General features: G+C 72.9%; 56 protein-coding genes (2 of these 56 running past the window's edge). 32 read left to right on the top strand and 24 right to left on the bottom strand.

Going from position 1 to position 55,660, the window contains the following annotated elements:
- The 10 genes from ACPPVO_RS48680 to ACPPVO_RS48635 all read left to right on the top strand — a co-directional run.
- Positions 1-2,243, top strand: partial view of an AAA family ATPase gene (locus tag ACPPVO_RS48680; RefSeq protein WP_426505854.1) — the 3' portion only. 475 nt of this gene lie to the left of the window's left edge; the window shows 2,243 of its 2,718 coding nt (coding positions 476-2,718); the start codon falls outside the window, past its left edge; its stop codon occupies positions 2,241-2,243.
- A gap of 86 nt (positions 2,244-2,329) precedes the next feature.
- On the top strand, positions 2,330-3,718 hold the full coding sequence (locus tag ACPPVO_RS48675; RefSeq protein WP_426505852.1) for a hydrolase: 1,389 nt from the start codon (positions 2,330-2,332) through the stop codon (positions 3,716-3,718).
- Between the two features lie 46 nt (positions 3,719-3,764).
- On the top strand, positions 3,765-4,769 hold the full coding sequence (gene argC / locus ACPPVO_RS48670; protein WP_426505850.1) for an N-acetyl-gamma-glutamyl-phosphate reductase: 1,005 nt from the start codon (positions 3,765-3,767) through the stop codon (positions 4,767-4,769).
- 79 nt (positions 4,770-4,848) lie between these two features.
- Positions 4,849-6,021, top strand: a complete 1,173-nt coding sequence (argJ, locus tag ACPPVO_RS48665; protein WP_426505848.1) for a bifunctional glutamate N-acetyltransferase/amino-acid acetyltransferase ArgJ — start codon at positions 4,849-4,851, stop codon at positions 6,019-6,021.
- Between the two features lie 248 nt (positions 6,022-6,269).
- A complete protein-coding gene (gene argB / locus ACPPVO_RS48660) occupies positions 6,270-7,154 on the top strand; it encodes an acetylglutamate kinase (RefSeq protein WP_426505846.1) in 885 nt (294 codons plus the stop codon).
- Positions 7,151-8,326 carry an acetylornithine transaminase gene (locus tag ACPPVO_RS48655; RefSeq protein ID WP_426505844.1) on the top strand — a complete coding sequence of 392 codons (1,176 nt, stop codon included), beginning with the start codon at positions 7,151-7,153 and terminating at the stop codon, positions 8,324-8,326. The genes argB and ACPPVO_RS48655 overlap by 4 nt, the downstream gene beginning before the upstream one ends.
- Entirely contained in the window at positions 8,323-9,231 is a 909-nt protein-coding gene (gene argF, locus ACPPVO_RS48650; RefSeq protein WP_426505843.1) for an ornithine carbamoyltransferase, read from the top strand. The genes ACPPVO_RS48655 and argF overlap by 4 nt, the downstream gene beginning before the upstream one ends.
- Positions 9,228-9,719 carry an arginine repressor gene (argR, locus tag ACPPVO_RS48645; protein WP_426505841.1) on the top strand — a complete coding sequence of 164 codons (492 nt, stop codon included), beginning with the start codon at positions 9,228-9,230 and terminating at the stop codon, positions 9,717-9,719. Before argF ends, argR begins: the two co-directional genes overlap by 4 nt.
- Positions 9,720-9,746: 27 nt before the next feature.
- Complete coding sequence (gene argH / locus ACPPVO_RS48640; RefSeq protein WP_426505840.1) at positions 9,747-11,177, top strand: argininosuccinate lyase; 1,431 nt, start codon at positions 9,747-9,749, stop codon at positions 11,175-11,177.
- A gap of 175 nt (positions 11,178-11,352) precedes the next feature.
- Positions 11,353-12,189, top strand: coding sequence for an NADP-dependent oxidoreductase (locus tag ACPPVO_RS48635; protein WP_426505839.1), 837 nt, complete (start codon positions 11,353-11,355; stop codon positions 12,187-12,189).
- A gap of 116 nt (positions 12,190-12,305) precedes the next feature.
- On the opposite strand, the gene ACPPVO_RS48630 is transcribed toward ACPPVO_RS48635, so the two are convergent.
- The 3 genes from ACPPVO_RS48630 to ACPPVO_RS48620 are packed head-to-tail and all read right to left on the bottom strand — an operon-like array spanning position 12,306 to position 14,244.
- The gene (locus ACPPVO_RS48630; RefSeq protein WP_426505837.1) at positions 12,306-13,004 is read right to left on the bottom strand and encodes a hypothetical protein; all 699 of its coding nucleotides are present in this window, start codon (positions 13,002-13,004) and stop codon (positions 12,306-12,308) included.
- Positions 13,001-13,879: an ABC transporter ATP-binding protein gene (locus tag ACPPVO_RS48625; RefSeq protein WP_426505836.1), complete on the bottom strand. Its 879-nt coding sequence runs from the start codon at positions 13,877-13,879 to the stop codon at positions 13,001-13,003. Before ACPPVO_RS48625 ends, ACPPVO_RS48630 begins: the two co-directional genes overlap by 4 nt.
- Positions 13,876-14,244, bottom strand: a complete 369-nt coding sequence (locus ACPPVO_RS48620; protein ID WP_426505834.1) for a GntR family transcriptional regulator — start codon at positions 14,242-14,244, stop codon at positions 13,876-13,878. Before ACPPVO_RS48620 ends, ACPPVO_RS48625 begins: the two co-directional genes overlap by 4 nt.
- A gap of 84 nt (positions 14,245-14,328) precedes the next feature.
- Between ACPPVO_RS48620 and ACPPVO_RS48615 the strand changes: the two genes are divergently transcribed.
- Positions 14,329-14,772, top strand: a complete 444-nt coding sequence (locus tag ACPPVO_RS48615) for a hypothetical protein (protein ID WP_426505833.1) — start codon at positions 14,329-14,331, stop codon at positions 14,770-14,772.
- A gap of 38 nt (positions 14,773-14,810) precedes the next feature.
- The gene (locus ACPPVO_RS48610; protein ID WP_426505831.1) at positions 14,811-15,200 is read left to right on the top strand and encodes a ribonuclease domain-containing protein; all 390 of its coding nucleotides are present in this window, start codon (positions 14,811-14,813) and stop codon (positions 15,198-15,200) included.
- A gap of 36 nt (positions 15,201-15,236) precedes the next feature.
- On the opposite strand, the gene ACPPVO_RS48605 is transcribed toward ACPPVO_RS48610, so the two are convergent.
- Entirely contained in the window at positions 15,237-15,416 is a 180-nt protein-coding gene (locus ACPPVO_RS48605; RefSeq protein ID WP_426505829.1) for a DUF4236 domain-containing protein, read from the bottom strand.
- 35 nt (positions 15,417-15,451) lie between these two features.
- The gene (locus ACPPVO_RS48600; protein ID WP_426505827.1) at positions 15,452-15,820 is read right to left on the bottom strand and encodes a PH domain-containing protein; all 369 of its coding nucleotides are present in this window, start codon (positions 15,818-15,820) and stop codon (positions 15,452-15,454) included.
- Positions 15,821-15,869: 49 nt separating this feature from the next.
- Between ACPPVO_RS48600 and ACPPVO_RS48595 the strand changes: the two genes are divergently transcribed.
- The 7 genes from ACPPVO_RS48595 to ACPPVO_RS48565 are packed head-to-tail and all read left to right on the top strand — an operon-like array spanning position 15,870 to position 24,595.
- Positions 15,870-18,689 (top strand): BTAD domain-containing putative transcriptional regulator, encoded by a 2,820-nt coding sequence (locus ACPPVO_RS48595; RefSeq protein ID WP_426505825.1) that lies wholly within the window; start codon positions 15,870-15,872, stop codon positions 18,687-18,689.
- Positions 18,686-19,816, top strand: coding sequence for a M20 family metallopeptidase (locus tag ACPPVO_RS48590; protein WP_426505823.1), 1,131 nt, complete (start codon positions 18,686-18,688; stop codon positions 19,814-19,816). The genes ACPPVO_RS48595 and ACPPVO_RS48590 overlap by 4 nt, the downstream gene beginning before the upstream one ends.
- Complete coding sequence (locus ACPPVO_RS48585; protein WP_426505821.1) at positions 19,813-20,637, top strand: GNAT family N-acetyltransferase; 825 nt, start codon at positions 19,813-19,815, stop codon at positions 20,635-20,637. Before ACPPVO_RS48590 ends, ACPPVO_RS48585 begins: the two co-directional genes overlap by 4 nt.
- Complete coding sequence (gene menC / locus ACPPVO_RS48580; protein ID WP_426505820.1) at positions 20,634-21,755, top strand: o-succinylbenzoate synthase; 1,122 nt, start codon at positions 20,634-20,636, stop codon at positions 21,753-21,755. The genes ACPPVO_RS48585 and menC overlap by 4 nt, the downstream gene beginning before the upstream one ends.
- Before the next feature lie 49 nt (positions 21,756-21,804).
- Complete coding sequence (locus tag ACPPVO_RS48575) at positions 21,805-23,334, top strand: MFS transporter (RefSeq protein WP_426505819.1); 1,530 nt, start codon at positions 21,805-21,807, stop codon at positions 23,332-23,334.
- Positions 23,335-23,342: 8 nt separating this feature from the next.
- Positions 23,343-24,017, top strand: a complete 675-nt coding sequence (locus ACPPVO_RS48570; RefSeq protein ID WP_426505818.1) for a TetR/AcrR family transcriptional regulator — start codon at positions 23,343-23,345, stop codon at positions 24,015-24,017.
- Positions 24,014-24,595, top strand: coding sequence for a DNA-3-methyladenine glycosylase (locus ACPPVO_RS48565; RefSeq protein ID WP_426505817.1), 582 nt, complete (start codon positions 24,014-24,016; stop codon positions 24,593-24,595). The genes ACPPVO_RS48570 and ACPPVO_RS48565 overlap by 4 nt, the downstream gene beginning before the upstream one ends.
- Before the next feature lie 16 nt (positions 24,596-24,611).
- On the opposite strand, the gene ACPPVO_RS48560 is transcribed toward ACPPVO_RS48565, so the two are convergent.
- A complete protein-coding gene (locus ACPPVO_RS48560) occupies positions 24,612-24,971 on the bottom strand; it encodes a VOC family protein (protein WP_426505816.1) in 360 nt (119 codons plus the stop codon).
- Complete coding sequence (locus ACPPVO_RS48555; protein ID WP_426505815.1) at positions 24,968-25,240, bottom strand: ArsR/SmtB family transcription factor; 273 nt, start codon at positions 25,238-25,240, stop codon at positions 24,968-24,970. The genes ACPPVO_RS48560 and ACPPVO_RS48555 overlap by 4 nt, the downstream gene beginning before the upstream one ends.
- Before the next feature lie 95 nt (positions 25,241-25,335).
- On the opposite strand from ACPPVO_RS48555, the gene ACPPVO_RS48550 reads away from it, so the two are divergent.
- On the top strand, positions 25,336-26,541 hold the full coding sequence (locus tag ACPPVO_RS48550; RefSeq protein ID WP_426505814.1) for an ROK family protein: 1,206 nt from the start codon (positions 25,336-25,338) through the stop codon (positions 26,539-26,541).
- Here ACPPVO_RS48550 and ACPPVO_RS48545 read toward each other — a convergent pair.
- The 8 genes from ACPPVO_RS48545 to ACPPVO_RS48510 all read right to left on the bottom strand — a co-directional run bounded on the left by ACPPVO_RS48545 (position 26,496) and on the right by ACPPVO_RS48510 (position 34,392).
- On the bottom strand, positions 26,496-27,845 hold the full coding sequence (locus tag ACPPVO_RS48545; protein ID WP_426505813.1) for an LLM class flavin-dependent oxidoreductase: 1,350 nt from the start codon (positions 27,843-27,845) through the stop codon (positions 26,496-26,498). The two genes, ACPPVO_RS48550 and ACPPVO_RS48545, sit on opposite strands and share 46 nt — an antisense overlap.
- 80 nt (positions 27,846-27,925) lie before the next feature.
- Positions 27,926-28,768 carry an ABC transporter permease gene (locus ACPPVO_RS48540; protein ID WP_426505811.1) on the bottom strand — a complete coding sequence of 281 codons (843 nt, stop codon included), beginning with the start codon at positions 28,766-28,768 and terminating at the stop codon, positions 27,926-27,928.
- Positions 28,761-29,567, bottom strand: a complete 807-nt coding sequence (locus tag ACPPVO_RS48535) for an ABC transporter ATP-binding protein (RefSeq protein ID WP_426505809.1) — start codon at positions 29,565-29,567, stop codon at positions 28,761-28,763. The genes ACPPVO_RS48540 and ACPPVO_RS48535 overlap by 8 nt, the downstream gene beginning before the upstream one ends.
- A 7-nt stretch (positions 29,568-29,574) precedes the next feature.
- Positions 29,575-30,624: an ABC transporter substrate-binding protein gene (locus tag ACPPVO_RS48530; RefSeq protein WP_426505807.1), complete on the bottom strand. Its 1,050-nt coding sequence runs from the start codon at positions 30,622-30,624 to the stop codon at positions 29,575-29,577.
- Positions 30,624-31,544 carry a TauD/TfdA dioxygenase family protein gene (locus ACPPVO_RS48525; RefSeq protein WP_360392278.1) on the bottom strand — a complete coding sequence of 307 codons (921 nt, stop codon included), beginning with the start codon at positions 31,542-31,544 and terminating at the stop codon, positions 30,624-30,626. Before ACPPVO_RS48525 ends, ACPPVO_RS48530 begins: the two co-directional genes overlap by 1 nt.
- A 487-nt stretch (positions 31,545-32,031) precedes the next feature.
- Entirely contained in the window at positions 32,032-32,493 is a 462-nt protein-coding gene (locus ACPPVO_RS48520) for a cupin domain-containing protein (RefSeq protein WP_360392273.1), read from the bottom strand.
- Between the two features lie 13 nt (positions 32,494-32,506).
- Entirely contained in the window at positions 32,507-33,634 is a 1,128-nt protein-coding gene (locus ACPPVO_RS48515; protein ID WP_426505805.1) for an Ig-like domain-containing protein, read from the bottom strand.
- A 59-nt stretch (positions 33,635-33,693) separates the two neighbouring features.
- Positions 33,694-34,392 (bottom strand): peptidase M23, encoded by a 699-nt coding sequence (locus ACPPVO_RS48510; RefSeq protein WP_426505803.1) that lies wholly within the window; start codon positions 34,390-34,392, stop codon positions 33,694-33,696.
- Between the two features lie 291 nt (positions 34,393-34,683).
- Here ACPPVO_RS48510 and ACPPVO_RS48505 point away from each other — a divergent pair, with 291 nt between their 5' ends.
- The gene (locus tag ACPPVO_RS48505; protein WP_426505802.1) at positions 34,684-35,484 is read left to right on the top strand and encodes a C39 family peptidase; all 801 of its coding nucleotides are present in this window, start codon (positions 34,684-34,686) and stop codon (positions 35,482-35,484) included.
- On the opposite strand, the gene ACPPVO_RS48500 is transcribed toward ACPPVO_RS48505, so the two are convergent.
- Entirely contained in the window at positions 35,485-37,551 is a 2,067-nt protein-coding gene (locus ACPPVO_RS48500; protein ID WP_426505800.1) for a transglycosylase domain-containing protein, read from the bottom strand.
- Between the two features lie 114 nt (positions 37,552-37,665).
- Here ACPPVO_RS48500 and asnB point away from each other — a divergent pair, with 114 nt between their 5' ends.
- A complete protein-coding gene (asnB, locus tag ACPPVO_RS48495; RefSeq protein ID WP_426505798.1) occupies positions 37,666-39,552 on the top strand; it encodes an asparagine synthase (glutamine-hydrolyzing) in 1,887 nt (628 codons plus the stop codon).
- Here the strand turns inward: asnB and ACPPVO_RS48490 are convergent.
- Positions 39,545-40,747: an MFS transporter gene (locus tag ACPPVO_RS48490; protein WP_426505797.1), complete on the bottom strand. Its 1,203-nt coding sequence runs from the start codon at positions 40,745-40,747 to the stop codon at positions 39,545-39,547. The two genes, asnB and ACPPVO_RS48490, sit on opposite strands and share 8 nt — an antisense overlap.
- 90 nt (positions 40,748-40,837) lie before the next feature.
- On the opposite strand from ACPPVO_RS48490, the gene ACPPVO_RS48485 reads away from it, so the two are divergent.
- The gene (locus ACPPVO_RS48485; protein ID WP_426505796.1) at positions 40,838-41,662 is read left to right on the top strand and encodes a LysR family transcriptional regulator; all 825 of its coding nucleotides are present in this window, start codon (positions 40,838-40,840) and stop codon (positions 41,660-41,662) included.
- A 184-nt stretch (positions 41,663-41,846) separates the two neighbouring features.
- Here the strand turns inward: ACPPVO_RS48485 and recQ are convergent, their stop codons facing one another.
- Positions 41,847-43,667 (bottom strand): DNA helicase RecQ, encoded by a 1,821-nt coding sequence (gene recQ, locus ACPPVO_RS48480; RefSeq protein WP_426505794.1) that lies wholly within the window; start codon positions 43,665-43,667, stop codon positions 41,847-41,849.
- A gap of 86 nt (positions 43,668-43,753) precedes the next feature.
- Positions 43,754-44,110, bottom strand: coding sequence for a YciI family protein (locus tag ACPPVO_RS48475; RefSeq protein WP_426505792.1), 357 nt, complete (start codon positions 44,108-44,110; stop codon positions 43,754-43,756).
- A gap of 82 nt (positions 44,111-44,192) precedes the next feature.
- Here ACPPVO_RS48475 and ACPPVO_RS48470 point away from each other — a divergent pair, with 82 nt between their 5' ends.
- Positions 44,193-45,110, top strand: a complete 918-nt coding sequence (locus ACPPVO_RS48470) for an RNA polymerase subunit sigma-70 (protein ID WP_426505790.1) — start codon at positions 44,193-44,195, stop codon at positions 45,108-45,110.
- Here ACPPVO_RS48470 and ACPPVO_RS48465 read toward each other — a convergent pair.
- Positions 45,096-46,079 (bottom strand): hypothetical protein, encoded by a 984-nt coding sequence (locus tag ACPPVO_RS48465; RefSeq protein WP_426505788.1) that lies wholly within the window; start codon positions 46,077-46,079, stop codon positions 45,096-45,098. The genes ACPPVO_RS48470 and ACPPVO_RS48465 overlap by 15 nt on opposite strands.
- A gap of 50 nt (positions 46,080-46,129) precedes the next feature.
- On the opposite strand from ACPPVO_RS48465, the gene ACPPVO_RS48460 reads away from it, so the two are divergent.
- From ACPPVO_RS48460 to ACPPVO_RS48440, 5 genes are all read left to right on the top strand, one after another.
- Positions 46,130-46,687, top strand: a complete 558-nt coding sequence (locus ACPPVO_RS48460) for a hypothetical protein (RefSeq protein ID WP_426505786.1) — start codon at positions 46,130-46,132, stop codon at positions 46,685-46,687.
- A gap of 86 nt (positions 46,688-46,773) precedes the next feature.
- Positions 46,774-47,382: a hypothetical protein gene (locus tag ACPPVO_RS48455; protein WP_426505785.1), complete on the top strand. Its 609-nt coding sequence runs from the start codon at positions 46,774-46,776 to the stop codon at positions 47,380-47,382.
- Between the two features lie 127 nt (positions 47,383-47,509).
- Positions 47,510-48,127 (top strand): PadR family transcriptional regulator, encoded by a 618-nt coding sequence (locus ACPPVO_RS48450; protein WP_426505783.1) that lies wholly within the window; start codon positions 47,510-47,512, stop codon positions 48,125-48,127.
- A gap of 143 nt (positions 48,128-48,270) precedes the next feature.
- Positions 48,271-49,200: an ATP-binding cassette domain-containing protein gene (locus ACPPVO_RS48445; RefSeq protein WP_426505782.1), complete on the top strand. Its 930-nt coding sequence runs from the start codon at positions 48,271-48,273 to the stop codon at positions 49,198-49,200.
- A 364-nt stretch (positions 49,201-49,564) separates the two neighbouring features.
- Positions 49,565-50,320, top strand: a complete 756-nt coding sequence (locus tag ACPPVO_RS48440) for an ABC transporter permease (protein WP_426505780.1) — start codon at positions 49,565-49,567, stop codon at positions 50,318-50,320.
- Here ACPPVO_RS48440 and ACPPVO_RS48435 read toward each other — a convergent pair.
- Positions 50,317-50,901: an NAD(P)-dependent oxidoreductase gene (locus ACPPVO_RS48435; RefSeq protein WP_426505779.1), complete on the bottom strand. Its 585-nt coding sequence runs from the start codon at positions 50,899-50,901 to the stop codon at positions 50,317-50,319. The two genes, ACPPVO_RS48440 and ACPPVO_RS48435, sit on opposite strands and share 4 nt — an antisense overlap.
- A 67-nt stretch (positions 50,902-50,968) precedes the next feature.
- Between ACPPVO_RS48435 and ACPPVO_RS48430 the strand changes: the two genes are divergently transcribed.
- Positions 50,969-51,343, top strand: coding sequence for a winged helix-turn-helix transcriptional regulator (locus ACPPVO_RS48430; RefSeq protein ID WP_426505777.1), 375 nt, complete (start codon positions 50,969-50,971; stop codon positions 51,341-51,343).
- The gene (locus tag ACPPVO_RS48425) at positions 51,340-52,125 is read left to right on the top strand and encodes an SGNH/GDSL hydrolase family protein (RefSeq protein ID WP_426505775.1); all 786 of its coding nucleotides are present in this window, start codon (positions 51,340-51,342) and stop codon (positions 52,123-52,125) included. Before ACPPVO_RS48430 ends, ACPPVO_RS48425 begins: the two co-directional genes overlap by 4 nt.
- Before the next feature lie 190 nt (positions 52,126-52,315).
- On the opposite strand, the gene ACPPVO_RS48420 is transcribed toward ACPPVO_RS48425, so the two are convergent.
- From ACPPVO_RS48420 to ACPPVO_RS48410, 3 genes are all read right to left on the bottom strand, one after another.
- The gene (locus tag ACPPVO_RS48420; RefSeq protein ID WP_426505773.1) at positions 52,316-53,236 is read right to left on the bottom strand and encodes an NADP-dependent oxidoreductase; all 921 of its coding nucleotides are present in this window, start codon (positions 53,234-53,236) and stop codon (positions 52,316-52,318) included.
- A 33-nt stretch (positions 53,237-53,269) separates the two neighbouring features.
- Complete coding sequence (locus tag ACPPVO_RS48415; RefSeq protein WP_426505772.1) at positions 53,270-55,168, bottom strand: class I SAM-dependent methyltransferase; 1,899 nt, start codon at positions 55,166-55,168, stop codon at positions 53,270-53,272.
- 74 nt (positions 55,169-55,242) lie between these two features.
- A complete protein-coding gene (locus ACPPVO_RS48410) occupies positions 55,243-55,551 on the bottom strand; it encodes an antibiotic biosynthesis monooxygenase family protein (protein WP_426505770.1) in 309 nt (102 codons plus the stop codon).
- A gap of 97 nt (positions 55,552-55,648) precedes the next feature.
- Between ACPPVO_RS48410 and tyrS the strand changes: the two genes are divergently transcribed.
- Positions 55,649-55,660, top strand: partial view of a tyrosine--tRNA ligase gene (gene tyrS / locus ACPPVO_RS48405; RefSeq protein WP_426505768.1) — the 5' end (the start) only. 1,257 nt of this gene lie beyond the right edge of the window; the window shows 12 of its 1,269 coding nt (coding positions 1-12); its start codon is at positions 55,649-55,651; the stop codon falls past the right edge of the window.

The raw sequence follows: 55,660 nt of genomic DNA, 5'->3' as shown, positions 1-55,660 counted from the left end.
TGAAGGTGCTCGCGGCCGAGCGGGTGCCCGACGGCGGCGCGCCGACCCGGCTCGACCTGTGCCCGCCGCCGAGCGTCACCCTGCCCGTCCCGCCGCTGCCCCAGAGCGACGTCGCCGATCTGCTGCGGGCCCGCTTCGGCGCCGAGGCCGGGCGCGCGCACGTCCAGCGCATCTACGAGGCCAGCGCCGGCAACCCGCTCTACGCGGTCGAGCTCGGCCGGGCCATCGGCAGCAGCTCGTTCCCGGTCACCGACCCGCTGCCGGTGCCCGACCGGCTCCGGGAGCTGCTGGCCGCCCGGCTGGCCTCGCTGCCCGCCGAGGACTGGCCCGCGCTGCTGGTCATCGCGGCCGCGGCCCGCCCGAGCCTGGCCCTGCTCGGCGCCTGCGGGCTCAGCGAGGCGCACGTCGAGGCCGGGATCGCTTCGGGTGTACTGCACGTAGAGCCCGACGGCGCCATCCGGTTCTCGCACCCGCTGCTGCGGGAGATGGTCTACGCCGACGCGACGGCCGCCGCCCGCCGGGAGACCCACGAGCGGCTCGCCGACACCGTCACGGACCCGGTCGACCGGGCCCGGCACCTGGCCGCCGCCCGCCCGGAGCCGGACGAGGGCCTGGCCGAGTGCCTGGCCGACGCCGCCTCGGCGGCCCGGCTGCGGGGCGCGCCCGCGATGGCCGCGGACCTGGCCGCCCTGGCCGCCGACCGCACGCCCCGGGACACGCCGGGCGTGGCCGCGGTGCGCCGGTTGAGCGCGGCCCAGTACGCGTACTCGGCCGGCTCGCCGGTCGACGCCCGCCGCCACGCCGCGGCCGCGCTGCGCGACGCGGCCGACCGCCGGACCCGGGTCGGGGCGCGGCTGCTGCTGGTCGAGATGTCGGGGGAGGACCACTCCAACTCCGGCCCGCTGCTCGACGCGGCGTTCGTCGAGGCGGTCGACACCCCGGACCTGCTCGCCCACGTGCGGCTGTACAAGGGGATCAAGGCCTACTGGGACGGCGACGGCGAGGCCGCGCTGGCCGAGCTCAAGCGGGCCGAGGAGGCCGCCGAGCTGTGCGGCGACATGGAGCGGCTGGTCGAGGTGCTCAGCTGGCGGGGCAACATCCTGCTCGGCACCGAGGGCGACGAGTACCTGGAGCGGGCCGGCAAGCTCGCCCGGGGCCTGTCGCTGACCCCGGCGACGGTCGCGGCCCGGCAGGTGGCCGCGATGAGCCGGCTGTTCAAGGGCGAGACGGCCGAGGCCGTGCGGCGGATCGAGGCGCTGCGGATCGCGGTGGAGCGGGCCGGCACCGTGCGTGACCTCGCGGCGGTGCTCGTGTCGGTGGCCGGCATCTACTGGCGGGCCGGCCGCTGCGCCGACGCGCTGACCGCCGGGCGGGACTGCGTGCGGCTCTACGTCGACGTCGAGGCCACGCCCGGGCCCGGGTACCTGGTCGCGGCGCTGGTGGAGTACGCGGGCGGGACCGCCACGGCGGCCGCGAGCCACGCCGAGCGGGGTCTGGCCGCGTGCCTGGCCGCCGGCGACGAGGACTGGATCAAGCTCGCGTACGCGACCGGCGGTCTCGTGCACCTGCTGCGCGGCGACCCGGTGGCCGCGGCCGAGATGATGCGCGAGGCGTACGCCCTCGACCAGCGCCTCGGCCGGCTCGACCCGGGCGTCCTGCCCTGGCACGCCGACTTCGTCGAGGCGCTCGTCGGCGCCGGGGCGCGCAACGAGGCGGCCGAGGTGCTCGCCGAGGTCGAGCAGCGCGCCCGGCACCTGGACCGCCAGGTGGTCTTCCTGGGCCTGGCCCGGGCCCGCGCCGTGCTCACCGCCGCGACGGGGGAGGCCCGCGAGGGCGCCGAGGCCCTGCACCGGGCGATCGAGGAGTGGCCCGACCACCCGTACCCGCTGGAGACGGCCCGCGCCTACTACACCCTCGGCGGGCTCGAGCGGCGCGCCCACCGCCGCGGGGCCGCCCGGGCCGCGCTGTCCGAGGCCGTCCGCCGCTACGGCGCGGCCGACGCCCACCCGTGGCGCGAGGTCGCCGCGGCCGACCTGGCCCGCCTCGACGGCGGCCGCGGCGCCGGGCTGTCCGAGACCGAGCGGCGCATCGTCGAGCTGGTCCGGGCCGGCGCCACCAACCGGGAGATCGCCCGCGCGCTCTTCCTGTCGATCAAGGCGGTCGAGGCGAACCTGACGCGGCTGTACCGCCGGCTCAACGTGCGCAACCGCTCCCAGCTGGCGCGGTTCCTCGACCCGGAGTAGCCGACCCTATCCTTACCCGCGCGTTCATCCGCGTGTGGCGATGTCATACATAGACTGCCTCCGATTCCTTCCACCGGAGGTACGCAGTGATCAAGCGGGCCCTGCTCGCCGTCGCGCTCATGACGGCGGGCGTCACCTACCTGGCCGGGGCGGCCGAATCCGAGGCCGCCGCCGTGCACCGCGTTCTGTTCGACAACACCAAGGCCGAGACCGCCGGGAATGCCGACTGGATCATCAGCACGTCCCAGCCCGACCCCCTGGGCCAGAACGCCGACCCGACGAGCGAGACGTCCTGGACGGGCGCGCTGTCGTCGTGGGGCGTGGCGCTGCAGCGCACCGGGCAGTACAGCCTCAAGACCCTGCCGGCCGGGAACACCATCACCTACGGCGGGTCGGGCGCGCTGGACCTCAAGAACTTCGACGAGTTCGTGATGCCGGAGCCCAACGCCCCGCTGAGCGCGGCCGAGAAGACCGCGATCATGCGGTTCATCCAGGCCGGCGGCGGGTTCTTCCTGATCGTCGACCACACCGCCAGCGACCGCAACAACGACGGCTGGGACTCGGTGCGCATCGGCAACGACCTGCTGACCAACAACGGCGTCGACAACACCGACCCGTTCGGCTTCAGCATCGACGTGAACAACATCGGCACCGAGAACCCGGTCGCGATCAGCAGCACCACCGACCCGGTCATCAACGGCTCGTTCGGCAAGGTGCGGGGCAGCATCATCCGCAACGGCAGCACGCAGACCCTGCACCCGGCGGACAACGCCTCGGTGAAGGGCCTGGTGTACCGCAGCGGCTTCACCCCCGGCGGCACGACCGGCGCGTTCTTCACCACGGCGACGTTCGGCTCGGGCCGGGTCGCGGTGTGGGGCGACAGCTCGCCGATCGACGACGGCACCGGACAGTCCGGCAACACGCTCTACGACGGGTGGAACGACACCGCCGGTACCAACGCCGCTCTGGCCCTCAACGCCACCGCCTGGCTGGCCGGTACTCCTTCCGGGGGTGGGACGTCCTCCTGTGCTTCCCCTGAGCTCTTCGGAAATCCCGGCCTCGAGACCGGCACGGCGACCCCGTGGACCGCGACCTCCGGTGTTGTGTCGAACGACACGTCCATGGCCGCGCACGGTGGATCATGGAAGGCGTGGCTCGACGGCTACGGCTCGGCGCACACCGACACGCTGTCCCAGACGGTGACGATCCCGTCGGGGTGCTCGCAGGCGGTGCTGACCTTCTGGCTGTGGGTCGACACCGACGAGACCGGAACCACCGCCTACGACAAGCTCACCGTGACGGCCGGCTCGACCACCCTGGCCACCTACTCCAACGTCAACGCGTCGAGCGGCTACCAGCAGAAGACGCTCACGGTGAACGCGACCGGCAGCGTGAAGATCACCTTTACCGGGGTGGAGGGCAGCAGGCTGGCCACCTCCTTCCTGCTCGACGACCTCAGCATCAAGGGCGCCTGAGTTACCTCCTTGAAACAGATGCCTGCATAGCGATACAGTCGAGCGCATGGGAATACGTGTCGCCGTTGCGGGGGCCTCGGGCTACGCCGGCGGTGAGCTGTTGCGGCTCATCGCCGGCCACCCGCACCTGGAGCTCGCCGCCGCCACCGGGTTCGCGCAGGCCGGATCGACCATCGGGAGCGTTCACCCGCACGTGCGATCCTTCCGCGACGTCGTGCTGGCCAAGACCGAGGCGGAGGTGCTCGCCGACGCCGACCTGGTCTTCCTGGCCCTGCCGCACGGCGAGTCGGCCGCCCTGGCCGCACAGCTGCCCGGGGCGGTGAAGATCGTCGACCTGGGCGCCGACTTCCGGCTCCGGGACGCCGCGGCCTGGGAGCGGTACTACCCCGGCGCGCACGCCGGCACCTGGACCTACGGCCTGCCCGAGCTGCCCGGTCAGCGGGAGCTGATCGCCGCCTCGACCCGGGTCGCCAACACCGGCTGCTACGCGGTCACCACCGTCCTCGCCCTCGCGCCGCTGATCGCCGCCGGGGTCGCCGACCCCGAGGACGTGGTCGTGGTCGCCTCCTCGGGCACCTCGGGCGCCGGGCGCGCGGCCAAGCAGCACCTGCTCGCCTCCGAGATCATGGGGTCGATGACGCCGTACAAGGTCGGCGCGCACCAGCACGTCCCCGAGATCAAGCAGGCCAGCGGCGCTCGGTCGCTGTCGCTGACCCCGGTGCTCGCGCCGATGCCGCGGGGCATCCTGGCCACGGTGACCGCCCGTTTCCGGCAGAAGGCCGACCCGCGCGGGGTGCTCGCGGCCGCCTACGAGGGCGAGCCGTTCATCCACGTGCTGCCCGAGGGGCAGTGGCCGCAGACCGGCGCGACCTTCGGCTCCAACTCCGCGCACCTGCAGGCGACCGTCGACGTGGACAGCGGCCGGATCGTCGTCGTCTCGGCCACCGACAACCTCGTCCGGGGCGCGGCCGGCCAGGCCGTGCAGAACGCGAACATCATGCTGGGCCTGCCCGAGACCGCGGGTCTCGCCGTCGACGGGATCGCACCATGAACGGTCCGGAGCGGAGCGGACGGTCCGCTCATCGGGGAAAGACCGCTGTTTCGTGCCGGAGCGAAGCGGAGGTGACGGCATGAGCGTGACCGCGCCGAAGGGGTTCCGGGCCTCCGGGGTCGCCGCCGGGATCAAGGCCGCCGGGGCGCTCGACGTGGCGCTCGTCGTCAACGACGGGCCCGACACCACCGCGGCCGCCGTGTTCACCGGCAACCGCATCAAGGCCGCCCCGGTGCTGTGGAGCCAGCAGGTGCTCAAGGCCGGCATCGTGCGGGCCGTCATCCTCAACTCCGGCGGCGCCAACGCCTGCACCGGCGCGGCCGGCTTCCAGGACACCCACGCCACCGCCGAGCACACCGCGGCCGTGCTGTCCGGGCGGGCCTCGCGCTTCCCGGTCGGCGCCGGCGACGTCGCCGTCTGCTCCACCGGCCTCATCGGCGAGCGCCTGCCGATGCCGAAGCTGATCGCCGGCGTCGACGCGGCCGCCCGCGCGCTGTCCCGCGACGGCGGCGCGGAGGCGGCCACGGCCATCATGACCACCGACACCGTGCCGAAGACGGCCGTCCAGAGGGGACAGGGCTTCACCGTCGGCGGGATGGCCAAGGGCGCCGGCATGCTCGCGCCGGGCCTGGCCACCATGCTCGTGGTGCTCACCACCGACGCCGTCGCCGACGCGACCACCCTGGACACCGCGCTGCGCCTGGCGACCGACGTCACCTTCGACCGGATCGACTCCGACGGCTGCATGTCCACCAACGACACCGTCCTGCTCATGGCCAGCGGCGCCTCCGGCATCGAGCCGACCCCGCACGAGCTGGCCGAGGCGGTCACCGCGGTCTGCGCCGACCTGGCCCGGCAGCTCATCGCCGACGCCGAGGGCGCCACCAAGGAGATCGCCATCGAGGTCACCGGGGCCGCCTCCGCCGCCGACGCGGTCGTGGTGGGCCGCTCGATCGCCCGCAACAACCTCGTGAAGACCGCGTTCTTCGGCAACGACCCGAACTGGGGCCGCATCCTCGCCGCCATCGGCACCACGGCCGCGGCCTTCGAGCCCGACGAGGTCGACGTGGCCATCAACGGGGTGTGGATCTGCAGGGGCGGCGCCGCCGGCGAGGACCGGTCCAAGGTGGACCTCGGCGCCCGCGCGGTCACCGTCACCGTGAACCTGCACGCCGGCCCCGAGGCCGCGACGATCTGGACGAACGACCTCTCCATGGGGTACGTGCACGAGAACTCGGCGTACAGCTCGTGAGCGGTCCGGAGCGCAGCGGAGGGGCCGCTCACCAGGAAGCTCAGCTCGACGTTCATGCGTCCGGAGCGCAGCGGAGGCGCGTGAGCGGTCCGGAGCGCAGCGGAGGGGCCGCTCACCAGGAAGCTCAGCTCGACGTTCATGCGTCCGGAGCGCAGCGGAGGCGCGTGAGCGGTCCGGAGCGCAGCGGAGGGGCCGCTCACCAGGAAGCTCAGCTCGACGTTCATGCGTCCGGAGCGAAGCGCAGACGCATGAACGGTCGGGACCTCGGCATCGCGCTCGGCAAGGCCAGCACGCTCATCGAGGCGCTGCCGTGGCTGGAGCGTTTCTCGGGCTCGACCGTCGTGGTCAAGTACGGCGGCAACGCCATGATCGACAACGAGCTCAAGCGCGCCTTCGCCGCCGACATGGTGTTCCTGCGCCACGTCGGCCTCAAGCCCGTCGTCGTGCACGGCGGCGGCCCGCAGATCTCGGCCATGCTCAAGCGGCTGGGCATCGCCAGCGAGTTCAAGGGCGGCCTGCGCGTCACCACCCCGGAGACCGCCGACGTGGTGCGGATGGTGCTCGTCGGCCAGGTCGGGCGCGAGCTCGTCGGGCTCATCAACGAGCACGGCCCGCACGCGGTCGGCATGTCGGGCGAGGACGCCGGGCTCTTCACCGCCGTGCGCCGCCCGGCCATCGTCGACGGCGCGCCCGTCGACATCGGCCAGGTCGGCGACGTCGAACGGGTCAACATCTCGGCCGTCGCCGACCTCATCGCGGCCGGGCGCATCCCGGTCGTGTCGACGGTCGCGCCCGACGCCGACGGAGTGCTGCACAACCTCAACGCCGACACCGCGGCCGGCGCGCTCGCCGTCGCGCTGCAGGCGCGCAAGCTCGTGGTCCTCACCGATGTCGAGGGCCTGTACGGCAACTATCCGGACCCGTCGTCGCTCATCTCGCAGCTGACCGCCGACGAGCTCACGGAGCTGCTGCCCACCCTGGAGGCCGGGATGGTGCCGAAGATGGAGGCCTGCCTGCGGGCGGTCAAGGGCGGGGTGCCGGCCGCGCACGTCGTCGACGGGCGGGTACCACACTCGCTCCTGCTGGAAGTGTTCACGTCGGAGGGTTTCGGGACGATGGTGGTGGCGCAATGACCGGGGCGTTGGTTTCGCGGTTCGAGCAGTCGGTCATGAACACGTACGGGCCGCCGCAGCTGGGTCTCGTCAGCGGGCGCGGCGCGGTCGTCGTGGACGAGGCCGGTCGGTCCTATGTGGACCTCCTCGGCGGCATCGCCGTCAACCTGCTCGGCCACGGCCACCCGGCCGTCGTCGCCGCGGTCTCCGAGCAGATCGCGACCCTCGGGCACGTGTCGAACCTGTTCGCCTCGCCGCCCGTCGTCACCCTCGCCGAGCGCCTGCTGGCCCTGGCCGGCCGCCCCGGCGCGGTGTTCTTCGGCAACTCCGGCGCCGAGGCCAACGAGGCCGCGTTCAAGCTCTCCCGGCGCACCGGGCGCACGAAGATCGTCGCGGCCGAGGCCGGCTTCCACGGCCGCACCATGGGCGCCCTGGCGCTGACCGGGCAGCCGGCCAAGCAGCAGCCGTTCCTGCCGCTGCCCGGCGATGTGGTCCACGTGCCCTACGGCGACGTCGCCGCGCTCGCCGCCGCCGTCGACGACGACACCGCGATGGTGCTGCTGGAGCCGATCCAGGGCGAGTCGGGTGTGGTGGTACCGCCGGCCGGGTATCTCACCGCCGCCCGTGAGCTCACCGCCGCCCGCGGCGCCCTGCTCGCTCTCGACGAGGTGCAGACGGGCATCGGGCGCACCGGGTACTGGTTCGCCCACCAGGCCGAGGGCGTACGCCCCGACGTCGTCACCCTCGCCAAGGGCCTCGGCGGCGGCCTGCCGCTCGGCGCGATGATCGCCTTCGACGAGGCCGCCACGCTGCTCGGCCCGGGCATGCACGCCTCCACGTTCGGCGGCAACCCGGTCTGCTGCGCCGCCGCCCTGGCCGTGCTCGACACCATCGAGTCCGAGCACCTGCTCGACGCGACCAAGCGGCTCGGCGAGCGGATCCGCCGCGACGTCGAGGCGCTCGGCCACCCGCTCGTCACCGGCGTGCGCGGCTCCGGCCTGCTGCTCGGCATCGTGCTGCGCGGCCCGGCGGCCGGCGCGCTCGCCGCCGTCCTGCGCGACGAGGGCTTCCTGGCCCAGGCCGCCCAGCCCGACGTGCTGCGCATCGCGCCGCCGCTGATCCTCACCGACGAGCAGGCCGACGCGTTCGTGGCCGCGCTCGGCCCGGCGCTGACCGCGGTGCAGCCGTCATGACCGTCCGGCACTTCCTTCGCGATGATGACCTCAGCGCGGCCGAGCAGCTGCAGGTCCTCGAGCTGGCGGCGGCGATGAAGGCCGACCGCACCGGCTTCACCCCGCTGGCCGGCAAGTCGGTCGCGGTCATCTTCGAGAAGCCGTCGCTGCGCACCCGGGTCTCGTTCGAGGTCGGCATCGCCCAGCTCGGCGGCACGCCGCTCATCATCGACGCGACCACGACGCACTTCGGGCGCGGCGAGGAGATCGGCGACGCGGCGAGGGTCCTGTCCCGCTACGTCGACGCGATCGTCATCCGCTCGAACTCCGACGCGCGGGTCGGCGAGCTCGCGGCCGGGGCCACCGTGCCGGTCGTCAACGCCCTGACCGACGGGTTCCACCCCTGCCAGCTGCTGGCCGACCTGCAGACGGTCCGCGAGCGCTTCGGGACGACCCAGGGGCGCATCCTGACGTACCTCGGGGACACCGCCAACAACATGGCGCACTCGTACGCGCTCGCCGGCACCCTCGCCGGGATGCGGGTGCGGCTCTCGGGGCCGGCCGGGTTCGAGCCCGACGCGGCCGTGCTGGCCGCCGCGCGCGCCCAGGGCGTGGTCGAGGTCGTGCCCGACGCGGTCGAGGCGGCCAAGGACGCCGACGTGGTGGTGACCGACACGTGGGTCTCCATGGGCCAGGAGGGCGACGGGCTGGACCGGCGCACGCCCTTCCGGCCGTACCAGATCAACGAGGCCCTGCTCGTCAACGCCAAGCCGGAGGCGATCGTGCTGCACTGCCTGCCGGCCCATCGGGGCGACGAGATCACCTCGGCGGTCATGGACGGGCCGCAGTCGGCGATCTGGGACGAGGCGGAGAACCGGCTGCACGCGCAGAAGGCCCTGCTGACATTCCTGAACGAGCGACGATGAGCGCTCCGACGACCAAGGCCGCTCGTCTGGATCGCATCTCGTCGCTCATCCGCGGCTCGGCCGTGCACTCCCAGACCGAGCTCGCCGAGCTGCTGGCGGGGGACGGGTTCCAGGTGACCCAGGCGACGCTGTCGCGGGACCTGGAGGAGCTGCGGGCGGTGAAGGTGCGCGGCGCGTACCTCATCCCCGAGGACGGCGAGCGCGCGCTGCGCCCGGCCGAGGAGGCGCCGACGCGGCTCATCCGGCTGCTGCGCGAGCTGCTGACCGGCGTCGACTGCTCCGGCAACCTCGTGGTGCTGCGGACCCCGCCCGGGGCGGCGCAGTTCCTGGCCAGCGCGATCGACCGCACCGGCCTGCCCGACATCGTGGGCACCATCGCGGGCGACGACACGATCCTGGTCGTCGCGCGCCAGGCGCCCGACCCCGCCCGCCCCGGCGCCGGCGACCTGCTGGCCGCGAAGCTGAGCGAATGGGCCCAGCTCGGCTGATCTTGTGTTTGTGGAAGGATCGTCTGCGTGTCTTCTGAAACTCCTACCCGCCTCTGGGGCGGGCGCTTCGCCGGTGGCCCCGCCGAGGCCCTGGCGCGCCTGTCCGTGAGCGTGCAGTTCGACTGGCGCCTCGCCCCGTACGACATCGCCGGCTCCCGCGCCCACGCCCGGGTCCTGGCCCGCGCCGGGCTGCTGGACGCCGACGAGCTCGGCCGGATGCTCGCCGCCCTCGACGACCTCGAGTCCGCCTGCGCGGCCGGCGACTTCCGCCCGACGGTCGACGACGAAGACGTGCACACCGCGCTCGAGCGGGGCCTGCTGGAGCGCCTCGGCACGCTCGGCGGGAAGCTGCGGGCCGGCCGCTCGCGCAACGACCAGGTCGCCACCGACCTGCGGCTGTACATGCGCGACCACGCCCGGGGGGTCGCCGCCCGCATCGTCGAGCTCGCCGACGCCCTCATGGAGCAGGCGGCCCGGCACATCGACACGCCCGCGCCCGGCTTCACCCACCTGCAGCCCGCCCAGCCGATCTCCTTCGGCCACCAGCTGCTCGCCCACGTCCAGGCCCTGCTGCGCGACCTCGACCGGCTGCGCGACTGGGACACCCGCACCTCGGTGAGCCCCCTGGGCGCCGGCGCGCTGGCCGGCTCGTCGCTGCCGCTCGACCCGACCCAGGTCGCCAAGGAGCTCGGCTTCGACCACGCCGCCCCGAACTCGATCGACGCCGTGGCCGACCGCGACTTCGTCGCCGAGTTCCTCTTCGTGGCCGCCCTCACAGGCGTGCACCTGTCCCGCCTCGGCGAGGAGGTGGTGCTCTGGACGACGCCGAACTTCGGCTGGGTGCAGCTCGACGACGCGTTCGCGACCGGCTCGTCGATCATGCCGCAGAAGAAGAACCCGGACATCGCCGAGCTCGCCCGCGGCAAGTCCGGCCGCCTCGTGGGCAACCTCACCGGCGTGCTGACGATGCTGAAGGGGCTGGCGCTCGCGTACGACCGGGACCTCCAGGAGGACAAGGAGCCCGTCTTCGACTCCGTCGACACGCTGGAGCTGGTCCTGCCGGCCCTGGCCGGCATGATCTCGACGATGACGGTGCGCGTGGACAACCTCGCGGCGCAGGCGCCGATCGGCTACACCCTGGCCACCGAGGTCGCCGAGTGGCTGGTCCGCCAGGACGTGTCGTTCCGCGAGGCCCACGAGATCACCGGCAAGCTGGTCGTCATCTGCGCGGCCCGGGACATCGGCCTCGACGAGGTGAGCGACGAGGACCTGGCGGCGGTGAGCCCGCACCTGACGCCGTCGGTCCGGGAGGTCTTCTCGGTGCCGGGCGCGCTGGCGGCCCGCATCACGCCGGGCTCGACCGGCCCGGGTCCGGTGTCGGACCAGCTGGCGGTGGCCGCGGACAAGCTCGACCGCTGGCGCGACTGGTCGGGTCAGCAGGTTATCCCGCGCGACTGATCTTCGCGGTCGCTTCGCCCCCTCCCACACGGCGGTCACCGTCCGGGGGCGAAGGGGCCGGGAGTGTTCGGCCAGCCTTTGTCCATTTCTTTTCGGACAATTCGGGCATGCGGAAGATCACGCAGGACGTGCTCGGCGGCCCGGACGTGCTCCGGGTCGTCGAGGCCGAAGTACGGTGCCCGGCCCGACCGAGATCCTCGTCGAGACGCGGGCGGTCGGCGTGAACCCCGCCGACTGGAAGACCCGGGCGAGCGGCGGCTGGCTCGGGGCGCCGCCGTTCACGCTCGGGTGGGAGGTTGCCGGCTTGGTCGCCGCGACCGGCCCCGGCGTCACGCGCTTCGCGGTCGGGGACGAGGTCTTCGGGATGCCGTGGTTCCCGCAGGAGGCGGCGGCCTACGCGCAGTACGTCACCGGGCCCGCCCGCCATTTCGCCAGCAAGCCGCCCGGGCTCACGTTCGAGGAGGCCGGCGGCCTGGCGCTGGCGGGCCTCACGGCCCTGCAGGCGCTGGTGGAGACCGCGGCCGTGCTGCCCGGTCAGTGCGTGCTCATCCCGGCCGCGGCCGGTGGCGTCGGGCACCTCGCCGTGCAGCTGGCCAAGCTGCGGGGGGCCTACGTGATCGGTACCGCCTCCGCCGCCAAGCACGACCTGGTCCTCTCCCTCGGCGCCGACGAGATGCTCGACCACCACACCGAGGACTACTCGGCGCTCAAGGACATCGACGTCGCCGTGGCCACGGTGCCCGGGCAGATCGCCGAGCTCGCCGCGACGCTGCGGCCCGAGGGGGTCGTGGTGGCGCTCAACAACAAGGACGCCCGGGCCGTCGTCGACGTCGAGGGCGTACTCATGCTCGTCGAGCCCGACCGGGCCGGCCTGGACGTGCTGGCCGGGCACGCGCTGGAGGGGGAGATCCGGGTGCTCGTCGACCGGGTGTTCCCGCTGGCCGAGGCGGCGGCGGCCCATGAGTCCGGCGAGTCCGGACATATCTCCGGCAAGCTGGTCCTACGCCCCTGAATACCCTGACGGGGTATAAGTCCGAAAAGTTCGATCACGAAGTGTCGGACTTTTCGTCAGAGGCGCACAGTGTCGAGGAACTCCGCGGCGCGGTGAATGCGCCGTCGCCGGTTGAGTCAGAGGGTCGCCCGGCGCAGTGAGAGCCAGGAACCCGTCGCCAGCAGGGCCACCAGGACCAGGGGCCAGACCGCCGTCAGCGACACCAGGCTCGTGTTCGTCAGCCAGTGTCCGACCGCCGGCCACTTGCCGGCCCGCCCGATCAGGGCCGTCGCGCCGCCCGCCAGCAGCAGGAGCAGCGTCGTGGCGGTCATGAGGCCGTTGGCGCGCCAGCGCAGGTACAGGGCGCCCGCCGCGATGCCGATCAGCGTCATCGCCATCAGGGGCACGGCGTAGATGGCGAACTGCACCGGCACCGAGTGGTCGTCGACGAAGCCGAGGCCGAAGAAGCGCAGGCGCAGGCCCCAGCCGTTCGTCGCGTCCTCGATGGCCTGCAGGATCACGAGCAGGGTGGAGTACACCAGGACCTGCACGAGGCCGAAGAGCGCCAGGCCCGCGGTGAACTCGCGGCGGGTCACGCCCATGCCCAGGGCGAACGGGAAGTGCTGGTTCACCGCGACGGCGCCGAAGGCCAGCGAGGTGATGTAGATGCTCGCCAGGGCGCCGCTGACGGGGTCGGAGTCGAGCGCGTCGCTGGGGATGTTGGCGAAGACGAGCAGGTTGACGGCGAAGGTGAAGCCGAGGATGGCGACCGGCCACACCAGGGCGTCGTTGCGGCCCAGGGTCAGCAGGCGCGCGATCGACAGGATGCGGTTCACGACACGGACTCCTTCTCGGCGGCGTTGGTGATGCGGACGACCAGCTGTTGCAGGGAGACCGGCTGGAGCTCGACCCCCGCCGCGCGGGCCTCGCCGGGCTCCACGCGGCCGCGCACGGTCGCGCGGGTCAGCGGGCCCAGCCGCTCGCGGTGCAGCTCGTCGGCGTTGGCGGTCAGGGCGTCGACCGCGCCGGCCGGGCCGGTCAGGGTCAGGACCTGCCCGCGCAGGGCGTCGGCGGTCTCGTCGAGCACCACCCGGCCGCGCTCGATGAGCAGTACGTGCTCGATCAGGTCGCTTACCTCGTCGATCAGGTGCGTGGACAGCACGACCGTGCGCGGGAACTCCGCGTAGTCGGCGAGCAGGCGGTCGTAGAACAGCTGCCGGGCGACGGCGTCCAGGCCGAGGTACGGCTCGTCGAAGAAGGTGAGGGGAGCGCGCGCGGCCAGGCCCAGGGTCACGCCGAGCGCGGAGAGCTGGCCGCGGGAGAGCTTCTTGACCACGCGCTTCTCCGGCAGGCCGAAGTCGTGCACGAGGGCGCGGGCGAAGGCCTCGTCCCAGTACGGGAACAGCAGCCGGGCGGCGAAGAGCGCGTCGCGGACGCGGAAGTTGTCCGGGTACCGCTGGCTCTCCTTCACGAAGGCGATCTGCCCGAGGACCCGTTCGTTCTCGAAGGGGTGGCCGCCGAACACCTCGAGGGTGCCCGACGTGGCGATCTGCTGGCCGGTGAGGACCTGCATGAGGGTGGTCTTGCCGGCGCCGTTGCGCCCGAGGAGCCCGTAGATGCCGTTGCGCTGGAGCTCGAAGCTGACCCCGTCGAGGGCCTTCACGCCGCGGAATTGCTTGGTGAGCCCGTCGGCGCGCACGATCGTGCTCATCGGTGCATCCCCTTCTCCAGGTGCCGCTCGATCATGGACGTGAGCTCCGTGCCGTCGATGCCGAGCTTCGCCGCCTCGGCGAGCAGCGGCCGCAGGTACTGCTCGGCGAACTGGTCGCGCCGGCGCTGCCGGAGCTTGGCCTGCGCGCCGGGTGAGACGAACATGCCGATGCCTCGCTTCTTGTAGAGGATTCCGTCGTCGACGAGCTGGTTGACGCCCTTGGCGGCGGTCGCGGGGTTGATCCGGTGGAAGGCGGCGAGCTCGTTGGTCGAGGGCACCTGGCTCTCCTCGGGCAGGCTGCCGTCGATGACCGAGTTCTCGATCTGCTCGGCGATCTGCAGGAAGATCGGCCGCCCGTCGTCCATCAGCGATCCAGGTTGCTTGGTTCATTACTCATGTAACTAACCATGCAACCGACGAACCCGGGTGTCAAGCGCTATGTTTCTGACATGGCGAAAGTGGGCTTCGGGCCGAAGATGGCGTGGCTGGCCGTGGCGGCCGAGGCGGAGCACGTGATGGACGCGCTGGAACTGCGCGACCTCGGGGTGGTCGAGCCGCGCACCGGGCTGGACCTGGCGCACTTCACCGACGACCGGGTGGTGGTCGTGGTCGTGGACAAGTGGTGCCTGGTGGCGGGGAAGTGGCTGTTCCGCTGGAACGGCATCGCGGCGCTGTCGATGCGGCTCGGGGCCGAGGTGCAGTACTTCTCGACCGACCGCAGCCTGGTGATGCACCGCTGGGCCCGGGCCTACGGCGCGGACGTCACGGTGTCCGACGAGGAGGCGCTCATCGACGAGAACGACGTGTTCCGCACGGCCGCGGAGTGGAGCGTGGACCCGCGCGCGCTGCCGGTCGTGTCGTTACATATCGCGGCGGTACCTGTTCATAAGTAATCTTCCGCACGTCGATATTTACATACGACGATGGCGCCATGACGAAGATGCTGAGCCGTCTCGCCGTGGCCATCGTCCTGCTGACCGGGCTGCTCGTCGCGCCGGCGACCGCCGCCGACGCGTCGGTCTACTCCTCGTGCACCATCTCCGGGTGCGCCGACGCGCGCACCGCCCGCGCCGGCTGGTCCAGCCTGGGCTTCCCGACCACGCGCACCTGGTACGCCTGGCCCTACGGCAAGTACAACTACGCCGGCGGCCAGTACTACAACCGCGAGGGCGAACTGCCCACGGGTGCGACCTACTACGAGTACGACGTGATCCCCCGCAACAAGGGCGCGGCGCGCGACGCGAAGCGCATCATCATCAACCGCAGCACCGGGGTCACCTGGTACTCCCCGAACCACTACACCGACTTCTACCGGCTGTGAAACGCGAGGGGTGGCCGGGACGCGGCCACCCCTCGGCTAAGACCGCTTGCCCTTGCTGCGCCAGGAGAACGGGCCCGGCAGGTCGTAACGGTGCGCGCGCGTGCGCGAGTTCCACGACCAGCGGCCGACCTTCAAGCCCCAGGAGGAGAAGCCCTTCGGGGTGAAGTTCAGCATCAGCGGGCCGATGCGAAACGCCTTGCGGAACAGGATCGGCAACGAATCCTCCGGGGGTCTATCGAGCTGGCCCAATATTAATGGCTGGCATAATGCAGGATCACGTTGTGTATGTGCTGGGTCTTCTCCACGCCGCGAACGTCCACTTCGTACGTGTGCGTGCCGACGTGCACGGCGATGGTACCGCTGCTGAAGAAGCTGCCCGCCCACGACTTGTTGCTCACGACGGAGACGGCGGTCACCTTGCCGTACGGGATCGACGTGATCGCCACGCGCTTACCGACGAACGAGCGGTCCTGCATGATGACCCGCTTGTCGGTGAGGCCGATGAAGCCGGTGCCGACCCCCACCGCGTCATAGACCGCGATGATGGTCTCGCCCGGCAGCAGCCCGGAGACGATCTGCTCGTACTGCTCCCGTCGGTCGTACTTCGCCTGCTGCGCCATGCCTTCAAGATAGACGCCGACCACAACGTGCCCGGTGTAGAGTTTCGGCGTGCGGGTGCGGCTGCTCGGACCGATCGACGTGCTGGTCGGCGGCGAACCCCGGCCGGTCATGGGTCTGCGCCGCAAGGCGGTGCTCGCGATCCTCGGTCTGCACGCCGGTGAGGTGGTGAGCACCGGGCGCCTGGTCGACCTGGTCTGGGACGGTGCCGCGCCCCCGAACGCCGTCAACGCGCTGCAGAGTCACCTGTCGTACCTTCGCCGCACCCTCTCGGACAAGGGGGCCGTGCGCTCCCGCCCGCCCGGGTACGTGCTCGACCTCGGTCCGGACGGCACCGACGTCGCCGTGGCCGAGCGGCTCATCGGCGCCGCCCTGCGCTCCGGCGAGGACGCCGGCCGGGTCCGGGATCTGCAGCGCGCCCTGGACCTGTGGCGCGGCCAGCCGATGGCCGACGCGACCGGCGTGACGTGGCTGGAGGAGCAGGCCGAGCGGCTGGGGCAGCTGTGGCTGCAGGGCAAGCGGGCGCTGCTGCAGGCGCGGCTCGGCCTCGGCCAGCACGCCCAGCTGCTGCCCGAGCTCGAGCAGCTGACCCGCGAGCACCCGTTCGACGAGCAGCTGCACGGGCAGCTCATGCTCGCGCTGTACCGCATGGGCCGCCAGGCCGACGCCCTGAGCGCCTTCCAGCGCCTGCGCCGCACCCTGCGCGAGGACCTCGGCATCGAGCCCGGCCCGGCCCTGCGCGAGCTGGAGTCGGCCATGCTGCGCCAGGACGAGGGGCTCGACCCGCCGCCGGCCCCGGCCCCGGCCCCGGTGACCGTCGCCGCCCCCGAGCCGATGCGGACCCGGCCGGCCCAGATCCCGCTGGCCGTGCGGACCTTCGCCGGGCGCGACGGGCAGCTGGCCCGGCTCGACGCGCTGCTGCCGGCCGAGTGGACCCCGCCCGGCAGCGCCGTGTTCGTCGCCGTTGTCTCGGGTACCGCGGGCGTCGGCAAATCCGCCCTTGCCGTGCACTGGGCGCACCGGGTCGCCGACCGTTTCCCCGACGGGCAGCTGTACGTCAACCTCCGCGGCTTCGACCCCGCCGACACCCCCATGCCGCCGGCCGTCGCCGTGCGCGGGTTCCTCGACGCCCTGGGCGTGCCGGCCGAGCGGATCCCGGCCGACCTCGCCGGGCTCTCGGCCCTGCTGCGCAGCCAGCTCGCCGGCCGGCGGGTGCTGATCGTGCTCGACAACGCGCGCGACGCCGAGCAGGTCCGGCCGCTGCTGCCGGCCGCGCCCGGCTGCCTGGTCGTGGTCACCAGCCGCGACCCGCTGACCTCGCTGGTGGCGATCGAGGGCGCCGTACCCGTGCCGGTGGACCTGCTCACCGACGGCGAGGCGCGCGACCTGCTGGTGAGCCGGCTCGGGGCGCGCCGGGTCGCGGCCGAGCCGGACGCGGTCGAGCGGATCGTGGCCCGCTGTGCCCGGCTGCCGCTCGCGCTCGCCGTCGTCGCGGGCCGGGCCGCGACCCGCCCGGAGCTGCCGCTGTCCGCGCTCGCCGACGAGCTGGGCGCGCGGCGCTCCACGCTGGACGCGATCGCCGGCGCGGACCCGGCCTCCGACGTGCGGGCGGTGCTCTCGTGGTCGTACCGCGCGCTGAGCCCCGCCGCCGCCGAGGTGCTGCGCCGCATGAGCCTGGGGCCGGGCCCGGACCTGGGCATCGACGCCGTGGCGAGCCTGGCCGGGGCCCCGCTCCCCGCCGCCCGCACCGCCCTGGCCGAGCTGGACCGGGCCGGGCTCGTGGTGGAGCAGCGGCCGGGGCGGTACACCTTCCACGATCTGTTGCGCGCGTACGCCACGGAGCTGGTCGAGACCCACGACCCGGACGAGGAGCGGGCCGCCGCCGTGCACCGCCTGCTCGAGCACTACCTCGGCACCGCCCAGGCCGCGGCGCTGCGGCTCGACCCGGCCCGGGACCCGGCGCCGCGGGCCGCCCGGCACCCGGCGATCGCGGTGCCGGCCCCGCCGCGGGAGCAGGCTCAGGCGTGGTTCGCCGACGAGCACCGGTCGGTCCTGGCCGCGGTACGCCTCGCCGACGAGCTGGGCCTCGACGAGCACACCTGGCGGCTCGCCGCGGCGATGACGACGTTCCTGGACTGGCACGGGCAGTGGCAGGAGCTGGTCGCCATCCAGGAGGCGGCGCTGCGGGCCCTGCGCCGTCTCGGCGACCGCCCGGGCCAGGGCGCGGCCTCGTGCGAGCTGGGCCAGGTGTACGCGCGGATCGGCCGCTTCGACGAGGCCCACCAGTACCTCTGGACCGCCCTGTGCCTGTACGAGCAGCTCGACGACGCGCCCGGGCTGGCCCGCGCGCACTTCCACCTGGGCTGGCTGCAGCACGCCCAGCGGCGGTACCGCGACGCGCTGAGCCACAGCGAGCAGGCCCTCGCCCTCTTCGAGCGCATCGGCGACAAGCTGTGGCGGGCCCGCGCCCTGAACGCGACCGGCTGGATCATGGGGCAGCTGGGCGAGTACGAGCGGGCCCTGCGCCGGTGCCGCGACGCGCTGGTGGAGAACCGTGAGGTCGGCGACCGCCACGGCGAGGCGGGCACCTGGGACGCGGTCGGCTACGCCCACCACCGCCTCGGCGACCCGCGCCAGGCGGTGGCCTGCTACGGCCACGCGCTGCGCGCCTACCGCGAGCTCGGCGACCGCTCGGGCCAGGCCTGCGTGCTGTCCCACCTCGGTGACGCACATCACGATCTCGGTGACAAGGCCGCGGCCGCCGAGGCCTGGCGGCACAGCCTCGACATCCTCGATGAGCTGGATCCCGCGCAGGCGGCCGCGGTGCGCGCCAAGCTTCCGGTCGGTGGGCCCGCTACCGTGAGGGGATGACGGCGCTGGACACCTTACGGGCGGAACTTTCGGCCGCCGCCCCGCGGATGCGAGACGACCTGGCCGAGCTCATCGCAGTGGAGTCCCCGTCGTCGGACCCCGACGCCCTGGCCCGCAGCGCCGACGTGGTCGCCGCGCTCGGCACCCGCCTCACCGGCGCGGCCCCGGAGCGCATCGTGGTCGCCGACCGGCCGCACCTGCGCTGGCGCTTCGGCGGCGGCCCGACCCGGGTCGTGCTCATCGGCCACCACGACACCGTGTGGCCGCGCGGCACGCTGGCCCGCTGGCCGTTCTCCGTCGACGGCGACCGGGCCACCGGCCCCGGTGTGGTCGACATGAAGGGCGGCCTGGTCGTACTTTTCCACGCCCTCGCCGCCTGCCAGGACCTCGACGGCGTGGCCGTGGTCGTCAACGCCGACGAGGAGATCGGCTCGCCGACCTCCACCGAGCTGATCCAGGACACCGCCCGCGGCGCGGCCGGCGCGCTGGTGCTGGAGGGCAGCTCCCAGGGCCGGCTCAAGGTCGCCCGCAAGGGCATCGCGCACTACACGGTGCGGATCACCGGCCGGGCCTCGCACGCCGGCAACGCCCCGCACCTCGGCGTCAACGCGGGCGTCGAGCTGGCCCACCAGGTCCTGCGCATCGTCGAGCTCAACGAGCCCGAGCGCGGCACCACGGTCACGCCGACCGACTCCGTCGCCGGCACCACGAGCAACACCGTGCCGGCCGTGGCCCGGCTCAGCGTCGACGTGCGCTCCTTCGACCCCGAGGAGATGAGCCGGGTCGACGCCGCCCTGCGCGCGCTGCAGCCGGTGCTGCCGGGCGCGCGGCTCGACATCGAGCTGGGCCCGGCCCGCCCGGCGATGCCGGAGACGGCCGCGAGCGAGCTGTTCGCGCTCGCCCAGCGGCTCACCGCCCGGCTGACCGGAAACGCGGCCGTCGGCGAGGCGGTCGGCGGCGGCTCCGACGGCAACCTCACCGCCGGCATCGGCGTGCGGACCCTCGACGGGCTCGGCGCGATCGGCGGCAACGCGCACGCGGAGGGGGAGTGGATCAAGTTGTCCAGCCTGCCGGAGCGGGCCGCGCTCGTCAGCACGCTGGCCGCGACGATCGGGCGGGCGGAGTGAGCGCCGCCGAGGCCTGGAGCGACGCGGCGGCCGCGGCCGACCGCATCGGGGTCAAGGTGGTCGAGCTGTCCGCCACGGCCGAGCTGGCGGAGTGCTCCGCGCTGCTGCAGCGGGTCTGGCGGGCCGAGCACCCGGCCGAGATCGCATCGCCGTCGATGCTGCGCACGTACGTCCACTCCGGCAACTACGTCGCGGGCGCCTACCGCGGCGCCGTCCTCGTCGGCGCGGCGGTCGGGTTCTTCGGCCGCACCGGCGACCACGTGCACCTGCACTCGCACCTGGCCGGCGTGGAGCGCGACGGGCACGGGCAGGGCGTCGGCTTCGCCCTCAAGCTGCACCAGCGCGCCTGGACGCGGGCCCGCGGGGTCGGGCAGGTGCACTGGACGTACGACCCCTTGATCCTGCGCAACGCCTACTTCAACCTGCAGAAGCTCGGCGCCGAGGCGGTCGAGTACCTGCCCGAGTTCTACGGCCCGATGACCGACGGCATCAACACCGGCGACCTGACCGACCGGCTGCTCGTCGTGTGGCGGCTGGATCGCCCGCTGGGGGCCGCGGCGGTCGCGGACGCCGAGGGCGCGGTGCCACTCGTCTCCCGCACCCCCGACGGGCGGCCGGAGGTCCACGATGCGCCGGATGCTCCGGGTGTACTTTCCGTAGCCGTCCCCGCCGACGCCGAGGGTCTGCGCGCGGCGGACCGGGAGGCGGCGCTGGCCTGGCGGGTCGCGGTGCGCGACGCGCTCATGGGCCGGCTCGCGGCCGGCTACCGCATCGCCGGCGTGGCCCGCGACGGCCGCTACCTCCTGGTGCGGGCCGCATGAAGACGAAGCTGCAGGGGATCGAGCTCCGGCGGGTGGCGATGCCGCTCGTCGCGCCGTTCCGTACCTCGTTCGGCACCGAGCACGAGCGCGACGTGCTGCTCGTGCGCGCGGTCACGGCCGAGGCCGAGGGCTGGGGCGAGTGCGTGGCGCTGTCCGGGCCGCTCTACTCGCCGGAGTACGTCGACGGCGCGCAGGCGTTCATCAAGCGGTACCTCATCCCGCTCCTGCGCCGCTTCGACGGCCACGTGTATCAGCTCGAGCCGCTGTTCGAGCCGCTCAAGGGCCACCCGATGGCCAAGGCGGCGGTGCAGACCGCCGTGCTCGACGCGCACCTGCGCGCGGCCGGCCTGCCGCTGGGCGCGTTCCTCGGCGCCGTGAAGGAGACCGTCCCGGCCGGCGTGTCCGTCGGCATCATGGACTCGATCCCGGCCCTGCTCGACGCGGTGGCGATGTACCTCGACGCCGGCTACCTGCGGATCAAGCTCAAGATCGAGCCCGGCTGGGACGTCGAGCCGGTCCGCGCCGTGCGGGAGCGCTTCGGCGACGACGTGCTGCTGCAGGTCGACGCGAACACCGCGTACACGCTGACCGACGCCGACCGGCTGGCCCGGCTCGACCCGTTCGGCCTGCTGCTCATCGAGCAGCCGCTGCCGGAGGACGACATCCGCGGGCACGCCCGGCTGGCCACGCTGATCCGCACCCCGATCTGCCTCGACGAGTCGATCGTCAGCGCCCGGGCCGCGGCCGACGCGATCGCGCTGGGCGCCTGCCGGATCGTGAACATCAAACCGGGGCGGGTCGGCGGGTACCTCGAGGCCCGCCGCGTCCACGACGTGTGCGCGGCCAACGGGGTCGCGGTGTGGGCCGGCGGGATGCTGGAGACCGGCCTCGGGCGGGCCGCGAACGTCGCGCTCGCCGCGCTGCCCGGGTTCACGCTGCCGGGGGACACCTCGGCGTCGGACCGGTACTTCGCCCAGGACATCACCGCGCCCTTCGTGCTCGAGGACGGCCACGTGGCCGTGCCGACCGGCCCCGGCATCGGCGTCGAGCCGCTGCGCGAGGTCCTCGACGCTGTGACGACCGAGACAGAGTGGATTAACTTTACAAGCGTTAGCTGACAGGTCTAACCTTACGGGCGTTAGCAAACGTCCGTAAGGAGCCTGCGCCATGTCCGAGTCCGAGTATCCGCGTCGCTGGGCCGCTCTCGCGGTGCTCAGCCTCACACTCGTCGCCGTCACCCTCGACAACTCCGTGCTCAACACCGCCCTGCCGTCGCTGGCCCACGCGCTGCGGGCCGGGACCGCCGACCTGCAGTGGATCACCGACGCGTACACCCTCGTCTTCGCCTCCGCGCTGATCCTGGCCGGCAGCCTCGGGGCCCGGCTCGGCTCCCGCAACGCTCTGCTCGGCGGCCTGGTCGTCTTCGGCGGCGGCTCGGCGGTCGCGGCCCTGTCGGACTCGCCCGGGCAGCTGATCGCCTGGCGCGCGGTGATGGGCCTCGGCGCCGCGTTCGTCATGCCGGCGACGCTGGCGATCATCACCCGGATCTTCCCGGCCCACGAGCGGCCCAAGGCCTTCGGCGCCTGGTCGGCCGCGGCCGGCATCGGCGTGCTCATCGGCCCCGTGACCGGCGGCGCCCTGCTCGAGCACTTCTCGTGGAGCAGCGCCTTCTGGATCAACGTGCCGCTCGTCGCGTTCGCGATCGGCGCCGTGTTCGCGCTCGTCCCCACGGTGCCCGTGGTGCGCGGCGGCCGCCTCGACGTGCTCGGCGCCCTGCTGTCCACCGCCGCGGTCGCGGCCGCGGTCGACGCCGTCATCCAGGCCCCCGTGCGCGGCTGGGCCGACGCCACCACGCTGGCCGAGTTCGGGGCCGCGGCCGTCCTCGTCGTCGCGTTCGTCCTGTGGCAGCGCAAGGCCAAGTCCCCGCTCGTGCGGCTCGACCTGTTCACCAACCGCACCTTCGCGATCGCCGCGCTCTCGCTCGCCGTGGTGTTCTTCGTGCTCTTCGGGACGCTGTTCGAGCTTTCGCAGTACCTCCAGCTGGTCCACGGCTACAGCCCGCTCGTGGCCGGCCTCGGGGCCATGCCGTTCGCCGTGGCGATGGCCGCGACCTCGGCCACCTCGCCGCTGATCACCCGCCGGCTCGGCACCCGCGGCACCCTGGCCCTCGGGCTGTTCCTGGCCACCGCGGGTCTGCTCGACCTGGCCACCACCGGCGTGCACACCGAGTTCTGGAAGATCGCCGTCGGTACCGCGGTCATCGGCCTCGGCATGGGCATGATGATGGCCCCGGCCAGCCTGCAGATCAGCGGCTCGGTCCCGCCCCCGTTCGCCTCGATGGCGAGCGCCCTCAACAGCGTCATCCGGGAGCTGGGCGGCGTGCTGGGCATCGCGGTCCTCGGCACCGTGGTCTCCTCCGCCTACCGTGCTTCCGTCGGCGCCGACTCCTCGGTGGGAGTGGACCTCGGACCGGCCGGCACCGACCTGCCCACCGCCCACGGCTTCGCCGCGACCCTGCCGGCCCCGGCCGCGCAGCACGTGATCGCCGTCGCGGACCAGGCCTTCACCGACGCGATGTCCCGCGGCGCGCTCATCGCCGCCGGCATCTCGCTGCTGATGGCGATCGCCGTTCTCGTGGTACGGCCCGCCCGCACCGCCCCGGCTCCCGTGCGTGAGCTCGAGCTCCAGACGGCATGATGGTTCGTATGAAGGCGGAGTCTGCTGGGTCCGACCCGAACGCGGCCAGGTCTGGCCGGACCCGCAACCGGCGTGGCGAGGGGGCCCTCCTGCGCGACGAGATCGTGGCCGCGGCCGAGCGGCTGCTGGAGCGCGAGGGCAACGAGGAGGCGCTGACCCTGCGCTCCGTGGCCCGCGAGGCCGGGATCTCGGCACCCTCCATCTACACCCACTTCGCCGACCGCGACGCGATCCTGGAGGCGGTGCTCGACATCGCCTTCGAACGCCTGCGCCTGCTGGTCCTCGACTCGGCCACCGAGGAGGTGACCGACCCGGTGCGGCGGCTGGTCGCGGGCTGCCAGGCGTACGTCCGCTTCGGCATGCAGGACCCGGCTCGGTACAAGGTGCTCTTCGGCCGCCAGCGCTCCGGCCGCCCGAGCATGGGCAGCGCCGACGACATCTCCGAGCTGCCCGAGGTGTGGCAGCGCCGCCTGGAGGCGTTCATGGTCCTGGTCGACGCCCTGCGCGAGTGCGTCGCCGCGGGCCGCTCGACGAGCGAGGACCCGTTCGCCGACGCGACGACCCTGTGGACCTCCCTGCACGGCGCGGTCGTCATGCGCCAGTTCGTGCCCGGCTTCCCGATGCCGCCCGTGGAGCGCGCGGTCGACGACCTGGTCCACCGCATCGCCCTCATCAAGTCATGAGCCTCGCGGACGCGCTGGCCGGCCCGGTCGACCAGGCCGCCCGGGCCCTGCTGGGCTGCCACCTCACCGTCGGCGCGGTCACGGTACGGGTGACCGAGGTGGAGGCGTACTCCGGCACCGGCGAGGACCCCGCCTCCCACGCCCACCGCGGCCGCACGAAGCGCAACGCGGTGATGTTCGGCCCGGCCGGCTACGCCTACGTGTACTTCACCTACGGCATGCACTACTGCATGAACGTCGTGACCGGCACCGAGGGCATCGCGTCGGCCGTCCTGCTGCGCGCGGGCGAGGTCGTGGGCGGGCTGGCGGTGGCCCGCGAGCGCCGCCCGGCCGCCCGCACCGACCTCGATCTGGCGCGGGGCCCGGCCCGGCTGTGCAGCGCTTTGGCGATCGGCCGCGAGTTCTACGGCACCTACCTGCTGGACGGCCACCTGACCGCACCGGACGGCCCGGCGGGCGAGATCACAACCGGCCCGCGCGTCGGCGTGACGGGCGCCCACGACGTGCCGTGGCGGTTCTGGATCGCGGGGGACCCGACGGTGAGCGAGTACCGCCGCCACATTCCCAAGGTGCGCTGAGCTCCCCGTCGACGAGCTAGGCGGCCGGGTCGTAGGCGTGCAGGCCGATCAGCACGCCCGCCGGGTCGGTGATGTAGCAGCCGCTGCCCACGCCCGGCAGGGTGAAGGGCTCGACCACGACCCGGCCGCCGTGCTCGCGGACCAGCGCGGTCGCGGCCTCCAGGCCGTCCACGCGGATGACCGGGACGGTGCGCGGCTGCCCGTCGCGGGACGGGAGCAGCCCGGTGTCCACGCCGGGAGCGTCGCCGTGCGGGGCGACGAGGTAGTCGGGAGCCGAGAACGGGGCCAGCTCCCAGCCGAAGACCGACGCGACGAAGCGGCGCGTCGCGTCCAGGTCCGGGCTGTTGATCTCCACGTAACTCACCGGCTGGGTCATGACGAACTCCGTGAGGTCAGGTCGGTCGCCCAGGTGGCGACCGCGGTCAGCGGGGCGGCGACGACCCGGTGCCAGCGGTGGCGGCCGCGCTGCTCGGTCTCGACCAGGCCCGCGTCCTGCAGGACCTTGAGGTGCTGGGAGACCGCCGGGCGGCTGACCGGCAGCAGCTCGGCCAGCTGGCCGGTGGTCGCCGGGCCGTAGGCGAGCCGCTGCAGCAGTGCGCGGCGGGACGGGTCGGACAGGGCGACGAAGACTTGGTCCAGGTTCATTGGTAAGGCAGAGCTTACGCGTAAGGCCGAGCTTACGCAATCCCGGTGGTCGGGATTTATCCTACTCACCCTACCGGGCAAGTAGGATATGCTCCATGTTGGCACTGTCGCGAGCCTCGTCACGACCGCAGCGGCGCCGTGCGGTGAGCGTCGGATCGCTCCTGCGCGTCGTCCTGGAGCACGGCCCGCTGCCGCGCAGCACGATGGCGCGGCTCACCGGCCTGTCGCCGGCATCGGTGACCGGGCACACCGCCGAGCTGCTCTCGCTCGGCCTGCTCACCGAGCTGCCCGAGGCCACGGCCGCGAACGGGATGGGGCGGCCGTTCCTCCCGGTCGACCTGGACACCTCGGTGGGCATCGTCGCCGGCATCCACTACGCCATCCCGCACGCCACCGTCGCGCTGCTCGACATCCGCGGGCGCGTGCTGGCCGAGCGCCGGATCCCGCACGGCGACGCCGGCGCGGACCACATCATCGAGCGCAGCGCCGACACGCTCGCGCGGCTGCTGTACGAGCACCCGTGCGGCGACCGGCTCCTGGGCATCGGGATCGCGACCGGCGGCTGGGTCGACCGCGACCACGGCACAATCGTCGAGCACCCGATGCTCGGCTGGCGCCAGGTCCCGGCCGGCGCCGTCTTCGCCCGCCGGTTCGGGGTGCCCGCGCTTGTCGACTCGCACTCGCGGGCGCTGGTGCGCGCCGAGCAGCTGTTCGGCCACCCCCGCTCGCGGGAGAGCGTCCTCGCCGTCTTCGTCGGCAACGTGGTCGACGCCGCCTTCGCGCTCGGCGGGCAGGTCCAGCACGGGCCCCGCTTCCAGGCCGGCAGCATCGCCCACCTGCCTGTCGCCGGCAGCGCCGAGCCGTGCTCGTGCGGCCGCTCCGGCTGCCTGCAGGCGACGGTGTCGGAGCGCCGCCTGGTGGAGACGGCGTACCGGGCCGGGCTGATCGCCGAGCCGTCGATCTTCGAGCTGGTCGACGTCGCGGCCGCGGGCGACCCGGACGCCCGCGAGCTCTTCCGCCGGCGGGCCGAGGTGGTCGGGCGGGCCATCGCGCCGATCGCGGACCTGCTCAACCCGGACTTGGTACTGCTGGTCGACCCCGGCCTCGCCCGGCTGCCCGACTGCCTGGCGACCCTGCGCGCGGAGCTCGCCCGGCACAGCGCGACGGTCACCGACCCCGAGCGCAGCGTGCTGATGTCGAGCTTCATGACCGCGCCGCTGGCCATGGCCGGCGGCGCGGTCATGCTCGACGCCCTCTACACCGATCCGTTCACCGTGCTGGCGTTCGCGGCAGCGTCCTGACCGGGCCGGGCCAGCCCGTAGTGCTCGCGCAGCGTCGCGCCCTCGTACTCGGTGCGGAAGAGGCCGCGCTCGCGCAGGATCGGCACGACCTGCTCTACGAAGTCCTCCAGCCCCGACGGCAGGGCCGCGCCCATGACGTTGAAGCCGTCGGCCGCGCCGTTGCCGAACCACTCCTGCAGTACGTCGGCGGTCTGTTCCGGGGTACCGATGAAGGTCCAGTGACCCCGGCCGCCGCCCAGCCGCCCGATGAGCTGGCGGACGGTCAGCCGCTCGCGCCGCGCCAGGTTCACGATCAGGCTCGACCGGCTCTGCGCGCCCTCGATCGAGGCGCTGTCCGGGATGTCGTCCGGCAGCTGCTCGTCCAGGACCAGCCGGTCGACGGGCACCTCGAGGGTCTCGGAGAGCTGCCCGAGCCCGAACTCGGGCACGATCAGGTCCTCGAGCTCCTGGGCCTTGCGCTGCGCCTCGGCCTCGGTCGAGCCGAGGATCGGCACGATGCCCGGCAGGATCTTGACCGCGGCCGGGTCGCGGCCCAGGGCGGCCGCCCGCGCCTTGAGGTCCGCGTAGAAGTGCTGGGCGTCGGCGATCGTCTGCTGCGCGGTGAAGACGGCGTCGGCGTAGCGCGCGGCGAAGTCCTTGCCGTCGTGCGAGGAGCCGGCCTGTACGAGCAGCGGGTGGCCCTGCGGCGGGCGCGGCACGTTCAGCGCGCCCGCGACGCTGTAGTACTCGCCGCGGTGGCCGACAGGGTGCACCTTGGCCGGGTCGATGTAGCGGCCGCGGGCCTTGTCGGCGAGCCGGGCGTCGTCGTCCCAGGAGTCCCACAGCTTGCGGGAGACCTCCACGAACTCGGTCGCCCGGCGGTACCGGTCGAGGTGGTCCGGCCGGTCGTCGAGGCCGAAGTTGCGCGCGGCCGCCTGCCCGGCCGTGGTGACGATGTTCCAGCCCGCCCGGCCGCCGCTGACGTGGTCGAGGGAGGCGAAGCGGCGGGCCAGGTTGTAGGGCTCGTTGTACGTCGTCGAGGCGGTCGCGATCAGCCCGATCCGGCTCGTCGCGGCCGCGAGGATCGTCAGCAGGATCGTGGGCTCGAGCTGGCCGGCCGGGCGGAACTCGATGCCCTGCCACAGCGCGGGGCCGTCGGCCAGGAACAGCGAGTCGAGCTTGCCCCGCTCGGCGATCTGGGCCAGGCGGATCCAGTGCCGCACGTCGACGTCGGCGTACGGGTCGCTCTCGGGCAGCCGCCACGCCGCCTCGTGATGGCCCGAGCTCATCAGGAACGCGTTCAGATGCAGTTGCCGCCCGGTCATGCGCCCTCCGCTTCGCTCCGGCCGCACGACCGTCGAACTGAGCCCATGATGACCGGCCCCTCCGCTTCGCTCCGGACCGGTCATGCTCGCCACCTCAGGACCTTCGACTCGATGAACAGCAGCAGGTAGTTGAATGCGACGCCGATGATCGACACGGTGAGGATGCCGGCGTACATCTCGGGGATCTGGAAGTTGAACTGCGCGGAGATGATCATGTAGCCGAGGCCGGCCTTGGCCCCCACGTACTCGGTGGTGATCAGCACGAGCATGGAGGCCGCGCCGGCGAGCCGGATGCCGGTGAAGATCGTCGGCAGCGCCGCCGGGACGATCACCTTGGCGAAGAGCTTGAGGTGCGGCAGCCCGAGCGAGCGGGCCGACTTGATCAGCAGCGGGTCGACGTCGCGGGCCCCGCTGATCGTGTTGTACAGCACCGGCCAGAAGCAGGCGTACGCGATGATCGCGATCTTCGAGGTGTCGCCGATGCCGAGGATCAGGGTGAAGACGGGCAGCAGGGCCACCGCCGCCGTGTTGAGGAAGACGGCCAGCAGCGGCGAGAGGACCCCGGCCACCGCGCGGTACCAGGCGACGAGCAGCCCCAGCGGCACCGCGACCGAGATGGCGATCGCGAAGCCGCTCAGCGAGCGGTGCAGGCTGGCCCAGATGTTGATCCACAGGTCGCCGTCGACCGCGAGCCCCCACCAGGTGTGCAGCACCTCGCTCAGCGGCGACAGGAACGCCGGGTCGACCCAACCGGCCGTCGGCGCGAGCTGCCACAGCGCGAGGAAGGCGGCGATGGCGACGACCCGCCGCACGCCGGTGCCGAGCAGGCGTGCCGCCCGCCCCGCCGTCCCCCGCCGCGGCGCCGGGAGGGCGGGCGCGGAAGCCGCGGGCTTCTCGATGACCGCGATCGTGGTCTCAGACACCGGCCCCCACCTCCTGCAGTTCGAAGGCGCGCCGCACCTCGTCGTGCAGCAGCTCCCAGATCTCGTGCCGGTAGCGGACGAACTCCGGCGCCGAACGGACGTCCCCGCCGGTCGCCCCCAGCTCGATGTCCACGACGCGCTTGATCCGGCCCGGCCGCGCGGTCATCACCGCGACCCGCTGACCCAGATACACCGCCTCTTCGATGCTGTGGGTGATGAACAGCACGGTGGTACCCGTACGCCGCCAGATCGACAGCAGGTCCTCCTGCAGCGCCTCCCGCGTCTGGGCGTCCAGCGCCGCGTAGGGCTCGTCCAGCAGCAGCACCTCGGGCTCGTAGGCCAGGCTGCGGGCGATGGCCACCCGCTGGCGCATGCCGCCGGAGAGCTCGTGCGGGTACCGGTCCGCGAAGGCCGTCAGCCCGACGAGCGCCAGCATCTCCCGGGCCCGCTCGGCCCGGCGCCGGCGCGGCGTCCCCTTGACCTCGAGGCCGAACTCGACGTTGGCCTGCGCGGTCCGCCACGGGAACAGGGCGTACTGCTGGAAGACCACGCCGCGGTCCAGGCCGGGGCCGGTGACGGTCCGCCCGCCGATGGTCAGCTCGCCGGAGGTCGGGCTGGTCAGCCCGGCGATCAGGTCCAGCAGCGTGGACTTGCCGCACCCGCTCGGGCCGACCAGCGCGAGGAACTCCCCGGCGGCGATGTCGAGGCTGATGTTGTCCAGGGCCGTCAGCGCGGCGGAGTTGCGCGCGGGGAACGTCTTGGTGATGTTCCTGATCCTGATCTCGGTGTTGCCGGCCATCGTGCGATCACCCCTTCGCCGGTAGTGCGGGCGAGGTCGCGTTCGGGTTGAACTCGTTGGTGTACAGGTCCGAGGACTTCGGGACCTGCTTCACCGACCCCGTGGTGAGCAGCCAGTCCTGCCACAGCGTGAAGTCGCCGTCGACGATGTAGCCGTGGTTGGACGGCACGCCGACGCTCTGCCAGTACTTCAGCGTCGTCGTCGTCTCGTTGGTCCGGGCCCGTCCCTCGACGATCTTCGTGAACGTGGCGATGACCTCGTCGCGCGGCGTGGTCCGCTCCCACTCGATCGCCTTGCCGACGCCGTCGACGAAGGCGCGTACCGCCGCGGGGTTCTTCTTGATGAAGTCGTTGCGGAACACGTACTGCCCGCCGTTGAACGGCCCGTAGAGGTCCACCTGGGTGAACAGCGTCCGCAGCCCGCCGGCCGCCTCCGCCCGCTGCCGGAACTGCCCGGAGAGCGCGACGGCGTCGATCTGGCCCTTGCGCAGCGCGTCCTCGGCGTTGGGCGGCGGGAGCGTCACCAGCTCGACCTTCTTGGCGTCGGCCGCCGACAGCCCGGCCTTGTGCAGCACGTTGAAGATGTCCGCCTCGTTCTGCCCGCCGAGCGTGTTCACCCCGACCTTCTTGCCGATCAGGTCCCGGGCGGTCCGGAGCGGGCTGCCGTCCAGCACGTAGTACCCGGTGAACTCCTTGTTGTCGCTGCCGTAGTAGTTGATGACCGCCTTGATCCCGGCGCCGGAGCTGACGAGCTTCTCCACGGCGCCGCCGAAGGCGCCCCCGAAGTCGGCCTCGCCGGTGGCCGCGGACTGGATGTCCTGGGGCCCGCTGATGGTGTTGCCGACCCACTTGAGCTTGACCTTGCCATCGAAGTAGCCCAGGTGCTCGGCCACCTCCGGCAGCGTGACCTGGTTGGCCCAGCCCTGGTACCGCAGGGTAGTGACGCCCGCGGCGTCGGGCGCGCTGTCACTGGCCTCGGCCGAGCCGCACGCCGACAGCGCCACCGCCGCGACGGCGAGGACCGCCAGCGCCCCGGCCCCGGATCGAACCCGGGCCATCACGCGGCGACCGCGACGGAAACGGCCGGCGTGTAGTGCGAAGCGTCGCCGGAAATGGAGTAGCTCGCCTTGCCGTCGACGCCGACCGGGATCTCCCCGGCGACCGTGACGCGGTTCAGGCGGCGCGGCCGGTCGTCGTAGTTGTCGATCGCGTAGTGCTGGGTGATGCGATTGTCGAAGATGACGAGCTCGTTCGGCGACCACCGCCACCGCAGCACGTTCTCGGGCCGGGTGACGTACGCCTGCAGCAGCCGGAGAATGTCGCGCGACTCGGTGCTGGAAAGCCCGGCGATCCGGCTCGCGAATCCACCGATGAACAGCCCCCGCTCGCCGGTGAGCGGGTGCACGCGCACGACCGGGTGCACCGTTTCGTAGCCGATGGAGGTGAACTGCGCCCGGCGCTCCTGCGCGCCCTCGTCGAGCGACTCCGGCGGTACGGCGTAGTCGTAGTCGTTGGTGTGCACCGCCCACAGCGTCTCGGCGAACGCGCGCAGCGGCGCCGGGAGGTCCCGGTAGGCCGCGGCCGCGTTGGCGATCAGCGTCTCGCCGCCGTAGGGCGGCAGCACGATGCTGCGCAGGGTGCTGACCTGCGGCGGGCTGACCACGAAGGTCACGTCGGTGTGCCAGTGGTTGGCCCGTCCCCGCTCGCTGTCGACCGGCAGCACGTTCGGCGCGCCCGGCTCGGCCGGCACCGTCGGGTGGGCGGTGGTGAGCTCGCCGAAGTAGCGCGCGAAGCGCTCCTGGCCGGCGTCGTCGAGATCGACGTCCTTGAACACGAGCGCCTTGTGCTCGTTGAGTGCGGCACGGATCGCGTCCACGGTTTCGGCGTCGAGCTCCGCGCCGATGTTCACGCCGCGGACCTCGGCCCCGATGCGGGCGGTGACCTTGCGGACGTCGAGTGCGGTGAGGCTGGTTGTCATCGCGATTTCTCCTCGCAAATGCGTTTCGGGCATGCGAACGGCATCGTTGCGACCCGGGGCCGCACGATTACGGGAATGGCGCGGTGAGACCGGAGATCACCGCGGGGAAGAGGCAGCGTCGATCAGCGACACTGCATGGACACCGACAACATGTTGTCGATGACGCGCCGCCTCGTGAAGGCGATGTGTCGGGGCGAGAAGAGTCGCCCGGGTCCGGTCATGCATCGATCGTCGCCGTCCGGCGATGGGCCTGTCAACATTCGGCGGAGCTGAATTAAGTCCATCGGCACGGTAGGAGTTCGAGTGCCCTGGTCAGGGCTTCCCGCCGCCGCTGCCACCAGCGGTCTGATCCCGATTCCGGATTCCTGGCGCCTGAACGGCCAGGGCGGAGGCGAGAATCATCGCTCCGGGCACAGGACGTAGAAAGGCCCGGATCCGCGGCGGATCCGGGCCTTTTCGGCAGTCATTCCGGTTGAAGCGGCTCAGCTCACCAGCCGGGCTCGCGCGACGCCACGCGGTCCTCGTCCGGCAGGCGGATCGCCGTGGCCTGCGGCGGGCGCGCGTACTCGCCGTCCGTCACCTGCTCGCCCCACTCGGTGCCCGGGCCGTCCGGGTCCCGTTCCTGGGTCGAGACCATCGCCACGAACGTGCTGGGCGCGGCGCCGTGCCAGTGCCACTCGCCCGCGGCCACGACGATCGTGTCGCCGGCTCGTACCTCGTGCACCGGGCCGCCGCGGCGCTGTACGCGGCCGATGCCGTGCAGCACGTGCAGGACGCGGCCGAACGGGCAGCGGTGCCACGCCGTGCGCGCGCCCGGGTTGAACTGGGCGTGGAACGTCGCCAGGCGCGACGGTTCCAGCGCGGTGACGTCACGGCCGATCCAGGCGACGCCGGAGTACCGCTGCTGCGGCGCCGGGCGGCTCGTGCTGGGGGCGCGGATGACCTCCATGATCGGGCTCCTCTCAGGCTTTGGTGTAGTCGGCCCACGACAGGTCCCAGGCGGTCCAGCCGTCGCCCGGGTCGAGCTTGACCTCGGTGCCGCGGGTGGTGACCGGGTCGCCGACGAGGACCTGCTCGTAGAGCCACCGGGCGTTGTCGGTGGACACGTTGGTGCAGCCGTGCGAGACGTTGCGCCGGCCCTGGTCGCCCACGGACCACGGGGCGGCGTGGATGTACTGGCCGCCCCAGGTGAGGCGCATCGCGTACTGGACCGTGGTGGTGTACTCCGGCGTGCGGAAGACCGCCGACGGCTCGCGGGACATGATGACCGTCGTGCCGCTCGACGTCGGCGTCGACGCCTTGCCGAGGCTCACCGGCACCGTGCGCACGACGGCGTCGTCGCGGTACACCTGCATCGTCTTGGTGCTGTTGTCGATGTCGATGGTGAGCTTGCGGCCGATCGTGACGCTCGCGGTGAAGTCCTCGTCGGCGTGCCCGTTGCCGATGGGCACCCCGTTGAGGGCCTTGCGCGCGGTGATCTTCGTGCCGGGCTGCCAGTAGTGCTCGGGCCGGAACATCACCTGCCGGCCGCCGAACCAGTGCCAGGCGCCGGGCTGCGGCGGGTCGCTCGTGACGAACAGGCGGCGCTCGACGGCCGCGCGGGACTGCTCCGGCACGTCGGTCCCGAACTCCACCACGATCGGCATGCCGACGCCGTAGGTGCCGCCGTTGGTGAGCATCAGGTCGGAGGTGACGACCGCGCCCGCCGGTTTCGCGGCGGTGTGGAAGGTCGTCTCGCGGGTGACCGCCTTGTCGCCGGCGCCGACGGCGGTCACCTTCACGGTGTAGGAGGTGTCGTACTGCAGCGCCGCCGCCGGAACCCACGACGACCCGTCGGCCCGGGCCGCCCCGGGGATCGGCCGGCCCGCGGCGTCGGCGAGCTCGACCGCGGTGATCCGGCCGTCGGTGACGCTGGTGCCGATCTCGGCACTGACGGGTACCGCCGCATCGCCCGCCGCCGGCGTGATGCTCAGGGCGGCGGGTTTCAGCGGCGGCACATACTTCGCGGCCCGCTTGGGCGGATCCCCGTGGCAGGCCGTCAGCCCGGTGGCCACGAGGACCAGGGCCGCGACGGTGGTTCGTGTGTGCATGCGGGCATACTGCGATCCGCCCGGGCGAGCCCGCCGGAAGTTCGGAGTGATTTCGGGGCTTACATCGTGGAGTCGGCGATCTGGGTGGCCAGGCCCTCCCACTTGGCGTACGCGTCCGGGAAGGCCGAGCCCTGCACCATCTGGGCCGCGACCGTCACCCGGTAGTCGCCCCAGCCCGGGATGCGGGTGAGCGCCGCGTAGAAGCGCCGCGCGGACTCGTGCGGGTCCATGAGCTGGTCGATGGCGCCCCAGTTCGGGCGCTGCTGGAAGAGCCCGACGGAGTCGTAGTCGTAGCCGACGCCCTGGTTGGGGTGGTCCAGCGACTGCGGCAGGTTGCCGTTGGCCAGGTTGCGCAGGTGGCTCTCCTGCAGCGCGGTCGCGAGCGCCACGATGGCCGCGCGCTTGGGCAGGTTCTCGCGCTTGGCCACGTCGACGATCGCGATCGCGTTGTCCATCTCGGCGCGGCTGAGCCCGCCGACCGGCTCCGCGATCGTCGGGCCGGTCTTGGCCGGGGTGGGCGCGGCCGGCGTCGCGGTCGCGGTCTCCGTCTTGGTCTCGGTGCGCTGCTTGCTGCGGGAGGCCACCCCCGGCTCGGAGCGCTCGGCGCCGGCGGCCGCCTCGACCTGGGCGGCGTTGCGGCCCGGGGTCGCGGCGGGCCGGTCGGTGGGGGCGAAGGCCAGCGCGAGCGCGAGGGCCGCGACCGCGACGAGCGCCTTCTGCGGCAGGATGTTCCGTTCCCAGAACGGCTTGAGCGTCACGGCCGACGGCTGTGGCGCTTTCGGCTTCACGGCGGGAAGACCGAACGGTGTTGCATGGCGGAAGCGTCGGCCCCGCAGATGGCGGGGACCGCTCGTGAGCTGCTGGTTTTCGTCGTCGCCGGCGAACATGCGGCGAGACTAGGACCGGGGTGAGGCGGGGGTGGTTCCGGGCATGAAAATCGGCGCCCGGGCCAGGTGCGCCGAGGCCGCCCTGACCCCGGCAACCGTCCCGGTGGCCGAATCACCCGGGGGGTGAAATGGCCGCTGAAGTGCGCGTTTAGCGTCCGGTGCGTGTCGTACCTCTACCGGCCCCGCCACAGCCGAACCGACCTCGGCCGGCCGCGGCTGCCGGTCGCGGCGGCGTCGGCGGTCCTCGCGCTCGCGGCCGGCCTCGGTGTCGTGACCGTCGCCCCGTCGGACACGATCGCGACGCCGGCGGCCGCGGCCGAGCCGTCCGCCGCCCCGCGGCAGACCGACGCGGCCGCCAGCCGCGGCAAACGCCCCGAACCCAGCCCCACCCCGAGCAGCCCCACCCCGAGCAGCCCCACCCCGAGCAGCGCGGCGCCGGCGCCTGCGGTCGTGGCCGACCTCGAGCTGCCGTACCAGTTCGCCTGGCAGGAGAACTTCTACTACTGCGGCCCCGCGGCGACCCGGATCGCGCTCACCGCGCGCAACCTGTTCCCGTCGCAGTCACAGGTCGCGCAGGCCCTGGGCACGACCGTGAACGGCACCAACTCGTCGCAGGACACGGTGCGGGCCCTGAACGCGTACACCGGCGGCGGCTTCTACTCCGCGCACTTCATCCCCGGCCAGTCGGCGTCGGCCGAGGATGTCGAGGAGCTGAAGCGGTCGGTCGTGAACGCGGTCGGCCACGGCTACGCGGTGGTCGCGAACATCGCGGGGTCCACAGTGGACGACGGCGGCCACGCCCACGCGTACCCGGGCGGGCACTACCTGACGATCGTCGGGTACCACAACGGCGGCGACACGGTGAAGATCGCCGACCCGGCGGACGCGCTGGGCGTGGGCTCCTACACGCTGAGCGTCAAGAAGATGGCGGACTGGATCGCCCTGCGCGGCTACGCGGCCTGATCACGAGCCGAGGGCCCGGGCCCGCGACGGCGCCGGGAAGGGCTGGGCCGGCTTGCCCCGCAGCACGGCCGCCATCGTCTGGGCCACGGCCTGGTTCACGGCGCTCGACACGCCCGAGCCGACGCGGTCGTTCGGGCTGTCGGCGTTGACCGCGATCCCGGCCGCCGCGACCTGCGGGGTGAAGCCCGCGAAGGTCTCCGTCGCGTTGTACTCCGAGCTGCCCGTCTTGCCGGCCACCGGGTGGCCGGCCAGCATCGAGGAGACGTTCTCCGCGGTACCGCCGTCGCACTTGCCGTAGGCCGAGCCCTTGCCCACCGGGCACCGCGCGGCGTCCGCGGCCGCCGCGGCCACGTCGGGCTCGACGACCTGGCGGCACCGGGGGGAGCCGGCGTCCAGCACCTGGCCGTCCGGGTCGGTGATGGACAGGACCGGCAGCGGCTCGCAGTACACGCCGCCCGCGGCCACCGCCGCGTACGCGTTGGCCAGGTCCAGCGGGGTCGTCAACGCCACACCCAGGGTGAACGAGCCCCACTGGTCGGCCTTGCCGGCCATCGTCTGGTCCTGCAGGCTGCGGAAGGTGATGCCGAGGCGCTGGGCCATCTCCACCACGCGGCGGGCGCCGACCTGCTGTTCGAGCCACACGAAGTACGTGTTCACCGAGCGGCCGAACGCGTTCCACATCGTGCGGTCGCCGTCCATCCACGACGGGGTGTCGTTGCCGGGGCACCAGCGGCCGCCGCAGCTGCCCGGCCCGGCGTCCGGCCAGATGCTCGCCAGGCGGCTCGGAGCCTTGAAGCGGGTGCTCAGCGGCATCCCCGCGTCCAGCGCCGCCAGCATCGTGAACATCTTGAACGTCGAGCCGGCCTGGTACCCGGACACGCCCGTGCCGCCCGCGACGAGCTGGTTGACCGTGTTCGAGCGGCCCGGCTCCAGGCTGAAGTGCCGGTTCACCGCCAGCGCCAGCACCCGGCCGGTGCCCGGGGTCACCACGGCCAGGGGGAGCGAGCGCGCGCTGCCGTACCCGTACACGCCGAGCGACTGGCCGAGCGCCGCCGCCTGCACGCCGGGATCGAGCGAGGTGACGATGTTGTACCCGCCCGTGCGCAGCCGCTCGTCGCGCTCGGTCGGCGTCGTGCCGAACTCGGGCCGGGAGTTCCACCACTGGCGGAAGTAGTCGCAGAAGAAGCCCCAGTCGTTGTGCTCCGGGGCGACCGAGGCGCAGTCGTTGGGCGGGCGCAGCTCGGTCAGGCGCAGCTCCGCCGCCGTCGCCCCGGCCGCCGCCGCGGCCGTGGTGGTGTGCATCTTCACCATCGCGTCGAGGGTGTACGCGCGCCGGTTCAGCGCCGCGGTGCGGTCGCCGCTGATCGGGTTGTCCGCGTCCGGCGACTGCAGCAGGCCGGCCAGCAGCGCGGCCTCCGGCAGGGTCAGGTCGGCCGGGGCCTTGCCGAAGTACGTCTGCGCCGCCGCCGCGATGCCGTAGGCGCCCGCGCCGAAGTACGCGATGTTGAGGTACCGCTCCAGGATCTCGTTCTTGGAGAGCTTCTTCTCCAGCCCCTGCGCGTACCGCATCTCGCGCAGCTTGCGCGTCGGCGTGTCGGACAGGGCGTCGAGGTGCTGCTGCGGGGTGAGGCCGGGGTCGTTCTTGAGCACGTTGCGCACGTACTGCATGGTCAGCGTCGACGCCCCCTGCTGTGCGCCGCCGCGGCTGTTGGACACGAACGCGCGCGCCACGCCGCGGATGTCGACGCCGTGGTGCTGGTAGAAGCGCGTGTCCTCGGCGGCGACGACCGCCTCGCGCAGCGCCGGCGCCACCTCGTCCAGCGGCACGTCGCGCCGGTTCTCGTCGTAGAACGCGGTGATGAGCGTCTTGCCGTCGCTGGCGAACACGTACGACGTCTGCGCGGGCCGGGGCATGGCCAGCTCCGTCGGCAGCGACTCCCACGTGTCGCCGCCGGCCTTGGCCGCGCCGCCGGCGGTGATCGCGAGGGGGAGGGCCGCGGCCGCGAGCACCGCGCCGCCGAGCACGCCGCACAGGAGCAGTCGCAGAACCTTGAGCAGTCGGTGCATGGCGCGCGGCTACCCGGCGCCGCGAAGGACGTACCTCACCCGTGGTAGCAAGATTCGGATGGGCGGCCAGGCATCCACCTGTCGCGGTGCCCGGGCGGTGTTCGGCTGAGTGGCATGTGCGGCTTCCTGATGTACACCGGCAACGACATCATCACCGCGGAGACCCTCGGCGCGATGGAGCGCCGGCTCGGCCTCCTCGAGCACCGGGGCCCCGACGACATGGCCCTCGCGCGGGTCGGCCCCGGCACCGCCGCCGGGTTCCGCCGGCTCGCCGTCATCGACCGGCAGGGCAGCCGGCAGCCGCTGCGCTACGCCGACCGCTGGACGCTGGTCTTCAACGGCGAGATCTACAACTTCGAGTCGCTGCGCGCGGAGCTCATCAACGAGTACGGGGCGACGTTCGCGACCGACGGCGACGCCGAGGTGGTCGCGGCCGCGTTCCACTACTGGGGCGAGGCGGCGCTGGACCGGCTGCGCGGGATGTTCGCCTTCGCGCTGTGGGACGCCGAGACGGACACGATCTACGCGGCGCGCGACCCGTTCGGGATCAAGCCGCTGTACTACCTCGTGACCCGCGACGGCGTGTGGCTGTCGAGCGAGAAGGCGCCGCTGCTGGACTGCGCGGCCGATGACCTCGATCCCACGGCGTTGTCGCTGTACCTCACGATGCAGTACGTCCCCGAGCCGTACACCCTGCACCGCGACATCGCCCGCCTCCCCCCCGGCGCCCTGCTCACCAAGGAGTTCGGCCGCGCCCCGACGGTCCGCCGCTACGCCCGCCCCGCCTTCCGCCCCGACCCGGCCGTCGAGGAGGCCGCCGTCGTCGCCGACCTGCGCGAGGCCCTGCGCGACAGCGTCAAGGCGCACATGCGCGCCGACGTCCCGGTGGGCACGTTCCTGTCCAGCGGCGTCGACTCGACCGCGATCGTCGCCCTGGCCGCCGAGCACCACCCGCACCTGCAGGCGTTCACCGCCGCGTTCGAGTCGGGCCACGACGAGCTGGAGATCGCCGAGCGCTCGGCCCAGGAGCTCGGCGTGGAGCTCATCCCGTCGGTCGTGCGCCCCGCCGACGTCATGGAGGCGCTGCCCCGCATCGTCTGGCACCTGGGCGACCCGGTCGCCGACCCGTCGATCGTGCCGCTGTACTTCCTCTGCCGCACCGCCGCCCAGCACGTCACCGTGGTCCTCTCCGGCGAGGGCGCCGACGAGCTGGCCGGCGGCTACACGATCTACCGCGAGCCGCAGTCCCTCGCGGCCGTCTCCGACCGCGGTCCGGCGATCCGCCGGGCCCTGCGCCGGGTGGCCCGGGCCATGCCCGAGGGGATGCGCGGCAAGAGCTACCTGGAGCGGGCGACAACCCCGATGCGGCAGCGGTACTTCGGCAATGCCCGCGTCCTCTCCGACGCCGAACGGTCCCGGCTCCTGCGTGGCGCCCCTGCGGTCGGCCACGCGCACGTGACCGCCCCGCTGTACGCCGAGGTGCCGGACCTGGACCCGCTGACGACCATGCAGCACATCGACCTGAACACCTGGCTGCCCGGCGACATCCTGACCAAGGCCGACCGCATGTCGATGGCGCACTCGCTGGAGCTGCGCGTCCCGTATCTGGACCGCCGCGTCTTCGAGGTCCTCTCGACGCTGCCGCCGCACCTCAAGCTGCCGCGCAAGGGCCGCACCACGAAGTACGCGCTGCGCCAGGCCGTCGACGGCATCGTCCCCTCGTTCGTGCGGGACCGCCCGAAGCTGGGGTTCCCGACGCCCGCGAAGGCCTGGCTGCGCACCGACCTGAACGAGTGGGCGCACCATGTGCTGTCCACGTCGGGCGCGAAGACCCTCCTCGACCTGGACTACGCCCACGACCTGCTGAGGGAGCACGAACGCGGGCAGGCCGACCACGCGCGCAAGCTCTGGATCGTGCTGAGCTTCTGCCTGTGGCACAGCATCTTCGTGGACGGCGTGATGCCGGCGCGCACCGCCCCGCGGACCGTGCCGTCTACCTGAGCGCGGGCCGTCTCCTTTCGCGCGGGCCGTCCACTTTCCGCGGCGCCTTGCGGCGTGACAGCAGGAAACCGGCCAGTGCGGCGGCGAGGGCGGCCAGCCCGGACGCCGCGAAGCCGGCGCCCGGCTCCGCGTGGTCGATCGCCAGCCCGGCGAGCGGGGATCCGAGCGCGAAGCCGGCGCTCAGCGCCGTCGACAGCAGGCCGGTCGCCTCGCCCCGCACGCCGACCGGGGCGAGCCGGCTCATCGCGTCGGCCATCGTGGTGAGGGTCGGCGCGGTCAGGAGCCCGGCGCCGACCGCGGCCACGCACAGCCAGCGCCAGTCGCGGGCCAGCCCGGCCGGGAGCGTCAGCAGCCCCAGCAGGCCGAGCAGCAGCCAGGTGGGCAGCGGCCGGGACCAGGCGCCGTACAGCAGCCCGCCACAGACCGAGGCCAGGCCCGACACGGCCACCACCACGGCGGCCCACGGCACCTGACCGGCCGCCCGGAGCGTGGCGACGATGGCGATGTCGACCCCGCTGAGCAGCGTCGTGGCGCCGAAGGCCATCGTGAGCACGGCGATCATGCCGGCGCCCAGCCACTGCCGGCGCGGGGGGCCGTCCGCGCCGGCCGCCGACTCGTCCGGCGTCCGCAGCGGCGGGTCGAGCCAGGCGATCCCGGCCCCGCCGGCCACGATCGCGGCGCCGACCCCCCACGCGACCGCGCCGGGCGACGTCTGCGCCGCGCACAGGACCACGACGGCCGGGCCGACCATGTACGACAGCTCGCCCTGCACGGACTCCAGCGCGAACGCGGCCCGGCGCTGCGTGACAGTCGTCATCGCGGCGATCGCCTGCCTGGTCACCGACTGCGCCGGCACCATCAGCAGGCCCGCGACGGCGGCGGCGCCCAGCAGGACCGCGTACGGCAGCACCGGCACGCTCAGCCAGAACACCACCTGCGCGACCACGGTGACCAGCAGCACGGCGCGCACGCCGCGCCGGTCGAGCAGGCGGCCGAGCAGCGGCCCGCCCAGCGCCAGCCCGGCGGTCAGCGCGGCCGCGACACCGCCCGCGGCCGCGTAGCTCAGACCCAGCCGGAGCACGACGTACAGCGTCAGCGCCATCACGACGGCCGTGATCGCGACCCGGGCGAGCAGCGAGACGGCGAGCAGGACGGCCATCCCGGGCACGGCGAGTACCTCGCGGTATCGGCTCACCGGCCCGACGCTAGATCAACCGGCCTGCCATAGGAACTGGCCAACTTCTTGGACCGGGCATAATGAATACTTATGCCCAGGGATCTCGACATGGCGCTCCTGCGGTCGTTCGTCACCGCCGTGCGCGCGGGCAGCATCAGCCGGGCCGCGACCGCGCTCGGCCACACCCAGCCCGCGCTGAGCCAGCAGCTGCGCAAGCTCGAGGGCATCGTCGGCCGCCCCCTGCTCCACCGGTCCTCCTCCGGCGTCCGGCCGACCCGGGCCGGGGAGGAGCTCCTGCCCTACGCCGAACGCATCCTGTCGCTCTCGGCCCAGGCCCTAACGGAGGCCGGCCGCGCACTGACCGGCCGCTGCGGCGTAGGGCTGCTCGAGGACCTGGCCGCGACCCAGCTCGCCCAGGCCCTGGCCGACCTGGCCGGCCTGCACCCGGGCGCGACGCTGGAGGTGCTCACCTTCACCAGCGCCGCGATGCGCCAGGCCTACGACGCGGGCCGGGTCCAGCTCGTGCTCGACGAGGTGCCGTACCTTCCCGCGCCGCCCCGCTGGACGGTCCGCCGCCCGCTCGTGTGGGCGATCGGCCCCGGGGTGGACGTGGCGGCCGACCCGTTGCCGGTGGTGCTGTTCTCCGACCCGTGCTTCTGGCGGACGGCGGTGCTGGAGACCCTCGAACGCGCCGGCCGGCGCTGGCGCGTGGCGTTCGAGAGCAACAGCCTCCTCGGCGTGCTCGCCGCGGTGCGGGCCGGTCTCGGCGTGGCGGCGCTCATGCCCGCGAACCTGGAGCCGGCCCTGGCCGGCCACGACGCGGACGCCCTGCCCACGCTGCCGGACGCCGAGCTCGGCCTCGCCCGGCACCCGCGGACGGAGGGCGACCAGCTGATCGACGCCGTGGAGACCGCCCTGCGCCGGACCATCTGAAGTTGCGGCCCCGGGTCTTCGTGGTCGGAGCGGTCCCCGGGGTGCCACGGCCCGTCGAACCGCAACCACTACTCAAGGCCGCGGCGGCTTTCAGAGACACCTTCCCCCCCGCCCGCCGGCCCGCCGGCCCCCCGGCCCCCGGCCCGCCGGCCCCCCGGCCCCCCGGCCCCCGGAAAGGTGAATCTCAGTCCAGCTCCGCGAGCGCATCCAGGATCTGCTGCCCGAACTTGGCCAGCTTGTTCTCCCCGACCCCGCTGACGCCCGACAACTCCGACAGCGTCCGCGGCCGATCCGTGGCGATCTGCCGCAGCGTCGCGTCGTGGAAGATCACGTAGGCGGGCACGGCCTGCTCCTTGGCCGTGGCCGCTCGCCAGGCCCGCAGATGCTCGAAGACCCCGACCGACTCCTTGGGCAGCGCCGCCGCGGCGTTCTGGCGCGAGGCCTTCGCGGTCTTCGCGGCCGAGACGGCGCGCTCCGGCTCGCGGCGCAGCATCACCGTGCGGCGGCGGCCCAGCACCTCGGCGCTGTTCTCGGTCAGCACCAGCGTGCCGTACTCGCCCTCGACCGACAGCAGGCGTTGGGCGAGCAGCTGGCGGATCACCGCGCGCCACTCGTTGTCGCGCAGGTCGGTGCCGACGCCGAAGACGCTCAGCTCGTCGTGGTGCCACTGCACGACCTTGTCGGTCTTCTTGCCCGTGAGGATGTCGATGCACTGGCCCGCGCCGAACTTCTGGCCGCGCTCCCGATCCAGCCGGTACACGGTCGAGAGCAGCTTCTGCGCCGCGATCGTGCCGTCCCACGACTCGGGCGGGGCCAGGCAGGTGTCGCAGTTGTCGCAGGGCTTGCCGAGCTCCTGCCCGAAGTACGCCAGCAGCTGCCCGCGCCGGCACTCGACGGTCTCGCACAGCGCGAGCATCGCGTCGAGGTGCTGGCCGAGGTTGCGCCGGTGGGCCGCGTCGCCGTCCGAGGTGTCGATCATCTTGCGCTGCTGCACGACGTCCTGCAGGCCGTAGGCGAGCCAGGCCACCGACGGCTCCCCGTCGCGCCCGGCGCGGCCGGTCTCCTGGTAGTAGCCCTCGATGGACTTCGGCAGGTCGAAGTGGGCGACGAAGCGGACGTCGGGCTTGTCGATGCCCATCCCGAACGCGATGGTCGCGACCATGACGAGGCCGTCCTCGCGCAGGAACCGGTCCTGGTTGGTGGCGCGGGTCCGGGCGTCGAGCCCGGCGTGGTAGGGCAGGGCCGGGATGCCGTTGTCCTTGAGGAAGTCGGCGATCTTCTCGACCGAGTTGCGGGACAGGCAGTAGACGATCCCGGCCTCGCCGCGGTGCTCCCCGCGCAGGAACTCCAGCAGTTGCCGCCGCGGGTCCTGCTTGGCGACGATGCGGTACTGGATGTTGGGCCGGTCGAAGCTCGACACGAAGTGCCGGGCCCCGTCGAGCCCGAGCCGGGTCGCGATCTCCTTGTGGGTGGCGCTCGTCGCGGTCGCGGTCAGCGCGATGCGCGGCACGTCGGGCCAGCGCTCGTGCAGCATCGACAGGTTGAGGTAGTCGGGGCGGAAGTCGTGGCCCCACTGCGACACGCAGTGCGCCTCGTCGATCGCGAACAGCCCGATCCGGCCGCGCTCCAGCAGCCGCATGGTGCCGGCGGAGGCGAGGGCCTCGGGCGCGAGATACAGCAGGTCGAGCTCCCCGCCGGCGAACTCGGCCTCGACGGTGCGGCGGGTGTCGAAGTCGAGGGTGGAGTTGACGAACCCGGCCCGCACGCCGAGCTCCCGCAGGGTGTCGACCTGGTTCTGCATGAGCGCGATGAGCGGGGAGATCACCACCGCCGTGCCCGGCCGGACGAGGGCCGGGATCTGGTAGCACAGCGACTTGCCGCCGCCGGTCGGCATCAGGACGAGGGCGTCACCACCCGCGATCACGTGCTCGATGATCTCCTGCTGGCTGCCCCGGAACGCGTCGTAACCGAACACCCTGCGTAGAACATCGAGTGCGCTCTCCATGGCGGCGATTCTACGGAACACCACCGACAGAACGGCGGCGGCCGATCGGCCCCGTGACGGATCGGCCACCGCTCGAACACGCCGGGTTACTTCTCCTGGGTGTGCACGATCGGGCGTACCTCGATCGCGTTCCACTTCGCGTCCGGGATCATCGCGGCCAGCTCGCACGCGCGCTCCTTGGACTCGCAGTCGACGAGGTAGAAGCCGGCCAGGAACTCCTTGGCCTCGACGTAGGGCCCGTCGGTGACCGCCGGCGCGCCGGAGCGCACCCGCACGACTGCGCTCTCGTCCGGCTGGCCGAGCGCGTCGGTGCGGATCAGCTCCCCGGACTCGGTGATGGTCTTGATGAACTGGTCGTGCCCCGCCATCACCTCTTCGATGTCGGCCTGGGTGAGCGTCGACCACACGTCGGGGTTCATGTGGATCAGCAGCAGGTACTTCATCGCAATGTTTCCTCTCAGGCGGATGTCACCGGGTGGTCGGAGCCGTCCCGTCCGTCTCTACACGAACCGGTAGGTTGGGCGCGTGGACTTCCCGGAGCTGTTCGACCGCCACCGCCGGGAGCTGCACGTGCACTGCTATCGCATGCTCGCCTCGTTCACCGACGCCGACGACGCGGTACAGGAGACGTTTCTGCGGGCGTGGAAGCACCGCGACGCGTTCGAGCCGGGCACCAACCCGCGGGCCTGGCTCTACAAGATCGCCACGAACGCGTGCCTCGACGCGATCCGCCGCAGCAACCGCCGCCCGCCGTCGGCCGGGGCGGAGGTGTCGTGGCTGCAGCCGTACCCGGACCGGCTCCTCGACCAGATCGCCCCGCCCGACGAGCAGCCCGACGCGGTCGTGGTCGCCCGCGAGACCATCGAGCTGGCCTACCTGACCGCGATCCAGCTGCTGCCGGCCCGCCAGCGCGCGGTGCTGCTGCTGCGCGACGTGCTCGAGTGGTCGGCGGCGCAGACGGCGGAGGCGCTCGACCTGACGGTACCGGCGGCGAACAGCGCCCTCCAGCGCGCCCGGGCGACGCTCAAGACGGCGCCCGAGCGCGACGCGATGCCCGCCGCGCCGACCGGCGACGAGCGGGCGCTGCTGGAGCGGCTCATCGCCGCGCACGACGCCGCCGACGTGCGCGCGACGGTGGAGCTGCTGCGCGAGGACGTGCGCGTCACGATGCCGCCGCTCCCGGCCGAGTACAACGGGCTGGCCGAGTTCCTCCCGCTGCTGCACCGGGCGTTCGGCCCGCCGAGCATGGGCGACTGGCGGCTGCTGCCGACGAGCGCCAACCGGCTCCCGGCGACCGCGAGCTACCTGCGGGAGCCGGGCGGCACCGCCTTCCGCGCGTTCAAGCTCGACGTGATCCGCATGGCCGGTGGCCGGGTCGCCGAGTTCACCACGTTCGACCCGAGCCTCTTCGAGCAGTTCGGCCTGCCCTCAGAGCTTCGTTGACGCGGGCAGCGGCAGCGCCTTCGTGATCTTGGTGAGGTTGGCGGCGGCCTTCGAAAACTGCGAACCGTCCGGGTGTACCGAGAGCACGGCGACGATGTACCGGTCGTTCTCGCCCACGGTGCCCGTGGTGTGCAGCACCTCGCCCATCATGTCGGGCGGGTTCGTGCCGCCGGCCGCCGGCACGAACTGGGCGCCGGCCGTGTAGTCGGCGGCGGCCACGCACGGGGTCGCCGGATCGTCGCCGAAGCCCGACCAGCCCTGCTTGGCCGCGCGGGGCGCCTTGAAGGTGCTCGGGATGCCGAACGACTGGTCGTAGTGGTCGGTACCGCACTTCGTGGTCTGGTGCAGGTTGCCCATGATGAACTCGCGCACCGGCTGGGGCGCCTTGTCCAGGATGTACTGGTACACCCGCACCATGTCGCCCGCGCTGACCGCCGTGTAGCCCCAGAACCCGGGCTGGCTCACCGGCGGGGGCGCCGTGTCCTGCAGGCCGAGCCGCTGGACCATGCGCTCGACGATCTCCCGCTGGCCGTTGGCCTTCCACAGCCCGGTCGCGGCGTCGTCGTCGCTGCTGCGCAGCATCACCTGGAGCTTGGGCTGGTCGGCGGCCGGCACGGTGTAGGACGGGCCCTTGTTCCAGAAGTAGTCCAGCGTGACGAGCAGCTTGACCAGTGAGGCCGAGCGGAACCGCCAGCTCGCCTTCTGCTGCAGCACGTACGCCTTCGCCTGCCGGTCGTAGATCACGATGCCCGCGGTGACGCCGGCCGGGATCGCGACCGGGCCGGCGCTCGTGGGCGCGGCCGAGGGGGCGCTGGACGGCGGCGGGGCGGCGGACGCGGCCGCCGACGCCGCGGCGAACTGTGCCGACCCGGTCGGCGGGTCCGCCTTGTCGCCGCAGCCGGCGGCGGCCAGGGTGAGGGCGGCGATCGCGGCCACGAGGAGCAGCCGGAGCGGGCGCACTGAGGGCATGCCCCATCATGCCCGGTCATCGGCCCAGACTCACGCGTAGCCTTGACTTGGTGCGGCGACGCGGCTGGTGGCTCGGGCTCGCCGCCGCGGTACCGGTGGGGCTGCCCCTCCTCGGGCGCTGGCCCGCCGCACTGGCCTTCGCGGGCCTCGCCGCGGCCGCGATCGGACCCGTGCTCCTCGCCCAGTGGTGGGCGCGGGAGCGGCAGCGCGCCGCGCACGCGTCGGGCGCGCAATGGTGGTCGGGTCGTATCCCGCTGGAGCGCGCGGTCCTCATCTGGGAGCTCGGCACCGGTTTCGCGCTGCTGCTCGGTGGCGGCATGCCGGTCGTCGTCACCGCTGGTGACGACGGTCTCACGCTGCGCCCGCGCCGGCTTTCGTTCCGGCGTCATCCGTCCGTGACGGTGCTCTGGTCCGACATCGCGGCCGCGCGGGCCGAGCCCGCCGGGCGGCTGACCAGCCACGGGCGGGTCGCCGTGCTCCCGCTCACCGCGGTGATCCTCGAACTGCCGGGCGATACGGGTGGCCCGCTCATCATCACCACGCACGCGGCCGGCGGGCTGGTCGAGATGGTGGCCGAGCGGCACATAGCGCACGGTGACGATCACTGAGGGTGAAACGATGAACAGGTGATGGATTCGGCACGCACCGTGGCAGAGTTGCGCCGGTTTCTACGGGTTCCGTAGGTTGGTCTTCCATGGCGGAGTTGATCGAGGCTGGTGTCTGGTACGAAGCCCGACCGATCACGGTTGAGCAGGGCGTCGACCGGTACGAGGCGTTGCGGCGGGGCGACTCGGAATGGGCGATCGTCGATCCCGGCATCGAGCGCTTCGACCGTGAGGTGCGCGAGGGCGTCGATCCGGCGCAGTGGGCGGAGCCGGTCGTCGGCGCGAGCACGCACGTGCTGCTGACGCTGCCCGCGGACGCGCCCGCCGAGACCCTGCACTTCATCCACAAGCTGGCCGACGAGTGCGAGCTGCTGTGTTTCCAGCGGCCCGGGCGCCATCAGCCTGCGGCGCTGTGGCAGCCGCGGCGGCTGCTGCGCGTACCGGTGCCGAGGATGACGACCGAGGACGGCTCGCTGGCCCATCACCCCACCGGCGACGACATCCGCGACTTCATCGGCCGGCTCGACGAGGACAACACCACCGCGGAGCTGTGGCGGGAGGACGGCGCCTCGATCCGGGTCGCCTTCGTGCCGGCCCAGCGGCGCTGGCGGGTCTCGACCACGGACGGCTCGTCCAGCGAGCAGGACGACCTCGGCCGGGTGGCCGAGCAGTTCCAGGCGTTCGCCGCGTCGTCGTAGCTCTCCTGTTCCCGCTCGCTCAGCCCACCCGGCTCACTCGACTCGCTCAGGTCGCTTTACTCGCCGACGAGTATTTGCCTATACTCGTCGGCGAGTATCCGTGTGCGAGCAGAGCGGGGGGTGGACCATGGCCGCGCGGCGCAAGGTCGGCAACCTGCTCGCCCTGCACGTGCTGACGACGCTCTACGAACGCCCCATGCACCCGTACGAGATCGCCGCCGAGATGCGCGGCCGCGGCAAGGAGCAGGACCTCAAGATCCAGTGGGGCTCGCTCTACACCGTGGTCGGCAACCTGGAGAAGCACGGCTTCATCGCGGCGGCGGGAACCAGCCGCGAGGGCCGGCGCCCGGAGCGGACCGTGTACTCGATCACCGAGGCCGGCCGCGACGAGTGCGTCAACTGGATGCGCGAGCTGGTCGGCGTGCCCGAGCAGGAGTACCCGAAGCTGCGCGCGGCCCTGTCCGTGCTCGGCGTGCTGCCGCCCGACGAGGCCGCCTACCTGCTGCGCAAGCGCGCGGAGATCCTCGGCCACCAGATCGCCGCCGAGGAGGCGTCGCTGCGGGCCTCCGACGGCATCGTCCCGCGGATCTTCACCGTCGAGGCCGAGTTCGGCCTGGCCCTGCTGCGGGCCGAGGCCGAGTGGGTCCGCGGCCTGGTCGCCGAGATCGAAGGCGGCACCCTCTCCGGCATGGACATGTGGCGCGGGGAGCACGAACGCCTGGCGCGGGAACGCCAGGAGGACTGACAGAAAAACCGGGCCGTGGTGCTGGAACACCACGACCCGGGAAACGACCTCAACCGACCTCGCGGGAACGAATCCGGTCTTTGGTGTCTGCAACGCCAGGATAGCGAACCCGCGCGGCCGGTCCTACCGAACGGGAGACCGTCATGCCCGCTGCCGTCCTGGCCCGGGACCTCGTCAAGACCTACCCCAAGGGCGTGCGCGCCCTCGACCGCCTGTCGCTCACCGTCGAGCCGGGCGAGATCGTCGGCCTGCTCGGCCCCAACGGCGCCGGCAAGTCCACCACCGTCAAGATCCTCACCACGCTCGCCCGCGCCGACTCCGGCCAGGCCGAGGTCATGGGGCACGACGTGGCCCGCGACCCGCGCCGGGTCCGCGCCGCGATCGGCGTCGTCGCCCAGCGCTCCGGGCTCGACCCGGCCGCGTCCGGGCGCGACAACCTCACCCTGCAGGGCCACCTGTTCGGCCTGCGCGGCCCGGACCTGCGCCGCCGCGTCGGCGAGCTGCTGGAGCGCTTCGACCTCACGGAAGCGGCGGACCGGCGCACCCGCGACTGGTCCGGTGGCATGCAGCGCCGGCTCGACGTCGCCCTGGGCCTGGTACACCGGCCGGAAGTGCTCTTTCTCGACGAGCCGACGACCGGACTGGACCCGGAGGGCCGCGCCGCCCTGTGGAGCGAGATCAAGGGGCTGCGCGGGATGGCGATCCTGCTCACCACCCACTACCTCGACGAGGCCGACCGCCTCGCCGACCGGCTCGTCATCGTCGACGGCGGGCGGGTGGTCGCCGAGGGGACGCCGGACCGCCTCAAGGGCGAGCTGCGCGGCGATGCGGTACACATCGAGCTTTCGGATTTCCCGACGGCCGCACTGAGCGCTCTCCCCGGCCTGCGGGAGCTCACGGTGGACGGCAAGCGCCTCTCCGCCCGGGCCGACGACGGCGCGGCCGCGGTCCCGGCGGCGCTCGCGGCCCTCGACGCCCGCGGGATCGCCGTCGCCACGGTGACCGTCGCCCGCCCGAGCCTCGACGACGTGTACCTCAAGCACGCCGGCCATCGCCTGGAGGTGGCGGCATGAGCGGTCCGGAGCGAAGCGGAGGGGCCGCGATCGATAGACACAGCCGTTTTGGCTCGGGCCGGCGCCGGAGCGAAGCGGAGGTGGCGGCATGAGCGGTCCGGAGCGAAGCGGAGGGGCCGCGATCGATAGACACAGCCGTTTTGGCTCGGGCCGGCGCCGGAGCGAAGCGGAGGTGGCGGCATGAGCGGTCCGGAGCGAAGCGGAGGGGCCGCGATCGATAGACACAGCCGTTTTGGCTCAGGCCGGCGCCGGAGCGAAGCGGAGGTGGCGGCATGAGCGGTCCGGAGCGAAGCGGAGGGGCCGCGATCGATAGACACAGCCGTTTTGGCTCAGGCCGGCGCCGGAGCGAAGCGGAGGTGGCGGCATGAGCCTCCTATATCTGACCGGACGACGCCTGAAGGTCTTCGTCCAGCAGCCGGCGTTCCTGGTCGTCACGCTCATCCAGCCGGTGATCTGGCTGTTCCTGTTCGGCAACCTGTTCCGCCGGATCGTGGACCTGCCCGGCTTCGGCGGCGGCAGCTACATCGAGTACCTCGTGCCCGGCATCGTGGTCATGACCGCGGTCTCGGCGAGCATGTGGTCGGGCATGGGCGTGCTGGAGGAGATCGACCGCGGCACCATGAACCGGTTCCTCGTCACCCCGGCCCGCCGCGGCGCCGTCCTCGAGGCCGTGGTCGTCGAGCAGACCCTGAGCGTGACCGTCCAGGCCGTGGCCATCGTGCTGCTCGGCCTGGCGGCCGGCGCGCGGTACCCGCTCGGCGGCGTCCTGCTGCTCGTCGCGGCGAGCGCCCTGCTCGGCGTGGTGTTCAGCTCCCTGTCGAACATCGCGGGCATGCTGGTCCGCCAGCGCGAGACCATCATCGGCCTCAACACGCTGCTGTTGCTGCCGCTGACGTTCCTGTCCTCCTCCTTCATGACGCCGGCGCTGATGCCGTCGTGGATGCAGGCGGTGGCGCGGGGCAACCCGGTGAACTGGGCCCTGCAGACCTGCCGATCGGCGCTCGCCGGCTCGGTGGACTGGCCCCGCACCCTGACGTACGGCGGCGGGCTGCTGGCCCTGGCCCTGGTCCTGCTGTGGCTGTCCACGCGGACCTTCAAGGCCTACCAGCGCTCGGTCTAGCCCTCTCCGGAGATAGCGATCTGGCGGCGGTGGTGGCGGTTTTCGGCGGCCTCGTCGAGCAGCGCCGCCGCCAGCGCCGCATAGGTCAGCGGATTGCCGAGGGCCTGGGTTCGGTACCGCGTGCCGGGCCCCTCCACCAGCTCCATCGGCGGCGTGAGGACGACCCAGTCGACCGGCCCGGCGTAACGCCCCAGCACCGCCAGCTCCTCGCCGCGCCCCTCCACGAAGGGCCGCCACGCCGCCGGGAAGTCGTCCGGGACCGGGCCCAGCGTGGTGGCCAGCCCGACGAGCAGCAGCCGCCCGACCTGCGCCCGCTCCAGCCCTTCGAGGAGCTGCCCGGTCGCCTTCGCGTACTCGCTCTGCTCCGCGCTGTACACCGTCACGATCGCCGTTGCGTGCCCCTTCGCCACGCGCGCCACGAGCTCCGCGTCGGTGGCGTCCCCGGCCACCGCGTTCTCCAGGTCCGGGTACTTCGCCGGGTCCCGCACCACCGCGGTGGCGCTCAGCCCGCGCCGCCGCGCCTCCGCCAGGACCGCGCGACCGGCCCGCCCACCCGCTCCGAACACCACTACATCGGTCATGACCGGACCGTAGAACGGGAGACCTCGGTAACTGCAACGTAACCGCGGCGCGCGTTACCGTGTCCGGATGCGCGCACCGCTGCCGCCCGACCTGTTCGACCCGGCCTGCCCCTCGTCCGCGACGCCGTTCCAGATCGGCGACAAGTGGGCGGGCATGATCCTGACCTGCCTGCGCGACGGCCAGCCCCGCCGCTTCAACGAGCTGCGCGTGCCCCTGCGCCGCGTGTCGTCGAAGGTACTGTCGGAGACCCTGCGCGCCCTGGAGCGCGACGGCCTGATCACCCGTACCGCCTACGACGAGATCCCGCCCCGCGTCGAGTACACCATCACCGACCTGGGCCGGACCCTCTTCCCGGCGATGGACGCCTGCCGGACCTGGGCCGCCGAGCACCTGCCGGCCCTGGAGTCCGCCCGCTCCGACTACGCGCGGCGCACGGCATGACGAGGGTGTACCGCCGCTACGTGGCCGTAGGCGACAGCACCACGGAGGGCATGGACGACCCGGACGGCCGCGGCGGCTACCGCGGCTGGGCCGACCGCTTCGCCGAGCACGTGGCCCGGTCCCAGCCCGGCCACGCCCTGGAGTACGCGAACCTGGCCATCCGGGGCCGCACCGCCCCGAAGATCCGCGCCGAGCAGCTGGCGCCGGCCCTGGCCCTGAAGCCGGACCTGGCCACGGTCGTGGCCGGGATGAACGACATCATGCGGGGCTCCTTCGACGTGGCGGCGGTCGCGGCCGACATCCTCGCCATGCAGGAGGCCCTCGTAGCGTCCGGCACGACGGTCCTGACCTTCACCCTCCCGGACCCGGCCCCGGTGATGCCGATCGCCAAGCCCCTGCGCGGCCGGGTCCTGGCCCTCAACGAGGCGATCCGCAAGACAACGGCGGACAGCGGCGCGATCCTGCTGGACCTGGGCGCGTACCCGGTGGCGTCCGACCCCCGCCTCTGGAGCGACGACCGCCTGCACGCGAACAGCGCCGGCCACGAGCGCATCGGCCACGCCCTCGCCTACGCCCTGGGCCTGCCCGACTTCGACGACTCCTGGAACAAGACCCTCCCGCCCCCGGTCCGCCGCCCGCGCCACCAGTCGATCACGGCCGAGCTGGCCTGGATACGCCGCCACATGCTCCCGTGGGCGGGCCGCCACCTGCTGGGCCGCAGCTCGGGCGACAACCGCGAGTGCAAGCGGGCCACCCCGACCCCGGTCGAGCTGGAGGCCTGACCCGCCGCGCCGTGCTTTCGACGGGCCGCGCACTCGGCGGCCTGCGCTTTGACGGGGCCGCGCTCTTGACGGGCTGCACTTTTGACGGGCTTGCCCGTTCGGAGGGCTGCGCTTTCGGCGGCCCTGGCTTCGACGGGCCGCACGCTCAACGGGCTGCGCTTTCGGCGGGCTGCCCTCCCGGCGGGCCGCGTCAGAGGGTGATGACGATCTTGCCCCGGACGTGGCCGGACTCGCTCAGGTCGTGCGCGGCCGCGGCCTCCTCCAGCGGGAAGGTGCGCTCGACGGGCATGGTGAAGCGGCCCTGGGCGTAGAGGACGGCGGCCTCGCGCAAGGTCCCGTACGCGCGGCCCTCCGACCCGTCGGTCACCCGCGCACCGTGCTGCGGGGCGTCGAAGTCGGCGATGCTCACCACGTCGGCCGGGGTCGGCGTGAGCGTGACGAGCTCGGCGACGGCGCCGCGGCCGGCGGTGTCCAGGGCCCGGTCGACGCCGTTCGGGGCGAGGGCGCGGATGCGGTCGGCGAGGCCCGGGCCGTACGTCACCGGGATGGCGCCGAGCTCGCGCAGGAACTCGTGGTTGCGCTCGCTGGCCGTGCCGATGACCTTGGCGCCGCGGGCGCGGGCGATCTGCACCGCCGCGATGCCGACTCCGCCGGCCGCCCCGTTGACGACCACCGTGAGGCCATCGGCCGGCTGGGGCTTGTCCAGGCCGAGCAGGTCGAGGGCGCGGCCGGCCGTTTCCACCACGTTCGGCAGGCCGGCGGCCTCGGCGAAGGTCATGGCCGGGGGCTTCGGGGTCCACTCGCGGAGGATGGCGTGCTCGGCGGCGGCTCCGCCCACGGCGATGCCGAAGACCTCGTCGCCGATTGTGACGTCTTCGACGCCCTCGCCGACGGCGTCGACCACGCCGGACGCGTCCGAGTGGGGGATGGCCGGCAGGCGGCTCGGGGTAGTGTCGCCGAACGCGCCGTTGCGGACCTTCCAGTCGAACGGGTTCACGCCCACCGCGCGCACCGCGATGCGGATCCGTCCCGCGGGCGGCTCGGGCTCGGGCCGGTCGACGATGTGCAGAACGTTCGACGGCCCGTACTCGGAATACTGCAACGCCTTCACGATGTCCTCCCTCGAAGTTGCGGCTTCGGGCGGTCAGGTGTTGAGCGGCCGGCGGGCGACCAGCAGCACGTGAGTGTCGGGCCAGCCGAGCGGGCGGCCGTCCAGTGTGGACAGTTGGGCGTAGGGGCGGATGCGGTGCTCGACGATCCAGTCGTTGCGCCAGGAGTGCGAGGCCGGGTCGACCTCGAAGCCGACGTCCGTCAGCAGGGCCTTCCAGTCGGCGAACTCGAGGCCGCAGAACTGCTCGTGGGCTTCCGAGAGCCAGTTGTCCGGGTAGTCCTTGTGGGTGAGGAACTCCATGGCGTCGGACAGGGCGATCTCGACGGCGCCGGGGTCGGCCGGGTCGGCGAGGTCCGCGTACGGCAAGGGGAAGTGGAAGTCGGCCGCGAAGCGATCGAGCCGTGCGCGGGTCGGCAGGGCCTCGACGTGGGCCGCGATCTCGTCCCGGGTAAGACCGTCCAGCGAGGCGAGCGGGGCGGGGGAGGCGGATGCCGGGCCTGGAGCGCCGGAGTTGCCGGCCGGGCCTGGAGCGCCGGAGTTGCCGGCCGGGCGGGGAGCGCCGGATTCGCCGCCGGCGGTGGCGGGCGTCGACGGGGAGCCCTGGAGGGACAGGCGCACGCGCAGGGCGCGGTTGTCCGGGCCGCACACGTCGGAGTTGATCCAGACGCCGCCGGGGACGGTGTGTTCGTAGATGGCCTCGGCGAAGGCGCGCAGCGATGTCATGCGGTCGCCGTAGGACCAGATCTCGTGGGTCAGGGCGAACGTCAGGGTGGTGTCGATCGAGCGCGGCGGGAAGACGGCGCCGCCGAGGACGTTGCGGCAGTAGAAGTACACGTTGGGGTTGGTGAACCAGCCCTGGGCCTTGCGGTGCACGCACTCCTCGAAGAGGTGGCGGGCGACCTCGACGCCGATCAGGTCGCTCTCGCGCAGGGCCGGCTCGCGGTCGGCGAGGGCGAGCACCGCGCCGGCGCCGCAGCCGACGTCGACGATCCGGCCCGGGCGGACGTGCCGCTTCACGAGGTCCCACTTGCGCTCGGCGCTCGCCTCGAACGCCTCGGCGTAGGTGCGGTAGTCCCGGGTCGTGGTCAGGCCGCCCTCCTCGCCGACGACGGGGTCGTTGACCACGAGGGCGACCTGCTCGTCGAGGCGGTAGCGGTCGTACACGTCCACGGTCGCCGGGTGTGCCAGTTCGCGCCAGGAGGGGTCGCCGGTCGCGAGGCGGAGGAGCACGTCCCACGGCCGCTCGGGTGCTGTGCCGGCCGGGCCGGGCGCGGAAGTGACGGCACCGAGGCGGGAGGTGGCGGACCCGGCGCCGAGTGCCGAGATCGTGGCGGCTCCGAGGCCTGTCGCCGCGGTGGTGCCGGTTCCGAGGCCTGTTGCCGGGGTGGTGCCGGTTCCGAGGCCTGTTGCCGGGGTGGTGGCGGCTCCGAGGCCCGTTGCCGGGGGCGTGAGGGCTCCGGCGCCGGGCGCCGTGGTGGTGATGGCCTCGACTCCCGGCGCCGAGATGGCGGCGGCGGGGCCGTTGTCGCCGGATGCGGCGCGGACCAGGTCGGGCTCGAGCGCGGGGTCCAGGAAGGCGGCGTCGGCCTCGACGGGGGCGATGGTGAAGCCGAGGGCCGAGTACAGGGCGGCGACCTCCGGCGTGGAGCAGGCCACCACGGTGTCGGCGGGGGTCGGGCGGTGGCCGAGGACGGACTCGACGCTCTTCAGGGTGACCTCGGCGAAGCGGTCGGTCTGCGCGGTGTCGAAGACCGGCACGACCAGGGAGCGCAGGCCCTCCTGGACGCTGAAGCGCTCGATGGCGGCCTCGCGGCGATCGTACGAGACGGGGTTGCGCTTCGTGTTCTGGTGGTTGGCGCTGGTGACGGCCCAGACGATCGTGCAGGCTCGTGAAGTACCGAAGCCGGAATTTTGCTCTTCGCTCTTCGCCAAGGCGCGTAGATAGGCTGCTTGGAAGCGGGTCAGCAGGTGATGGCGGCCGGGGAAGAGGACGAAGCGCGCCACGGTCAGGCCTGCGGGTCCGCGTGCTGGACGACCTCGAACTCCAGCAGGCTCGAGCCGGTTGCGACCGGGCGGGCCCGCTCGCCGGCGTGCGCCTCGCGGGCCGGGCCGCTGGACCAGGCCTGGAAGTGCTCCTCGGACTCCCACTTGGTGTAGACGAAGTAGCGCGTCTCGCCCGCCGTCGGCCGGAGCAGCTCGAAGCCCAGGAAGCCGGGTGCGCCCTCGACCGCGCCGTGGCGTGCGCCGAAGCGGCGCTCCAGCTCGGGGCCGGCGCCTTCGGGGACCTCGATCGCGTTGATCTTCACGACTGCCATGCCCCAACCCTAGCGACCGGGTACGACAAAACTCCTTCACCCTCGCCGGGCCTAATGCGGTGGGACGGGCCCGAGTGCTGGTGGGAGAATCGCGCGCATGACCGATGTG

The organism is Dactylosporangium sp. McL0621 (assembly GCF_049995355.1).
Classification (GTDB): domain Bacteria; phylum Actinomycetota; class Actinomycetes; order Mycobacteriales; family Micromonosporaceae; genus Dactylosporangium.
This window is presented reverse-complemented; position numbering and strand designations above follow the sequence as displayed.

Coding starts and splice junctions, on each gene's coding strand:
- ACPPVO_RS48545 (WP_426505813.1), bottom strand. CDS start 27,845: ATGACCGGGCGGCAACTGCATCTGAACGCGTTCCTGATGAGCTCGGGC.
- ACPPVO_RS48555 (WP_426505815.1), bottom strand. CDS start 25,240: ATGAACCTGGACCAAGTCTTCGTCGCCCTGTCCGACCCGTCCCGCCGC.
- ACPPVO_RS48620 (WP_426505834.1), bottom strand. CDS start 14,244: ATGGACGACGGGCGGCCGATCTTCCTGCAGATCGCCGAGCAGATCGAG.
- ACPPVO_RS48550 (WP_426505814.1), top strand. CDS start 25,336: ATGTTGGCACTGTCGCGAGCCTCGTCACGACCGCAGCGGCGCCGTGCG.
- ACPPVO_RS48410 (WP_426505770.1), bottom strand. CDS start 55,551: ATGGCAGTCGTGAAGATCAACGCGATCGAGGTCCCCGAAGGCGCCGGC.
- argC (WP_426505850.1), top strand. CDS start 3,765: ATGGGAATACGTGTCGCCGTTGCGGGGGCCTCGGGCTACGCCGGCGGT.
- ACPPVO_RS48575 (WP_426505819.1), top strand. CDS start 21,805: ATGTCCGAGTCCGAGTATCCGCGTCGCTGGGCCGCTCTCGCGGTGCTC.
- ACPPVO_RS48655 (WP_426505844.1), top strand. CDS start 7,151: ATGACCGGGGCGTTGGTTTCGCGGTTCGAGCAGTCGGTCATGAACACG.
- ACPPVO_RS48465 (WP_426505788.1), bottom strand. CDS start 46,079: ATGCCCTCAGTGCGCCCGCTCCGGCTGCTCCTCGTGGCCGCGATCGCC.
- ACPPVO_RS48530 (WP_426505807.1), bottom strand. CDS start 30,624: ATGGCCCGGGTTCGATCCGGGGCCGGGGCGCTGGCGGTCCTCGCCGTC.
- ACPPVO_RS48525 (WP_360392278.1), bottom strand. CDS start 31,544: ATGACAACCAGCCTCACCGCACTCGACGTCCGCAAGGTCACCGCCCGC.
- ACPPVO_RS48430 (WP_426505777.1), top strand. CDS start 50,969: ATGCGCGCACCGCTGCCGCCCGACCTGTTCGACCCGGCCTGCCCCTCG.
- ACPPVO_RS48565 (WP_426505817.1), top strand. CDS start 24,014: ATGAGCCTCGCGGACGCGCTGGCCGGCCCGGTCGACCAGGCCGCCCGG.
- ACPPVO_RS48435 (WP_426505779.1), bottom strand. CDS start 50,901: ATGACCGATGTAGTGGTGTTCGGAGCGGGTGGGCGGGCCGGTCGCGCG.
- ACPPVO_RS48500 (WP_426505800.1), bottom strand. CDS start 37,551: ATGCACCGACTGCTCAAGGTTCTGCGACTGCTCCTGTGCGGCGTGCTC.
- ACPPVO_RS48440 (WP_426505780.1), top strand. CDS start 49,565: ATGAGCCTCCTATATCTGACCGGACGACGCCTGAAGGTCTTCGTCCAG.
- argF (WP_426505843.1), top strand. CDS start 8,323: ATGACCGTCCGGCACTTCCTTCGCGATGATGACCTCAGCGCGGCCGAG.
- ACPPVO_RS48535 (WP_426505809.1), bottom strand. CDS start 29,567: ATGGCCGGCAACACCGAGATCAGGATCAGGAACATCACCAAGACGTTC.
- ACPPVO_RS48520 (WP_360392273.1), bottom strand. CDS start 32,493: ATGGAGGTCATCCGCGCCCCCAGCACGAGCCGCCCGGCGCCGCAGCAG.
- menC (WP_426505820.1), top strand. CDS start 20,634: ATGAAGACGAAGCTGCAGGGGATCGAGCTCCGGCGGGTGGCGATGCCG.
- ACPPVO_RS48560 (WP_426505816.1), bottom strand. CDS start 24,971: ATGACCCAGCCGGTGAGTTACGTGGAGATCAACAGCCCGGACCTGGAC.
- ACPPVO_RS48475 (WP_426505792.1), bottom strand. CDS start 44,110: ATGAAGTACCTGCTGCTGATCCACATGAACCCCGACGTGTGGTCGACG.
- ACPPVO_RS48485 (WP_426505796.1), top strand. CDS start 40,838: ATGGCGCTCCTGCGGTCGTTCGTCACCGCCGTGCGCGCGGGCAGCATC.
- ACPPVO_RS48450 (WP_426505783.1), top strand. CDS start 47,510: ATGGCCGCGCGGCGCAAGGTCGGCAACCTGCTCGCCCTGCACGTGCTG.
- argR (WP_426505841.1), top strand. CDS start 9,228: ATGAGCGCTCCGACGACCAAGGCCGCTCGTCTGGATCGCATCTCGTCG.
- ACPPVO_RS48625 (WP_426505836.1), bottom strand. CDS start 13,879: ATGAGCACGATCGTGCGCGCCGACGGGCTCACCAAGCAATTCCGCGGC.
- recQ (WP_426505794.1), bottom strand. CDS start 43,667: ATGGAGAGCGCACTCGATGTTCTACGCAGGGTGTTCGGTTACGACGCG.
- ACPPVO_RS48610 (WP_426505831.1), top strand. CDS start 14,811: ATGACGAAGATGCTGAGCCGTCTCGCCGTGGCCATCGTCCTGCTGACC.
- ACPPVO_RS48455 (WP_426505785.1), top strand. CDS start 46,774: ATGGCGGAGTTGATCGAGGCTGGTGTCTGGTACGAAGCCCGACCGATC.
- asnB (WP_426505798.1), top strand. CDS start 37,666: ATGTGCGGCTTCCTGATGTACACCGGCAACGACATCATCACCGCGGAG.
- argB (WP_426505846.1), top strand. CDS start 6,270: ATGAACGGTCGGGACCTCGGCATCGCGCTCGGCAAGGCCAGCACGCTC.
- ACPPVO_RS48515 (WP_426505805.1), bottom strand. CDS start 33,634: ATGCACACACGAACCACCGTCGCGGCCCTGGTCCTCGTGGCCACCGGG.
- ACPPVO_RS48425 (WP_426505775.1), top strand. CDS start 51,340: ATGACGAGGGTGTACCGCCGCTACGTGGCCGTAGGCGACAGCACCACG.
- ACPPVO_RS48600 (WP_426505827.1), bottom strand. CDS start 15,820: ATGGCGCAGCAGGCGAAGTACGACCGACGGGAGCAGTACGAGCAGATC.
- ACPPVO_RS48590 (WP_426505823.1), top strand. CDS start 18,686: ATGACGGCGCTGGACACCTTACGGGCGGAACTTTCGGCCGCCGCCCCG.
- ACPPVO_RS48615 (WP_426505833.1), top strand. CDS start 14,329: ATGGCGAAAGTGGGCTTCGGGCCGAAGATGGCGTGGCTGGCCGTGGCG.
- ACPPVO_RS48570 (WP_426505818.1), top strand. CDS start 23,343: ATGAAGGCGGAGTCTGCTGGGTCCGACCCGAACGCGGCCAGGTCTGGC.
- ACPPVO_RS48445 (WP_426505782.1), top strand. CDS start 48,271: ATGCCCGCTGCCGTCCTGGCCCGGGACCTCGTCAAGACCTACCCCAAG.
- argJ (WP_426505848.1), top strand. CDS start 4,849: ATGAGCGTGACCGCGCCGAAGGGGTTCCGGGCCTCCGGGGTCGCCGCC.